The sequence below is a fragment of the Streptomyces sp. NPDC020875 genome (genome assembly GCF_040641415.1).
Lineage (GTDB): Bacteria > Actinomycetota > Actinomycetes > Streptomycetales > Streptomycetaceae > Streptomyces.
This window is the reverse complement of sequence record NZ_JBFADP010000033.1, coordinates 1-56,775: the sequence shown is the minus strand read 5'-3', so window position 1 is coordinate 56,775 and position 56,775 is coordinate 1. Positions and strand designations below refer to the sequence as shown.

Below are 56,775 nucleotides of genomic sequence, written 5' to 3'. Positions count from 1 at the left end.
CCGCTATACGGCGGGCGGGGTGCTCGGCAAGATCGCCTGGGCGGTGGCCCGGACCCCGGCGAGTCTCACCTCAAGTGTGGGGACCGTCTACCGGACGACCGTCGAGAGCTGGGACGGCTACACCGGCGGCTATGCCGAGGCCCTGCCCGAGGGTCCCGCGATCGCCGTCCGTGAACTGGGCGCCGAGGGCGGCGGATCCCTGTTCCAGCAGATGGACGTGGTGCGCTATCTGCGCAGCATCCAGGACCGGGTCACCGAGGGCGTCAAGTACTCCCTGCGGGACGCGGGCTGGCAGACCGAGGAGTTCGAACAGAAGATCATCAATGTCAGCGGAGGCGTCTACATCGACAGCGCCAACAACAGCGCCTTCGGATTCGGCGAGAACAGCACGGCGAAAGTCGCCAACTTCAACAAGGGGGCAGAGCATGGCGACAAGGACGACTGACCACGGCGGGGACCCGGAGCGCGCCGCGGGCGGCGCAGGTGACCCGGTACCGCCCGTCCACATCGGGTCGGCGAACAACAGCGCCTTCGCGTTCGGCACCCACGCCAGGGCGTCCACCGTCAACAACACCACGAGCGGAACCGGCGACCCGGTCCAGCTCGAACTGCTGGAAGCGGTCCGCACCCTCCGCGCCGATCTGGAACGGCTGGTGCCCACCCCGGCGATCGAGGTACTCGACGCCGAACTCGTCGAGGCCGAGGAGGAGATCAGCTCGGCGGGCGCGGCCGGGCCCGCCCGGCTCGAACGGCTGCGGACATCGCTGGCCGCCGCCGGTGAATGGGTCGGCGCCCTCGGCTCCGGGGTCGCCGTGGCCCAACTGGTCACCGCCCTCGTCGGAGGCTGAGATGGCCGGTGAGAGCCACTGGAACCCGGACAGCCAGCGCTGGGAGCCCGGCCCCGAACCGGTGGCGTACCCACGGTACGACGCGGGCGACGGGGCCGGAAACGGCACCAAGGGCGAGGCCGAGGGCGGGGACGGGGGCCCGTCGGGTCTGGTGCCCCCGCCCCCGGAGTTCGCGCCCGGACTCCCGGCGCCGGACACCGAGCTTTCGTTCCGGATCGGCGGCGGGGAGGCCGACGACGGCGAACCCCCCGACCCCGGGCGGCGCGCCCCGGTCGTGGCGATCGTCGCCGCCGCCGTGGCCGCCGTGGGGATCGCGGCCACCCTCTGGTTCACCGTGGGACCCGGTGACGAGGACGGGAAACCGACCGCGGGACCGTCCGCCTCGGCCGCCGCCTCGTCCGGCGAGAGCACCACCGATCCGTCGGCATCGCCTTCGGATTCGGCGAGCGACGATCCGTACTTTCCGTCCGACGAGCCCTCGGCCGATCCGTCCCCGTCCGACAGCGCGTCGACCGGCACCGCCGCCGCCCCCGACGGCTACCGGGTCACCACCGACCCCGAGGGCTTCACCCTCGCCGTGCCCGAGGACTGGTCGCGTACGACGGTCGGCGCGAGCGTCTTCTACACCTCGTCCGACGGCACCGCCCTGGTCCAGATCTTCGAGATCACCGAACCCGGCTACACCCCGGCCGACGCCGTCGACTACGCCAACAAGGACCTGGCCCGCCGGGCCGCCGACTACAAGGAACGCAGCGTCGGCCCGGTCAGCGGCGGCCCGGAGAACCCGTCCGGCGACGCCGCCGAACTCGTCTACGCCTACGACAGCGCCGAGACGGGCGGTGTGCGGGAGTGCGTCGAACGGGTCTTCACGGCCACCGACGACACCATCTACGCCGTACTGACCTGCGCTTCCGCCGAACAGAGCCCCCTGGAGCGGCAACTGCTCGACACCGCCCTGGCACACTTCGAGCCCTGACCGGCGGGCCCGTTCGCGCCGACCGCGGGGCCGGTCCGGTCCGGGCTGTCGGAAGGTTCTCGTATGCTCCCCGCCATGAGCGGCGGACAGGGCGGCGCGAACGGCGCCGCCGACCACGGAACCCATGACAGAACGGGCGGCGGACCGGCCCCAGGCACCGGCGGCGGAAACGGGCCCGGCGGGCCCGGCGGTTCGGCCGCGCCGGGCGCCCGGGTCGTCGACGGCCGGTTCGCCCTGGAGGCCCGGCTCGGCGGCGGCGGAATGGGCACGGTATGGCGCGCCCGCGATCTGCTGCTCGACCGGGCGGTGGCCCTGAAGGAGGTCCGGCCCCCCGATCCGGCGCTCGCCGAGTACGACCCGGACGCCGCCCGCGCGCTACGGGCCCGGGTACTGCGGGAGGCCAGGGCCCTCGCCCGGGTCGACCACCCCAATGTGGTCACCATCCACCACATCGTCGACGGCGGCGACGGCGGTGCCGGGGGCGAGGACACCTATCCCTGGCTGGTGATGGAGCTGGTCACCGGCGGATCGCTGGCGGACCGGCTGGCCCGGGGCACGATGGACCCGGCGGAGGCCGCCCGGCTCGGCCGGGAGGTGCTGGCGGCCCTGGGCGCCGCCCACGCGGCGGGAATCCAGCACCGCGACGTCAAACCCGCCAATGTGCTGCTGCGGCCCGACGGACGCCCGGTCCTCACCGACTTCGGGATCGCCGCCATCCGCGAGTCGACGGTGCTCACCGCTACCGGCTCCATCATCGGCACCCCCGACTACATGGCACCCGAACGCATCACCGGCGAGCGCGGCGGGCCCGCGTCGGACCTGTGGTCGCTGGCGATGATGCTCTACGTCGCCGTGGAGGGCCGCCATCCGCTGCGCCGGGGCACGACGCTGGCGACCCTCGCGGCCGTACTCAACGAGTCCGTACCGCCGCCCGAGCGGGCCGGGCCGCTCACCGGTGTGCTGACGGCCGTGCTGGTGAAGGAGCCGGACGACCGGCCCGACGGGGAAGCCCTCGACCGGATGCTGGCGGAGGTCGCCGGAGGCGGAGGTCCGGCCGCCGGGACCGTTCCGGCGGAGCCCGCCGCGTACGCCGGTACGGAAGGCGCCGCCGGGAACGGGACGGGGCGGCACGGCACCGGGCCGTACGGGACGGGGCCGTACGGGACGGGGGTCGCGACCTCGTATCCGCTCGCCCCGCCGACGCCCGCGCCGGACGCGGGGCCGGAGCCGCCCGGCCGCGCGGCGGAGCCGATATCCACCGGCACCGGCACCGTGCCCGTGTCCGGACCGGGTGCGGCGGACGGCGGAGCGGCCCGGGCCTTTCCCCGGCGGTCCTGGCTGCGGACCCGGCTGGCGGTCGGCGCCGTCGTGCTCAGTGCCGCCGTGACGGCCACCGTGGTGTGGTCCGCCCTGCCCGAGGACGGCGACGGCACGGACGGCCGGCCCGCCGCGACATCCTCCGGGACCGGCTCCCCGGGCTCCTCGGCCCCGGGCAAGGCGACCGGGCGGACGGGCGGTCCGTCCCCGGACCAGGGCTCCGGCGAGAACGCGTCGTCGTATCTCACTCCGGCACGCATCCGTGAGTCCGTCGTGGCGCTCCGCGAGGAACTGGGACACGACCGGGTGTTCGGGATGACCGTCTATTCCCAGTACGTGTTCTTCCGGGTCGCGGTCGGGGGCAGCGAGACCCGCTACGACTCGTACACATATGACGAACGGGGCCTGGGGAAGGGCGTTCTGCGGGGCAGTGAGACCGGCGGCAACCGGCCGGTCTCACTGAGCCGGTTCGACTGGGACGTCGTACCGGGCCTCGTCCGGACGGCGGAGAAGGAGCTGAAGGTGAAGGAGATCACCACCCGCTATCTGGTGGTGAAACCGGCGAACAAGACATTCGGCACCCCTCCCGGCCTGGGCGTCTATCTGATGAACGACTACCGGGAGACGGGATATCTGCTCGCGGACGACCGCGGGAAGGTGCTGTCGAAGTACCCGGCGGGGAGCTGACCACCCCTCGGGACACCGCCGCCCGGCCCCGGCGCGGGTAGCCGTACCCGCTGCCGTGCGGGTGCGGGCCCGGCTCAGTCGTCGTCCGCCGAGCCGGGCAGCCGGACGGGCATCACCAGGGTCGTGAAATCGCCCTGGTCGGCGGAGCGGACCACGACCGGGCCGTCGGCCGCCGAGATCTCCAGCAGTACGTCGGGGCCGACCCCGGCGGCCACCGCGGGCAGCAGGACCTCCGGGTCGAAGGCGACCGCCAGCGGCACGCCCGTGTGCACGGCCGGGACCTCCTGACCGGCCGGGCCGCCGGGCGCGGTCCCTTCCGGTGCCGCGGTTGCGCCGTCGGTACCGCCGGGGACTTCCGCGCCGCCCCCGGGGCCTGAGGTGTCGGCCGGGTGATGGACGAGCAGCAGCCGCTCGCCCTCGGCGCGCAGCACGACGAACCCCTTGGCGTCGCGGTCGGTGAGGGCGGTCCGCAGCGCGTCGCGGTCGGCGATGATCCGGTGCCGTACGGGCGGGAGAGCGGCCAGGACCGCGCGGTAGTCGGGGTACTCGCCGTCCGGGTCCGGACGCAGCGGCAGGACCCGGTCCCCGCCGGAGAGTCCGGTCTTCGGCGAGACCGTGACCGTCGGCAGCCGCAGCGCCCAGGCGGCGATCTCCTTCGCCCGCCCGCCGTCGAGCGTCAGCCGTACGGGCGTGCCGCCGGTGCCGTCGGATCCACCGGTGCCGTCGGGCTCTCCGGTTCCGCTGTACGGCCGCAGGGTGCGGATCGCCATCCGGTAGCGGTCGGTGGCGACGACCCGTAGCTCGGCCCCGGTCAGTTCGAGCAGGATCCGGCCGAGGGCCGGGATCTCCTCGCCCCTGGCCCCGGTGGCGATCGCGGGCGCCACCTGGCGCAGGGCGCCCGCGAACTCGGCGCCGCCGACGGTCGTACGGGCCCCGGCGCCGGGTGCCGCCCCCGGCAGCTCCCGCAGAATGCCGCCGACCGCATCCCGGGCCGCCGCGGCGGTACGGGAGGCCCGCCGGGCATGCTCCTCCAGTACGCTCCGGGCCGCCGCCGGATCGTCGCCGTCCAGGACCACCAGGGCGTCCGTGAGCGGCAGTCCGGCGGACCGCAGCCGGCGGATCAGCACGGCCCGGGACTCCTGCCGGGGCGAGTAGCGCCGATAGCCGGTGGACTCGTCCACGGCCGCGGGACGCAGCACCCCGCAGTCGTCGTAGAACCGCAGGGCGCTGGGCGCCAGGCCCACCCGGCGGCCGAAGGCGCCGATGCTCATCAGTGTTCCGTCGGCGTCCGCGTCCGTGGTCGCGTCGGTGGGGGTGCGGGGGTGTGCCATGGGGCCGTTGTCGGTCATGACGACGATGATGGATCTTCGAGCGGCTGGAAGGTCAAGCCCGGCGGCCGGGCCCGGTGTCAGAGCACGCGGAGGACGACGATCACGGCCGTGCCGATCAGGACGAGCGGCGGGCCGAGGCGGAGGCCGTCGCCGTCGGGGTCGCGTACGGGACGGAGCTCGGGCCGATGCCACAGGGCCCGCAGTTCGTCCGCCGCGCGGCGGGCCGACGACGGGGTGCCCAGGAGTTTCTGGAGCGGCCCGAACGTCACCGGGCCGAGCCGGAGTTCGTCGCCCGTGGTCCGCTCGACGTAGACGCCGTCGTCGGTGTGCCGGATCCCGGCGATCTCGTCCCAGGGGACCTGGTGGACCCGCCAGGCCCCGGCCAGCCGGACACCGGTACGGCCCGCCGAGATCCGCCAGTTGAGCGCGGTCGCCGCGAGCGTGGCGAAGACCGGGAAGGCGAGCAGCGCCAGAAACCAGGAGAGGGACAGCTCCGAGACGAGCCGGGGGACGGAACCCGCCGAGCAGATCAGCAGGAAGAAGCCGCCCACCACCCGGGAGACCGGGTCGGCGGTCCAGATCCGGGGCTCGGCGGGCGGAACGGGTCCGGCGGCCAGCTCCGCCGCGACCTCGGCCACGGGGCGTCCGATGTGCCGGTTGCGGCGGGTCCGCTCCCGGGTGAGGCCCGGGCCGTACGCCGACGGTCCGGCGGCGTACGTCGAGAAGACGCCCGACGCGCCCGTCGCCACCAGGGCCGTATCGGCGCCGGGCAGCGGTACGCCGTACAGGAGGCCCTCGCGGACCTCCCAGGACGGGCCTTCGGTGAGCCGTCGCCCGCCGCTTCCGACGGACTCCAGCCGTCCGGGGCGGAGCAGGAACAGCGGGCGGGCGGCGGCCCGGTCGTCGGCCGCGAAGACCCGGATCCGGCGGCCGTCCCGGTCGGGTCTGACGTGGACCCGCAGGACGGGGAACGCGTCCCGCTGCCGCCGCCGGAACTGCCGCAGACCGGTCAGCCCCTCGGTCAGCAGGGCCAGCCCCGGCAATGCGGTCAGCAGGACCGTCAGCTCCCAGTCGAAGAGGTCGTACGGCTCGGAGACCAGCCGGATCCAGTCGCCGTCCACGACCAGCTCCACCTCGGAACCGACCGGGTAGTGCTCGGGGAAGGCGGTGTCCAGCGCGTACCGGCGGCCGTCGGGGCCCATCGCCGTCAGCCGGCCGAGGTCGTCCGGGTCGGCGTCGGCCGCGGCGACCTCGGCGGTCACCCTGGTTGCCGCCGAGGCCCGCCGCTCGTAGGCGTCGACCTCCTGGGACGACTGCCAGAGCGCGAAGGCCGTGGCGGCGAGCAGTGCGGGGGCGAGCGCCGAGCGCAGCAGTCCGCGCCGGGGGTCGGGGACGTCCGGCGGCAGCGGATGCCGATCCGCCCCCGCGACGGCCTCCACGATGGACCGACGGCGGCGTTCGGCGACGAGCCGGGCCGTCAGCGTCGCCGTCACGAAGGCCGCGGCGGCGACGGCCGGGTACGAGGACGCAGTGTCCGGTTCGATCCGGAGGGGGTGCGGGGCCGGCCGCAGCAGGCCGAGGGCCGCCGTCGTGCTCCAGGCCGTGTATCCGGCGGTCAGTGCCAGGGCGATCCGGGGCGCGCGCACGATCCAGAACGCGGCGAGCAGGGCGAGCGCCAGGGCGGCCAGTTCGTCCCAGAAGATGCCGCAGGGCCGGGCCGCCGTGCAGGGTTCGTCGGGGCTGTTCGCGATGGACCACACCAGGGCCGCGACGAGGACGAGAACCGAGAGCAGGGGATGGGTCCAGGGGCCGGGACCGGCCGCCGACCACCTCCCGGCATCGGCCGAGCGCCATGCGGCGGCGCCCTCGGGTATCTGCTCGGACGGGAGGGGAACGGCGCTGCTCACCTGGGCATTATCCCCTTGGTGGCAGTTGCGCCCCCATGGGGGTGGCGGCTGGCGGGCCGGATGGATTTCGGCCACCGCGCCGCCGTCCCCGGTTCCGCGCGCCCGGTACGGACGAGGCGCCCGGGACACGGGGGACGACGGGCCGGGTAAGGGCCGCCGGGCCGGGGCGCGCGGACCGCCCCTCCGGTCATATCGTAGGGCCGCATTTATTGCGCAGATTCGATTCATCGCATCTGTTTCGAACAACTGCACTTGTATTCCCTTAGAATTCGCCGAGGGAATTCCTTGGCCGAGTTGTCCCTTCATGGCCCTGTTCTTCGGCATGGACTATGGGACCGTCCGGTTGCGGTGGAGACGCCACCGGTCGGACGGGGGATTTCATGAAAATCGGATCAATGCTCGTCGCCGCGGTTCTGGCACTCGGGACCGGACTGACCGCGACCGCCCCCGCGGGCGCAACGGACGCCGTCTCGCCGGACGGCCGTCCCGTGGTGCGGACCGCGGGCGACGGTATCGAGCGCACGTTCACGACCTGGGCGACCAATGTGAACGTCCGCCACAACAACGCCGACTACGCGCGCTGCAACAACTCGCCGTCGGTCGCGAACTGCCCGAACGTCCGGGGCCGGGTCAGCCCGGGCCAGCCGTTCGAGGCGTACTGTCAAAAGCGCGGCAGCCAGACCGTGGGCGGAAACCCGTACTGGGTCTATGTCATCAGGCCCAGTTTCAGCGGCTGGATGGCCAGTTACTACGTCGACTATCCGGACCACGTACTCCCGGACACCCCGTGGTGCTGACCGCCGTCGAATCGCCGTAACGCACTGAACATGCGAAGGCCCCCTCCGCGAGGGGGCCTTTCGTATGACCGGAAGAGCCGTACGGAGAATCCCGCGGGCGCGGTCCGACAGGAATTCCCCGGGCCGGGAACCGGAGGGGCCCGGCGGCATGGCGGAGACCAGGATCGCGCCCGGGGCGCCGGACACGTCCCCCGCGGCGGGTCGCCGGAGCCGCGATCGCGGGCCGGGCGGACCCGGCCCGCGGCTCGCGGCTCACGGCGCGGTGAGGAAGTGCGGCGTACCGCCCGCCTCAGTAGTCCGTACCGACGCTCCAGACCGTCGCCGCCCCGGTGGTCGAGCAGGTCGCCACCGAGTAACCGGCCACTCTCCACACCCCGTAGACGGTGAAGAGCGTGCCGTTGGTCCGGCGGCAGGTGACCCGGACGCGGTAGGCCGACACCGTGCCCAGGTTGGTGCACGAGGTGCGGCCCGTATAGCCGTCGACGTTCTCCGGGGTGCAGCTGATCAGCGGGCGGACGACCGACGCGGGCGACGCCGGGGCGGCCGACGCGGCGGGGGCGCCGACGGCGCCGAGCCCGCCGAGCACCATCGCTCCGGCACCGAGCGCGGACAGGAACTTCCGTGAGGACATGACTCTCCTTCAGTGGATGTGCCTACTGGGTGCGTTCGGGGCCGGCGCGCGGCGCGCGCCATCGGAGCGGGACCGTGGAGGGACGTATCGGAAAGACCGTCCGGCGCGCCGTCCGACCGGCCGGATACGGCCGTTCGACGGTGCGGGAGTCGCGCCGGACGGGGCGTTGGCCGTCCCCCGAACGGCTCAAACCCCGGATGCAGTCAGTGTGCCCAGGGGCGTGCCGAACGTGCCCCCGGCGTATGCCCAAGCGATGGCAATGGTTCGCACCATTGGCGGCGCGGCGGATCAGCAGCCCCTCGCGCGCCGCTACCGGGGCCCGGACGCCCCGGGCCCCGGACGGGTCGTTCAGGCGGAGGCGGGGCCCGCGTACCGGGTCAGATCGTCGGCACAGCCGAGTACGGCGGTACGGGCTCCGCCGACGGACGCGCCCGCGCCCGCCGCGAGCGACAGCTCGACCGCCCCGGGGGCCGCCGCGGCGTGCCCGGTTCGCACCGTGGCCACCACGGACGACCGAGGGGCGCGGCTGTCCCCGGGCGCGGGCACGGTCACCCGCAGTTCGGCCCCGGTCGCCGTGGTGCCCGCCGCGCCGATCAGCTCCGTCATCGCCGCCGTGACCGGCTCCGCGCTCTCGGTCAGGGAGCCGCCGGGCAGCGGTACGCCCCGCCCGTCGATCACGGGTGCCCCGACGCCCCGCAGCGGGGTGACGGTGAGCCGCAGCTCACGGGCGCTGAACACGTCCCGGTGATGGAGTACGTAGACGGCGACCAGCGCCGCGCGGACCGCGTTGAGCAGCGGGGTCACCCCCGGCTCCGACGGCGCGTCCCAGGTCCAGCTGCGGGCGGCCACCCGGTGCGGCGCCCGGCCCTCGGCCAGGGCGATCAGCCCCTCCCGTACGGTCTCGCCGAGCTGCCAGCGGCCCCCGTGGTCGACGGCGAACAGCCGCCCCTCCTCGTCGACCGCGAGCGGCGCGTCGGCGTCGGTCCGGCCGAAGGGGAAGAGCCGCGCGCCGGTGGCCCGGCCGAGCCGGGCGAACGGCCGCAGCGCGTGCCGGGCCGCCACCGGGTCCACCACACAGCCGGTGCCGGCGACGTCGAGGCCCGGTCCGGCCGGGGCCAGCCGCAGCCCGTGGAACTCGCGCAGCGCCCGGTCCGCGGCGGGGAACATCTCCCAGGCCGCCCCGCCGACCACCGGCTCCGCCAGCGTCACCGCCTTCAACGCCGCCAACTGGGCCTCGACGCCGACGTCCCGGCCCTCGAACCATCCGGCGGCGGCCAGGCTCTCCGCACCGGCGGTCATGCGACGACGTCGATACCGAGCCGGTCCAGCAGCGCCCCGCAGGAGCGGCAGACCGGGGCCGGGGTACCGTGCTCGGGATCGCCTTCGGCCCGGATCTTGCGGGCGACCAGCGCCGCGCCCGCGAAGTGCGGGGCCGCCTCGGCGAGGGTGGTCGTACCACCGTCGGTCCGGGCCTGGTCGAGGCCCCACAACTGGTCGGAGACCAGCGCCGTTTCGGCGCAGTAGCCGATGAAGGGCTCGCGCAGCTCGACGGGCAGGGCGTCGAAGAACTCCCGGACGGCCGGGTGCAGCCGGGGCTCCCCGTCGCCGACCAGGTTCGTCTGGCTGAAGATCTTTCCGCCGACCAGCAGGGACGCCGCGACTCCGGGGACGAGATCAGACACGAGGGCCTCCCGGGTACGGGGCCGGGCCCGCGCGGTGGCCGGTCGTGCCTGTGCCGTCGCCGATGGCGGCGACGGCCGGGAGGAGTCCCCGGCCCGGCCCGCCGGCCGTTCTCGAAATGGGCATCTGCCGCTCTCGCTCCTTGTCCGGCGCCGTTCGCGCACCCGTGGGAACCGTGTACCCCATGGCGCAGCAACCCCCGCTCCCCGTACGGGACCCCCCACGGCCCCCGTGGCCACATCGTGCCACGATCCCGGGGAACAGGTGTACGCGGTCGGCACCGGTCGGCGCGCCGCCGGGCCCGGGGCGGCGGTGGACGGGCCGCGGTGTCGGCGGCCGTTCCGAGAGGGGCCTCCACGGACCGGTTCGCCGGGCCGGGCGCCGCCCGGGCGGTCGGACCGGGTGATCGGACCGGGCACGCCGAGCACCCCGGTGGGGAGCCGGGAGCCGGGCTGCGTAGAGACTCATCACGGAATCAACGACTTTCCGCCGGAAAAGCGGGTTATCCGATGAGAAGACGGTTGATATCTTTAGGCTGACCGCCATGACCGACCGTCAGCCCGGCCCCGCGAACACATCCATGAGCGCCCCCGCGGGCCGTCCGCGCCACCGCCCCGGATATCTCGCCGCGGCCGGGGTCTTCGCCGCCGGAATGGCGGGCACGACCCTGCCCACCCCGCTGTACGGGCTCTACCGCGAACAACTCGGCTTCTCCGAGCTGACCGTGACCGTGGTCTTCGCCAGCTATGCCGTCGGGGTGATCCTCACCCTCCTCCTGGTCGGCAGCCACTCCGACCGCGCGGGCCGCCGGCCCGTACTCCTGGCCGCCCTGCTCTTCGCGGCGGCCAGCGCCGGATGCTTTCTGCTGGCGGACGGACTGCCACTGCTCTACGCGGGCCGGGTGCTCTCCGGCTTCTCCGCCGGGCTCCTCAGCGGGGCGGGCACCGTGACCGTGCTGGAGCTGGCCGACCCGGCCCACCGCTCCCGGGCCGGATTCGCCGCGACCGCCGCCAACATGGGCGGACTCGGCTGCGGACCGCTGCTCTCCGGCTTCCTCGCCGAGTACGCGCCCGCCCCGCTGACCCTGCCCTTCCTGGTCCACCTCGGGCTGCTGGCCGTGGCCGCGACCGTGGTACTGCTGCTCCCCGAGACCGTGCCGGACCCCCGGCCGAAGGCACGGCCCGTACCTCAGGGGCTGTACGTCCCCCCGGAGGTCCGGCCCGTCTTCGCGCCCGCCGCCGTCGCCGCGTTCGCGGGCTTCTCCCTGCTGGGGCTCTTCACGGCCGTCGCGCCGAGCTTTCTCGCCGAGACGCTGGGGGAGCGGAATCTCGCCGTCTGCGGCGCGGTCGTCTTCGCGGTCTTCCTGGCCTCCACGGCCGGACAGGCCCTGACCCCCCGGATCCCGGCGACCGCCGGTTCGAACCCGGCCCTGCCGCTCGGCTGTCTCGTCCTGGTCGCCGGAGTGCTGATGGTCGGCGGCTCGCTGTGGGCCCGGTCCCTGCCCCTGCTGATCATCGGCGGTATGTGCGGCGGGCTCGGCCAGGGGCTGGCCTTCCGCGCCGGGCTCACGGCCGTCAGCGGCGCCGCGCCCGCCGCCCACCGGGCCGCCACCGTCTCCTCGTTCTTCGTCGTCGCCTATACGGGGATCTCGGTCCCGGTCATCGGGGTGGGCGCCCTCGCCGTCACGCTCGGACTGGTCAGGGCGGGGCTGATCTTCACCGGCTGTGTGGCCCTGATCGGGATCGGCACGGGGATCTGGCTGGTCCGGCGGCGGCCCGGCCGCGCCCCGGAGACCACCGGCTGAACGCCGACCCGCTCAGGTGCCGTGCGATGACGTTCGATGCCGTTGGACGCCGGTGAACGGGAACGTGCGCTTCCCGTTGCCCCGCGCCCCGAACACCGCCAAGCTCGGGTCGGCCCCGGGGCGAACGGCCCCCGGCGGCCCCCCGGGACGACAGGAAAAGGAGTGCACTTCGTCATGTCCTTGACCAGAAAGCCCTCCCCGGCAGGCCGGCTCTCCGCCGTCTGCGCGGCGCTCGCCCTGACCGGTGCCGCACTGCTGACCGCGCCCGCCGCCGGGGCGGCGCAGGTTCCGACCGCCCCGGCGGCGGCGCCCGGAGCGGCCTCGGGCTGGGTCCCGATGGGGACGCACCCGTCGTACTCGGCCTGCCAGTCCACCGGCCGGTACCTGGTCAGCATCTGGCTGATCCCCGACTACTACTGCGACCCGTACCCGCCGTACATGCTCTACGGCTGGAAGTAGGCCGCCCCCCGGCCGCCCGGCCGGCGTCCGCCGCGCGCGGAGATCAGTCCGCGCGCGGCGGTGAGCGCCTGTGACTCCCGGCGGGTCCCGGTGATGACGCAGAGGGTGTAGACGATCCCCTCCAGCCGGATCGAGGAGTCCGCCCGGGCGGACGGTTCCGCCGTCAGCGTGTCGTAGCGGTCGACCAGCTCCCGTACGACATCCGTATCCGGCTTCGGCACCATCTCCGGGTCCTCCTCGGGTCCGCTCACGACGCTGACACCCCCCGGTGACACGCCCCCGGCACCCCTTCGATGGTCCCCCGCGCCCGGCGCGCCCGCACCCGGGAAGCCGCCCGGCGGGCCGGGCGGCGTACCCCGGCGTGTCGATTTCCTTCCTTTCAGGAACATAATCCCGGGGGACATATATGCATCGATCAAGCGCTCAGTTTCGCACTGAAACAAAATCAATATACCCGAAATGCCGGGGCTCCGAAGAATGATGATAGGACTTAATTTACCTGCTGTTCGGGGTCGGGCATCTTCGGCTTGTGTCACTTTCGGAATGCATCTTGACTCCGGCTGTAGTGGCAAATAACTTTCCAAGAGTCACTTTGTCGACTCCGGTACGGCCCGCCTTCGATGCGCGCCGGTAAAGCGCCTGAGTAGCGCTCACGGCATTCGGAGTTCGATTCCGCTGAAACCATCGGAAGGTGGTTGCATGCTGAAAAACAGAAGCCCTCAATGGTCCCCACGGGCCGTGGTGTTCGACTGCGACGGCACCCTGCTCGACAGCGAGAGGCACTGGATCGACGCGCGACGGAAAGTGCTGGACGACCATCGCGTGGTCCCCGACGAGAAGTTCGCCGAACTGGCCCAGGGGGTGCACTACACCGAGTGCGGCCGGCTCATGGCCACCATGGCGGGGCGGCCGAGAAAGGCCGCGGAGATGACCGAGGACCTGCTCAGGACCTTCCGCGCCTTCGCCGCAGCCGAGCCCACCACCTGCCCCGGAGCGCCCGAAGTGGTCACCTCCGCGGCGGGCCGGGTCCCCATCGCGGTGGCCAGTAACTGCCCCCAGGACGTGGTGGAGAGCTGCCTCGACAGCGCCGGACTGCTCCGGCACTTCCGGCATGTCGTCGTCCCCGGCGGACCCGTACGCCCCAAACCCGAACCCGATGTGTACGAGGAGGCCGCCGCGCGGTGCGGATTCGACCCCGCGGACTGCCTCGCCATTGAGGATTCCCTCTGCGGAATTCGCTCAGCGGTGTGTGCCGGAATGCCGGTGATCGGTATCGGGGAGAATCCGTCACCGGAAGGGCTGCAACTGGCGGATGCCTGGGTCTCCTCCCTGGCCGACCAGGAACTCGGGCACTGGATCAGCGGCTGGACGAACCAGGATAGCCACGGCATCGGCTGACCGCCCGCCGAAGCAACGGGGGGCCGGGAAATAGGGGATTTCCCGCCCGGGGCGTCGCCGATGCGTACGCCCCCTTGCTCGCGCCGATCCGCACCGCCCGGCTTACAGTCGTCCAGAAGGCGGAGCGCCCGGCGCCCGCGCGCGATCCTCGCGTACCGCACCCAACGGCGCCGTCGTACCAGTGGTTTCACCCTACTGGAGGTACGATGAGCTACTTTCTCCCCGCTGACGAGGCCGTGCTCACGGCCGGTCGAGGACTCGCCCTCACCCATCCCGGGATCGCGTTGTCCGTGGAACCCCTCTATCTGCTGGCCAGACGGCCCGCCCCGGAGCGGCGGGTGGCCCTGGTCGCCGGAGGCGGTGCCGGACACGAACCCCTGCACGCGGGTCTGCTCGGCCCGGGCGGACTGGACGCGGTCGTCCCCGGCGCCGTCTTCACCTCACCCGGCAGCGCCCAGATCGCCGCCGCCTCACTCGCCGCCGCCGACCTCGGCGGGCGCGGCGAAGTGCTGCACATCGTGAAGAACTACACGGGCGACCGGATCAACTTCGCGCTGGCCGCCGAGCAGATACGCGCCGCGGGCATCGAGGTCGCCGAGGTCGTCGTGGACGACGACCTCGCCACCGACGGCACGGCCGCCGGACGGCGCGGCACGGGCGCCACCGTGGTGGTGGAGAAACTGCTGGGCGCCCTGGCCGACCGGGGCGCCGGACTCGACGCCCTGGCCGAACTCGGCGGCCGGATCGCCCTGGCCTCCCGCAGTCTCGCCGTCTGCGCCCGGGCGCACACCTCACCGGTGCTCAAATCGCCCGCGTTCCACCTCCGGCCCGATGAACTCGACTACGGCGTCGGTATCCACGGCGAGCGCGCCGCCCACACCGTCACCGGACCCCACGGGGTGGAACTGCTGGTCGCCCGGATGACCGGGGAACTCCTGGCGGACGTGCCCGCCGGGCCGCACGGAGTGATCGCGGTCGTCTCCAACCTGGGCAGTACCAGCGATCTGGAGATACGTATCGTCAGCGCGCTCGTCCACCAGCAGCTGCGGGCGCGCGGGATCGCCGTCCACGCGCTCGCCGCCGGGACCTATGTCACCGCCCTCGACATGGCGGGCTTCAGCATCACCCTCACGGCCCTGGAACCGGGCTGGGCCGAACTGTGGGACGCCCCCACCGACACCCCCCTGCGGCTGCCGGGCGCCGCGGCGGCCCGGGCCTGCGAGGTCACCCCGCCCGCCCCCGCCCCCGTCACCGGCGGCTTCCCCGGCAGGGCCGCTACGGACCCGGCCGGACCCGGCGGCGGGTTCCTCGGCGAACTCCACCGGATCTGCGCCCTCACCCATACCGACCTCACCGAACTCGACCAGGCCAGTGGCGACGGCGACTTCGGCGACAACTTCTGCGGCGGTGTCGCGGCGGCCGTCCGGCTGGTTGAACGTTCCGGAGTCCCCGGCGCCAACGCCCTCGCCGAGACCTTCCGCGACCGGGTCGGCGGCTCCAGCGGGCCGCTCTTCGGGATCCTCTTCACGGCCCTGGCCACCACCGCCGACCGGGCCCCCGCCGACCTCCCGGCCATCGCCGCCGCCCTGCGCCAGGCCCTCCTCAGGATCACCGCCCTGGGCGGCGCGGTACCCGGCGACCGCACCCTGGTGGACGCCCTCGCCCCGGCGGCCGACACCCTGGAACTCACCCCGACGGCCGATCCCGGCCGGACCGTGACCGCCGCCGCCCGCGCGGCGATCGAGGGGGCGGGCGCCACGGCGGCCCTCACCGCCCGCCGGGGCCGGGCCAGCTATACCGGTGACCGCTCCCGGGGGCTGCCGGACCCGGGCGCCGTCGCGGTCGCCCTCGTTCTGACGGCCCTGGCGCGGACCCATGAACCGGCGCTGGCCGGCGAACTCCCCGCCCTGCGCGCCATCACCCGGGGCGACACCCGCTGACGGCCCCGGGCCGCCCGTCGCGGGCCGCGGGCGCGTCCCGTACCGGGCGGGCTCAGACCACCAGCGCCAGTGTCACCGTCGCGGCCGAGGTCGCCGCCACCGCCAGCACCAGACCCGTCCCCATGAAGCGCCCGAGGCCGATCTCCGTCCCGTACCCCCGGCACCGTTCGAACCAGAGCAGGGTCGCCAGCGACGCCCACGGCGTGACGACCGAACCCACGTTCACCCCGACCAGCAGGGCCAGCAACTGATTCGCGTTCTCCACCGGCACGGCCGCCTCCCCGGCCATGTAGGCGGGCAGATTGTTCAGCGCGTTGGAGACGCCCGCGCCCACGGCGGCCGAGCGGAGCATCCCGACGAGGCCGTCGTCCGAGCCCATGGCCGCCGTCAGCAGCGAGTCCAGCCCATGGGCGTTGACGGTCTCCACCACCAGGAACATCCCCGGTACCAGTACCAGCAGCCGCCAGGGGATCAGGGAGAGCGCCAGCTCCTCCCGGCGGCGTACCGCGAACGCCACCACCACGACCAGGGCCGCCGTCAGCGACGCCGACCACAGGGGCACCTCGGCGACCAGGAGCGCCAGCAGAAAGCCCCCGCACGCCAGGGCGCAGACCCGGAACAGCACCGGATCGTCCGGCACCTGCCGGGGCGGCGGGGTGTAGCCCCCCAGCTCCCGGTGGGCCCGCCGCCAGTAGAAGCCCCACAGACACGCCATGGTGACCACGATCGCGACCAGTTGCGGCGCCCACATGACGGTGGCCATCTCGACGGGCGAGAGCGCCACCCGGTCGGCGGCGAGCAGATTCGTCAGATTGGAGACCGGCAGCAGCAGACTGGCCGTGTTCGCCAGCCACACCGTGGTCATCGCCAGCGGTACGGACGCCAGCCCGACCCGGGCGGCGAGCGCCAGCATCACCGGCGTCAGCAGGACCGCCGTGGTGTCCAGGTTCAGGGTGACGGTGACGGTGGAGGCGAAGAGCACACAGAGCAGGAAGAGCCGGGGATAGCTGCCGCGTCCGGCCCGCGCCACCCCGGTGGCGATCGCGTCGAAGACCCGCGCCCGCCCGGTCAGCTCCGCCAGGACGATCACCGAGCCGAGGAAGACCAGCAGGGGCAGCACCCGCACCGTCGCGTCCACCGCCGCCTCCTCGGGCAGGGCCCCGGTGACCACGGCGAGCAGCCCCGCGGCCAGCAGCCCGGCGGCCAGCCGGTCCAGTGGACGCGTACCTGGCAGGACGACGGCACGCACCGAGGAGACCTCCCGCGACTGCGGTATGAAAAGCGGCATGATGACAAAAGGGGGCGGGCGGGAGGACCGGTGGACGCCGGAGGGGGGAGCTACTCGGCGGCCAGTTCCGCGAAGAGGGCTCGAACGGTCGTATCGCTCGGTACGTGGGTCGGCTCAGGCTGCCGGGTGAGGACCGCGTCCGGGAGCAGCGCGACCGTGGCGCTCACCGCATCGTACGGCACCATGTCGTCGTCGGGCGTGTGCCAGAGGCGTACCGGCCGGCGGACGTCCCCGGGCGTGAAGCCCCAGGGCCTGGTCTGGAGCTCGACCTCGCGGGCCGGGCCCAGACAGCCGTGTCCGGCCATCTCCGCCAGCGCCGTCCGGGCCGTCGGATGGGCGGCGAAGGCTTCGGCCCAGCCGGGCGCGGCCTCGGCGAAGTGGGCGATCAGCTCGTCCCTCGGGGTGTCGCGGTAGAACGCCCAGACCGCCAGCGCCTCGGCCGGGTAGTGGCTCCGTACGCCGTCGTCGATCACGTACGGCAGTCCGCTGAGCACCCACACCCCCCGGACCCGGGAGCCGGGCGCGGCGGCCTGCGCGTAGGCGTAGGGCGCACCGGCCGAGATCCCGGCCACATCGAACCCGGTGACGCCGCAGGCGTCGAGTACGGGCTCCATCAGCGCGGCCCACGCGGCGATCGACGGCATCTCCAGAGGCGGGGTCAGACCGTATCCGGGCCGTTCGACCGCGATCAGCCGGACCCCCGCGGCCCGCGCGTAGTCGTCCCAGAAGTCCGGCAGTACGGCGGATCCGATCGATCCGTGGTGGAGCAGGAGTACGCGCCCCGAGGGATCCCCGTACTCCGCGACCCCCCATATCGGGCCGTCGGCTCCGCCCTTGACGGTCCGTCGGTTCATCGAGCCTCCAGATCCCGGGACGATGCGAGGTAAGGCGAACCTTACCCGGCCGGTCCGGGGGATCACCGGCCCGGGACCCGGGGCCGGTGATCCTTCCCTCATTTCATGGGTTGCCCGACGTCCGGGAGCGCGGCGGACGCTCCCGGGGGTCACGCCAAGGCGGCCAGGACGTTCGTCACGACCTCCTCGAAGAGGAGCGCCCCGAGTTCGGCGGAGGCGCCCGTGGTGGACGACAGGACACCCCGGTTGGACATCCGGGCCGCGTCCACGGGATGGCGGTAGATCCCGGCCGGTGGCGGTGTCTTGTGCTCCGGGCGGTCGGGACGGACCGACTCGGGGCGCAGATGGAGCATCAGACTGGTTTCGGTGAGCCCGGCGTGCTCGGCGTGCCAGCCGGGGAAGTCGGGCAGATGCCCGGCGATCCAGTCCTCCCGCACCAGGCTCCACCAGCTGAACGCGGTGATCTCGGTCTCCGGGAACGCGGTCCCGGGGCGACAGCCCTCGATGGCTTCGAAGAGCAGTGCCTCGTTCTCGTAGTGGCCGTTGACGATCACCAGCCGCCCGGGCGCGAGGGGCGCCAGGGAGAGCAGGGTGTCGGTGAGACTGTCGATCAGGGTGGCGCCCCGCAGATGCAGGGTGCCCGGCCAGTGCGCGCCGCCGCCGCTCTGCGGCAGCGACCGGGCGGAGACCGGCTGGGTCGGCAGCAGGAATCCGTCCAGCTCGGCGGCGATCCGCCGGGCCAGGGCCTCGGGGATGTCGAGGTCCACGGAGAGCGGCAGATGCGGTCCGTGCTGTTCCAGACCGCCGATCGGCCAGACCAGGGTGGCGCCGCGGACGGCGGACTCCACCTCGGTACTGGTCAGATCGCCGTAGAGCCGGGGCGCCGGGGCGGCGGACGTACGGTCGCTCACCGCGGCCCCCCGCTCCCGGCCGGGGACCCGGCACCGCGCGCGGCACCCTTCGCGGCTCCGGCTCCGGCGACCGCCGGGGTGCCGTTGCCGTTCGCGGACCCGGCCCCGGGGCCTTCGGCCGTAGCCGACGGGGCCGCCGTCAGACTGCGCCCGACGAGATCGGGCACCGAGAGCCCCGTACCGCTGAGCCAGTCGTCGACCCCCCGGCAGATCTTGTCGAGGGTGCCGTGCATGTCCTGGTGAAGGGTCGTATAGACCTGTACGGCGTCGGCGCCCACGCTCAGATACTCGATCACGTCCCCGGCGGCCTGGACCCCGCCGCCGCCCAGGACCGGGATCCGGATCCCCCGCCGCCGCAGGGCGTAGATCTCGGCCAGGACGAGCGGCTTGATACCGGGACCCGAGTAGCCGTAGGCCCCGCCGAGCTGGACCCGTCCGGTGGCCGCTTCCACCGCCAGACCCGCGATGGTGTCGCTGAGGGTGATCGCGTCCGCGCCTTCGGCCACGGCGGCCTCCACCCGCGGGACCAGGTTCTCGCCCGCCGCGAGCTTCACACTGAAGGGCACGGTGACGGCCCGGCGGACCGCCCGGGTGTACGCGGCCACCCGCTCGGGTGTGTCCTCCCCGTACTCCTCGTCGTTCAGACAGGAGATCCCCAGCTCCAGGGCCGGACTTCCGGCCGCCGTCACCTGCTCGGCGAGCCGGGCGAGCCCGGCCGGGGTGTCCGCGTGCACCGAGGCGATGAACGGCAGACCGTCGACGGAGAGCCTGCGGACGATCGCCAGCCAGTCGTCGACGCTCCGGCGCGAGTACGTCGTACTGTTCAGCATCCCGGTCGGCAGCCGCAGCAGCCGCTCGTCGCCGCCGGACGGCGGCGAGGGATGGATGGTCTTGGTCACCACCGCGCCCGCTCCGCCTTCCAGCAGCCGGCGGATATTGCGCTCCTGGTCGGTGAGCAGACCCGAACCCACCACGACCGGGGAGACCAGCCTCATACCGAGGATCTCGGTCGTGAGGGCGTTGTCGGCCTCGGTGGTCATGTCGTCGCCGTCACCTTGCCCGTGACCGCCGCGAGCAGCCGTATCAGCGAGTCCGGATTCCGCTGGGCGTGCGCCAGGTCGACCACGCTCACCCGGCCCACCATCGGCAGCCCGCGCAGCAGATGGCTGGCGTTCTCCGCCAGCGGTACCGGGGTCACCATGACGATCGGCTTGTCCTGGCCGGAGGCCCAGCCGAGTTCGATATGCGTACCGTCGGTACGGAGCAGCTCACCGTCCACCACCGGCAGGACGGGGACGAAGACGTCGCAGCGCCGCATCCAGTTGAAGTCCCGGACACTGACCTGGTCCGGGGTGAACAGCGGGGTGTCGACCCCGAACTTCTCCGCCACATGGGCCGAGAAGACGGTGGCGTTGGCGGCGGTGGCGGCCTCGATGATGTCGTGGATCGCGTGCCGGAGCGGGGAGTGGAAGCCGGTCGCGCCGCCCAGCGCGTGCTGGATGGGGCCGCCGACGAAGACATTGACGCCGGTGAGATCGGGGGCGTCGAAGGCGTGCTCGGCGAGATCGGGGCTGACTTCGGTCATGGCGTTCTCCAAGCCTGTTGCGGGTGCCTGTACGGGGTTGGACAGGGGTCTGTGGCGGGGAATGGACGGGGAGTCGGGGATCGGGAGGAACGGGAAATCCAGGGGAAGCCGGTGCGTGGTCCCGGGCGGTTCGGGGCCCGGTACGGGGTCAGGGCGGCGTCGACCGCTCGCGGACCGCGATATTGCGGACCTTGATCCGGGTGAACTCCAGCAGCCCCCAGGTGCCGTACTCGACGCCGACACCGGACTCCCGGTGCCCGCCGAAGGGGACGTCGTGCCGGAGATCGCCGTGGGTGTTGATCCAGACGGTGCCGCACTCCACCCGGGAGGCCAGCTCACGGGCCTCCCGCTCGTCGCCCCAGAACGACCAGCCGAGCGCGTGGGGACCCGTCCCGGCCCGTTCGACGGCCTCGGGCACGGAGTCGTACGGCACCAGGGGGATCACCGGACCGAACTGCTCCTCCGCCTCCAGATCGGTCCCGGGCGGCAGACCCGCGACGACCGTCGGCGGATAGAACCAGCCGGGGCCGGCCGGTACGGTGCCACCGGCCACCAGCCGCCCCCCGGCGGCCACGGCCCCGTCGACCAGGGCGGCGACCCGGTCCCGCTGGGCGGCGGAGACCAGCGGACCCAGCTCCGTCGCCGGGTCCGCGCCGTCGCCGACCACCGCCGACCGGGCCAGGGCGCCCAGCAGCCCGGCATAGCGGTCGTGCTGTGCCCGGGGTACGTAGACCCGTTTGACCGCCGCGCAGAACTGGCCGCTGTTCGCCATGGCGCGGGCGAACAGTTGCGGCGCGACCTCCTCGGGGTCGGCGCCGGGCAGGACGACCGCCGGATCGTTGCCGCCGAGTTCCAGCACGACGCCCTTCAGACCGGCCGCCGCCGCCCCCGCGATGGCCCGGCCGACCGGGATCGAGCCGGTGAACGAGATCAGCCGGACCGCCTCGTGCCGGGTCAGCCGCTCGCCGACGGAGCCGTCGCCGCAGACCACGCCCAGGGTGCCCGGCGGCAGCACCCCGGCCAGCAGATCCACCATCAGCAGGCTGGACAGCGGGGTCTCCGGCGCCGGTTTGAGGACGACGGTATTGCCCGCGAGCAGCGCCGGGGCGATCTTGCAGACCGCGAGGAGCAGCGGGAAGTTGGAGGGCGCGATCGCGGCCACCACGCCGTACGGCACCCGCTGGAGGGTGATCTCCGACGTCCCGTCGTCGACCAGCCGCCGTCCGCTCAGCCCGAGCGCGGCGGTACGGGTGAACCAGTCGGCCGCCGACCGGGCCTCGCGCAGGGCGTCCCGCAGCGGCTTGCCCTGTTCGCGGGTGAGCAGTTCGGCCAGCTCCCGCTCGTGGTCGGCGAGTACGGTACGGCACCGCCGCAGCAGGGCCCGCCGACGGGCCGGGGGCAGCGCCGACCAGGAGCCGAAGGCCCCGGCCGCCGCGTCCACCACCCGGTCGAGCGCCTCCGGGGTGGAGACGGGGGCATGGGCGAAGACCTGTCCGGTCGCGGGGTTCGCCACCGGCAGGCCCGGGTCCGGCGTGCCGGTAGAGCCCCCTCCGCCCGTGTCCGGGGTCGTGGCCCTGGTGGAGGTCGTTGCCGTGGTCATGTGCGGCTCCCCGCGGTCGGCCGGGCGAGGGGTGCGACCGCCCCGGCCACGGCGGCGTTGACGGCCCGGTGGATCTCTTCGGTGATGCCCTCGGCCTCCTCGGCACCGGCGGCGCCGACGATCACGCCCAGGGACGGCCGGTGCCGGCCGAGCGCGCGGACGGTGGTCGGATAGGCCCGCACCCCCTTCGCCCACAGCGCCCGGAAGACCGGGCGGACGTGCGCGGTGTAGGAGGGGACGGCGGTGAGCCGCAGCGGCAGGGCGTCGTGGGAGTGGACGACGACCCGCTCCCCGGCCCACCGTTCGGCCAGGGCGATGGCGTGCATCGCGCCGGTGCGCCGGGCGTTGATCTCGGTGACGTACAGCTCCCCGTCGAGGCCGAGCAGACAGTCGACGGAGAGCCAGCCCCGGAAACCGAGGGTCCGGGCGAAGCCGTGGACGGCCGTGCCGAGCGCCGTGATCCGCTCCTTCGGCCCGGGTTCGAGCACATCGGGGCCGAGCAGGAGACTGCGGTACCGCAGCCCGTCGACACCGAGGACGCTGTACTCCAGCCGGGGCGGGCCGTCGTCGGTGACGAGGACGTCCACGGCCGGGCAGTCCCCGGTGTGCTCGACGTACTCCTGGACGGCGAGCGGGAACGTACCGAAGAAGGGATCCCGCCGCAGGGTCTGCCAGAACCTGGCGATGCCGTCGGCCCCGCCCCCGGCGAGTGCGGAGCCATAGCCGCCGACGCCGTACATGCTCTTGACGACGGCCCGGCCGCCGTCGCCCGCGATCGCCCCGAGGGCGCCCCTGAGCTGCTCCCAGCCGGTGACGGAGAGCCCCTTGGGGACCCGGAAGCCGGGCAGGTGCGCGGCGAGATCGGCACAGCTCTGCTTGGACTCCAGATATTCGCAGGCCCAGGCGTCCCGGGGGGCCGGGACGTCCAGCCGGACCGTACGGCCCTGGGCGCGGAGCACCGTGGCAAGGGCGTAGAGGGCGGGTTCCGCGCCCCAGGAGACGAACCGCACCTCGCGCGCCCCGCCGAGCGCGGCCGACAGTTCGCCGAGGGCCCGGTCGTCGGCCAGCAGGTCCTGGACCAGCCGTCCGGTCACGGGCTCCGGCGCGACGACCGGGGGGACGGCCGTACCGAGTCCGGTATGGACATCGGCCAGCCATTCGGCCGAGTATCCGGCCGGGAGGACGAGGACCCGCTCCCGGTCGCTCCAGAAGACGCACTGGTCGGCCAGGTTCGTGCCGTGCTCGGCCAGATCGCGCTCCACGCCCGGGTCGAGGTCCAGTAGTCCGCGTCTCAGATTGAACTCGACGATATTCGGGACGACCAGGTCAATGGTGTCGGGCATGCTCTTCTGCCTTCCCGGAGGTGGTGCGCGTCAGGGGTGCGGGGGCCGGGGGACGGCCGAGCGGCGGCAGTACGCGTTCCAGGACCCCGGCGACGGCGAGGGTCGTACGGTCGCCGAGATAGGGGCCGGTCACCGCGACGCCCACCGGCAGCCCGGCGGGGGTCAGCCCGGCGGGGACGACCGTCGTGGGCAGTTCGCACACCCCGGTCAGTCCGGCCCAGACGATCTGGTCCCAGTAGGGGCGGCGCCGGCCGCCGACCACGATGTCCCGGTCGGCGAGCGGCCGGTGGTCGTGGGGGAGCGCCGCCGTCGGTCCGGTCGGCAGCAGGATCGCGTCGTACTCCTCGAAGAACCGGCGCCAGTGGAGCCGTAGCCGGGCCCGGTTGCCGTCGGCCTCCGCCCAGGACCGGTGGGTCTGGCCGACGTGTTCGGCGCCCAGTTCAGCGCCCGGCTCCCGCTTGCCGCGGGCGATCGCCGCGGCGTCGCGGACCGAGTAGCGGCCGTAGGCGACCGGGGCGAGCAGGGACCGGAAGACCCGGTCGCAGGCGTCCAGCCGGACCCCCCGGGGGACGGTCCGCTCCACCACGACCCCGGTGTCGGCCAGCCGGTCCGCCGCCCGTTCGAGCAGGTGCCGGACGTCCGGATCCACCGGGCAGTACGGATCGTCGAACCAGGCCGCGACCCGGCGCACCGGCCGGGCCGGGGGCAGTTCGAGCCGCCAGCCGGGCGCGTCCCGCGAGTCGGGGCCCGCGACCGCTGCGAAGACCGCCACCAGATCGGCCGCGGTACGGGCGAACGGACCGGCCGCCGTCAGATCCGGCACCGTATGGGCGAACGGCAGCGGCGGGACGTGTCCGTACGTCGGTACGGTACGGAAACTCGGCCGGTGCCCCAGGACCCCGCAGTGCGAGGCGGGCAGCCGGATGGAGCCCGCGACGTCGGAACCCAGCTCGACCGGGGTGAACCCGGCGGCGACCGCGCCCGCGGAGCCCCCGGAGGAGCCCCCGGGCGAGAACGCCGGGTCCCACGGGTTGCGCGCGGTGCCGAACAGCTCGTTGTGGGTCTGCACATCGGCGGAGTACTCGGGCAGGTTGGTCTTCCCGAAGATCACACAGCCCGCGCGGCGCAGCGCCGCCACCGCGTCGGCGTCCCGGACGGGCCGATGGGCGGAGAGCGCCGCCGCGCCGCCGGTGGTCCGGGTACCGGCGGTGGAGAAGCAGTCCTTGACCGTCATCGCCACCCCGTGCAGGGGCGGCAGCGGTCCGCCGCGCATGGTCGCGGCGTCCGCCTCCTCCGCCGCCTCGGCGGCCCGTTCGCAGACCGTCGCCACCAGCCGGAGCCGGGGATTGTCCCGTTCGACGGCGGCGAGCAGCGCCGACAGATACTCCCGGGCCGACAGTTCGCGGGCGGCGACGGCTCTCGCCACCTCGACCGCGGGCCACCAGCGGATCTCCTCGTCGCCGCCCAAACCGTCACCACCTCGTGTCGTCGGGCCCGCCGCCTGGGCCCGGTACCGGTGTCCGCCGCTCGTGTGCTCCGTCGTCGTCACGGACGTCCCGGGGTGCTCCGCGCGGCGGCCCCGGCGCGCTCCGTACGGGGCGGCTCGTCCCCCGCGTGGTCGACCAGCAGCCGTTCGACGGCCTTCAGGAACGCGCGGACGGCCGCCGGGGGAAGGACCCGGGGGTCGGCGCCGAGGACCAGCTGGACCCGGCCGGGCAGATCGTCGTGGACCACCAGGAAGAACCGCTCCGCTTCGTGCAGATCGCCCTCCCCGACGGTGGTCCCGGCCGTCGCGGCCCGGATCTCCGCCGGGGACGGGGGCACCGGGCCCGGCCGGTCCTCCCGGACCGCCCGGGCGTCGTTGAAACAGCAGGAGAGATCGATCGGTACGCCCCGCGCCCGCTCGTGCTCCCGGACCGCGCGCTCGGCGCGCCCGGGGTCGTACAGCCCGTTGGCGTAGGCCCGCAGCGCCGCGACCCGGGCCGAGCGCACCACGTCGCCGAAGGTCTCGCCCGTCACGTCGACGGTCACCGGGACCTCCAGATGGAGATTGGCCACGGTGCCGCGCGACGCCGGGTCGGTCCGGTTGGCGACCAGCAGCCGGAGGCCGCACCGGGGGAGCCCGCCGCGCCGGGCCAGCAGCAGTGAGACCGCGGCGAGCAGGACCGCCGAACTGCCGGACCGGTAGCGCCCGGCGAGTACCGGCAGGGCGAGGGCGAGAGCCCGTGACACCAGGGCCGTACTGGGGTACGGCGGCCCGGCGGTCGCCGCTTCCGGCTCCGGCTCCGGTTGCACGGGGGTTCGTGCCGGGGCCGGGAACATGGTCGGCGGCAGTGCCGTGAGCTGGTCGTGCCAGTAGCGGTCGGCCCGGTCCAGCAGCCGCCGGCCCCGTTCGGAACGTTCGAACTCCGCCTGCTCCAGCGGCTGCCGGTACGCGGGCGGCGGGGCCGGGGTCCGGCCCGCCACCCGGTCGGCCGTCAGCCGGACGAACTCCGCCTCGACCACCCGTAACGCCATCAGATCGGCCGCGAGATGGGAGACGAGGAAGGCGGTACGGACCGGTTCGCCGTCCCGGCAGACGATCGCGGCCCGGAACGGGAGATCGCGGCCGTGATCGAACCCGGAGGCCCGGACTCCGGCCTCCCAGGCCGCCACCGCCCCGGCCACGTCCGCCCGGCCCGTCGGGTCCGCCGGGCCGTTCCGGTCCGCCGGACCTTCGACCGGCAGGATCTCCACCGGGACCGAGCCCGATCTTCGGACCCGCTGGCGGAGTCCGCCGTCCGGGCCGGGGCCGTAGACCGTCCGCAGCGACTCATGACGGCTCACCAGTTCGCCTAGGACGGCTCGGATGTCGGAGACGGTGCTCCCGGGCGGCGGCTCCGCCCAGTGGAGCTGGTGGTAGAACGCGGAGTCCGGCATCCGCCGCCGGATCAGATCCCACATATGCCGCTGTGCGCAGGTCGCCGGTCCGGCGGCGGACCGCTCGCCGGAGAAGGCGATATCGCACCGGTTCGGCGACTCGGCCACGGAACCGTCCCGTCCCTAGTAACTCGAATGCACACCGGGGGTGAGCAGATGGGTCTCGGATCCGTGCAGGGCCGGAGAGAAGACGCACATCAGCGTCATCCCGTGCTGTGAGCGGAGAATGTGCGGTTCGCCCACTCCCGGCGCGTACAGCGTCCCTGGTTTGATCTCGAAAATACCTTCTTCGGTCTCCACTGAACCGGATCCGCTGACGCAGTAGCAGACTTCCTGGTGGTTGTCGTAGCGCAGATACGATTCGCTGCCGGGTTGTACGTAGGTCTCGGTCAGACCGAATCCCAATTGATCCGCCCGCACCACGAGCCGTCGGCTCGTGCCATTACCCCACTGCACATCACATTCACTTCCAACGACCTCTTCAACCGAACGCACCAACAAGGTCCACCTGCCCAGGATTCGTGTTTCCGTGAGGGTCGGCGACGAGTGTATGGAAGGCGCCCGGACTTAATCCACGGTCAGTACGGGCATGGCCACTTGGCTAGGCTCCCCGGTGCGGCCGTTCGAGGCTTCCCCGGGCCGTCCCCGGCCGCCAGCCTTGATCCCGTCGCGGTGACCACGGCGACCCGGGGAGGCCCCAGTGCGAGCGATCATCCTGACCGGCGGCAAAGGCACCCGCCTCCGGCCCTATACCGAGAACCGGCCCAAGGGTCTGCTCCAGCTCAGCCGGTACTCCATCCTCGAAGTCATCATCCGCCGGCTCCGAGGTGCCGGTTTCAGCCATATCACCCTCTGTGTCTCCCATCTGGCGGACCAGATCAGGGCCGAGTTCGGCGACGGCGAACCGCTGGGAGTGCGGATCGACTACAGCACCGACCCGCGCCCGCTCGGCACCGCGGCGCCGCTGGCCCGGGTCGCCGAATGGCACGGCCCGGCCCTCGTCATGAACGGGGACGTCCTGACGGCGCTCGACTTCGCCGAGCTGTACCGGACGCACAAGGACAGCGGGGGAGTGCTCACCGTCGCGTCCTTCCGCCGCCCGCTGCCGATCGGCTTCGGCGTCCTCGACGTCCGGGACGGCGCGGTGGCCGGGATCTGGGAGAAACCGACACTTCGGCTCGATATCTCGGCGGGTATTTATGTGGCAGATCCGGCCGTACTCGAAGCCATCGTGCCGGGAAAGGCCATTGACATGCCGGACCTGGTCGGGTCGATGATAGAAAGCGGACGGCGGGTCCAGGTCTATTCCTTCACCGACCGGTGGCACGACATCGGGACCCCGGAAAGATATGAAGAGGCCAAACGCTGCTTCGCGGCGGATCCGGACCTCTATTTACGCAACGGCGGAGCCCCGGCCCGGCACGGGACCGGAATCCGGCCCGACGAACCCGGCGCACCGGTTCTCCTGCTCCAATCCGGCACGGCATCGAGAGAGGCCAACGGGTCTGTGACGAACGACGATCCAGCGACGGACGAGCTGACCGACCAGATCGCCCAGGACATGGGGACCGTACTGGAGTGCCTGCCCCCGGCACCCGCCGACGACTTCTTCCTCCTCGGCGGGGACTCCCTGCGGGCCGTGGATCTGATCGCCCGGCTCACCGAGCGCTTCGAACCGGCCGACGCCGAGGCGGCCGACCGGCTCCACGCCGATCTGCTGCTGGCGGTCTTCGAGGACGCCAGCCCGGCCGCGCTGGCCGGAGTCGTACGGTCGCACCGCACGACGAGCCGGACGGGCGGCCGATGACCGACGACGGCTCACCGGCCCGGTCCGGCCGATCCGAACAGCCCGAAGGGGCCGAGCAGCCGGAACAGGTCCAACAGCCCGAAGGGGCCCGGCGGTCCGGGCCGCCCCCGGCCGGCCCCGACCTCGTCGGACTGCTGCGCGCCGGAGCCGCCCGCGACCCGCACGGCATCGCCGTCAGCACCCGGGGCAGCGCCGCCTGGCAGAGCATGACCCGTACCGAGCTGCTCGCGGCGGCGCTGAACGCGGCGGCCCGTCTGACCGCCCGGGACCGGCCGCCGGGACCGGTGATCGTCCTGGTCGACAACACCCCGACCTGTGTGGCGACCATGCTGGGCCTCTTCATCGCCGGAGTCGACACCCTGCTCGTCGAACGGGAGAACTCCCATCTGGGCGAGGCCGGTTCGGTCATCCACCGGCTGCCGCTCGCCGGACTCGTCGGCCCGTCCGATGTCGCACCGGTACCCGGACTCGACCGGCGCACCTTCGACGAGCTGGTGCACGAACCCGCCCCGGCGGGCCCGCCACCACCACCGCTGAACCCCGCGACGGCCGTCCTCCAGCTCACCTCGGGCAGTACCGGCGAACCCCGGATCGCCCGGCAGACCCTGGCCAACACCCTCACCGGCGGCGCGCTGTACCGGGACATCCACCGGATCACCCCCGCCGACACCGTGCTCGCCATGGTGCCGCTGGCGCACTCCTTCGGCCTGGTGGGCGCGCTGGCCACGGCACTGGTCTCCGGCGCCGGGCTCCGTACCATGTCCCGGTTCCGGCCCGGGGCGGCGCTGGAGGCCCTCGACGCGGGCAGCACCGTACTGCTCGGCACCCCGCTGGTGTACCAGCTGCTGACCCCGGTACTGCCGCGGACCGGGACGCGCGGCCGGGTCCGGGTCGCGCTGTCCTCCGGCGGACCCCTGGCGGGCACCGCCGCCCGGGCGGCCGGCGACCGGCTCGGCGTCACCGTCCACCAGGTCTACGGCAGTACCGAGACCGGCCTGATCGCCTGCGGCTACGACCGGGACGAGCCGTGGTCCGAGGAGAGCGCTGGGGCGATGGCACCCGGCGTCGACTGGCGGCTGCGGACCGGCCCCGCCCAGACCTCCCGGTACGGCCGGGGCCAGCTCCTGGTCCGTACCTCCACGATGTTCGAGGGGTACGCGGACGGCGGCGCCCCGCCCCCGGCGGAGGACGGCTATCTCGCCTGCGGGGACCTCACCGAGATCGGCGAGGACGGCGAGATCCTCGTCGTCGGACGGAAGGACGCCTTCGTCAACGTCGGCGGACGCAAGGTCAGTCCCCGCCGGGTCGAGAAGGCGGTATCCGAACACCCCGGGGTGAGTGAGGTACTGGTCTTCGGGGCGCCCGGCCGGGCCGGTGAGGAGGAGGTCCACGCCGCCCTCGTCCTCCGCCCCGGCCACGACTCCGCCGACGTCCTCACCTTCTGCCGGACCCGGCTGATGCCCTATGAGGTGCCGCACCGCGTCCACGTACTGACCGCATTGCCACGTACAGGCATGGGCAAGATCGACCGGCATCGGCTGCGGGAGACCGCGGCGATGCGGAATGGGGAGAACCGATGACCGACAGCACACCGGGTGACGGACGGGACGGCCGCCCCGTGGTGGTCGTGGGGCTCGGCTATGTGGGCCTCCCACTGGCCGCGTCGCTGGCCGCGGCCGGGGTCGACGTCGTCGGCGTCGAGACCAACCCCGCGACCCGCCGGACCGTGGCGGCGGGCGAGTCGCCGTTCTACGAACCGGGCCTCGCCGAACTCCTCCAGGGGCTGCCGAAGGGCCGGCTGACCGTCTCGGCGACCCTCCCGGACCGCCCGCCGCACGCCGTCGTCATCTGTGTCGGCACCCCGATGTCGGCCGAGACCGGACACCCGGCCCTGGGACATCTGGAGGCCGCCGCCGAAGCCGTGGCCGAGGCCATGGCGGACGACACCCTGGTCGTGGTCCGCAGTACCGTCCCCGTCGGGACCTGCCGCGAGACCGTACTGCCCCGGCTCCGCAAGCACATCGCCGAACCCCTGCTGGCGTTCTGTCCCGAGCGGCTGATCCAGGGCAAGGCGCTGGCCGAACTCGTCGCACTGCCGCAGATCGTCGGCGGACTCGACGACCGCTCCCGGGACCGCGCCCGGGAACTGCACGCCCTGATCACCCCGAAGCACGTCCCGGTCTCGTCCCTGGAGACCGCCGAGATGATCAAACTGGTCTGCAACGCGCACACCGATCTGCTCTACGGCTTCGGCAACGAGATCAGCATGATGGCCGCCGGATTCGGCCTCGACGCCGACGAGGTGATCGCCTCCGCCAACCGCGACTACCCCCGGCCCGACCTGGCCCGCCCCGGCTTCGTCGGCGGCAGCTGCCTCACCAAGGACCCCTATCTCCTCACCTACGGCACCCGCGCCCACGGCTACGAGGCCCCGATGGTCACGGCCGCCCGCCGGGTCAACGAGAGCGTGCCCGCCTTCGCCGTGGAACGCTTCGTCCGGGCCTACGAGGCCGGCACCGACCGGCCGCTCTCCCAGGCCAAGATCCTGGTCTGCGGGATCGCGTACAAGGGACGGCCGGAGACCGACGACGTCCGCGGCGCCGCCTCACCCGACGTGGCGAAGGCCCTCAAGGGCAGGGTCGCGACGCTCGCCGCCCACGACTTCCTCGTCCCCCCGGAGACCGTCGAGGCGCTCGGCTTCGAACCGGCCGCACTCGCCGACGGGCTGCGCGACGCCGACGGGATCATCGTCCTCAACGACCACCCGGGCTATGCCGCCGTCACCGCCGAGGCCGTCCGCTCCCGGATGCGGGCCCCGCGCGTGGTGTTCGACATGTGGGGCGCCCTCGAAGGCGCCCTCGCCCACCACCCCGACATCTCCTACCTGAGGCTGGGCCGTGTCTGAACGCGCGCTGATCACCGGGGGAGCCGGATTCATCGGACTCCACCTGGCGAAGGAACTGCTCCGGTCGGGTACCGAGGTCGTCCTGATCGACGACTACTCCCGGGGCCGCCCCGACGACGAGTTCGCCGCCGTCCGCCGGGACGCCCGGGTCGTCCGGCACGACCTCCGGCTGCCCGTCCCCGACGACCTGCTGCCCCCCGTCGACCACGTCTACCATCTGGCCGCCAAGGTCGGCGTCGGCCAGTCCAACCGGGCCCCGGGCGACGTTCTGCGGACCAATGTCCTGGCCACCATGAACGTGCTGGACTGGGCGCTCCGCCACAAACCGGCCGCGCTCTTCCTCAGCTCCACGAGCGAGGTCGGCGACGGGGCGGTCCGCAGCGGACTGGCCGAACTGCCCGCCCCCGAGACCGTGCCCTACGTCCTGCCCGACCCGGCCCTGCCCCGGGCCGCGTACTCCCTGGGCAAAGTCGTCTCCGAGGCGCTGCTGCTGCACGGCGGCGGGGAGTTCCGGATCCGGATCGGCCGCTACCACAACGTCTACGGCCCGAGGATGGGCTACGCCCATGTCATCCCCCAGTTCATCGAACGGCTGCTGGACGGCGAGAACCCGTTCCGGATCTACGGCGCCCACCAGACCAGGTCCTTCTGCCATGTCGACGACGCCGTCGCCGCGACCGTCGCCATGACCCGGCTGCCCGCCGACGAACCCCTGGTGGCCAATATCGGCAACGACACCGAGGAGATCACCGCCCTCGCCCTCGCGACACGCCTCTTCGCCGTCGCGGGCACCCGCCCCGAGGTGGAGATCCACCAGCCGCCCCCGGGCTCCCCCGACCGGCGGCTGCCCGATCTGCGGGTCCTGCGCGCGGCGACCGGCCACACCCCCCGGGTGGACCTCGACACCGGGCTCCGGCAGACCTACGAGTGGTACGCCGCCGCCCATCCGGAGCGGCTGAAGGCCCGTTCGTGATCGCGGTCCAGGTGGCCTTCGGCGGCTACCGGGGCACCCACGCGGGCGCCGAGCGGATGGCCTGGCACACCACCGCCCGGCTGGCGGCGAACGGCCACCGGATGACCGCCGTCACGGACTCCGTACCGCCTCCCGGACTCGACCGCGCCGCCGAGGTGTACACGGCACTCGCCGACGGCCGCACGGCGGCGGCCCCGGACCCGGCGCACCACCCCGGCGACCCCCGGGCCGGATCCACCGGACGGGCGGCGTTCGACCTGGTGCACGCCTATGACCTCGGCCGGCCCGAGTACGTCCGCGAGGCCCTGGTCGCGGCCCGGATCCACCGGGTCCCCTTCGTCCTCACCCCCGCCACGGACCCCCAGCTCTGGCCGGACCCGGAACTGGGCCGTACCGCCTGCGAACGGGCCGCCGTCATCTACACCCTGACGGCGGCCGAGGAGGACGCCCTGCGCGCCGCGGGCGCCCCCGCCGACCGGATGCGGCGGATCACCCAGGCCGCCGACCTCCCCGACCGCCCCGACCCGGCCGAGTTCCGGGCCCGGCACGGCGTCCGGGGGCCGATCGTGCTCTTCGCGGGCCGCCGGATCGCCACCAAGGGCTACCGGCAGCTCCTCGCCGCCGCGCCGCTGGTCTGGCGGCGGCTGCCGGACACCGCCTTCGTCCTGATCGGGCCCGGCGGCGACCCCGACCCGGCGGACCCGGTGGAGGCCGCGGTCCGCGCCGACCCCCGGGTCCTCGATCTGGGCGCCGTCTCCGACCAGGAGAAGGCCGACGCCATGGCAGCCTGCGCGCTGCTCGCCCTGCCGACCACCGCCGATGTCTTCCCCCTGGTCTTCACCGAGGCATGGGCCTGCGGGCGGCCCGTGGTCACCGGCCGCTTCCCCGGCGTCGGGGAAGTGGTACGCGACGGGGTCGACGGAGTGATCGTCGGCCCCGGCGCGGCCGAACTCGCCGACGTTCTGACCGGGCTGCTCACCGACGACGCCCGGCGGGACGCGCTGGGCGCCGCCGGACTGGCCCGGAGCCGTACCGAATTCGGCTGGGACCGGGTCGCCGACGACGTGGCCGCCGGATACCGCGCGGCCCTCGCCGGACGGCCGCCCGCCACGACCGCCCCCACGGGAAAGGAGACAGGGTGAACAGCGACCCCCGGTGGAAGGTGACGGTGGCCGACACCACCGTCGGCCCCGAGGAGACCGAGGCCGTCACGGAGGTACTCGCCTCGCGCTGGCTCTCGCTCGGGCGGCGGACCCGCGCCTTCGAGGAGGAGTTCGCCGCGGCCCTCGGCGCCCCGGACGCCGTCGCCGTCAGCAGCGGCACCGCGGCCCTCCATCTGGCGGTCCTGGCCCTCGGTATCGGCCCCGGCGACGAGGTGATCACCCCGTCCCTGAACTTCGTGGCCTCCGCCGAGGTCACCGCCCTGCACGGAGCCCGGCCCGTCTTCGCCGACATCCGCTCCCCGGACGACCTCACCGTCGACCCGTACGACGTGGAACGGCTGATCACCCCCCGTACCAAGGCGATCGTCGCCATGCACTACGGCGGCTACCCCGCCGACCTCGACGCCCTGCGGGCGATCAGCCGCGCCCACGGCATCCCGCTGATCGAGGACGCCGCCCACGCGCCCCTCGTCCCCACCCCGTCCGGAACGGCCGGGACCGTCGGCGACATCGGCTGCTTCAGCTTCTTCGCCACCAAGAACCTCGCCACCGGCGAGGGCGGCATGGTCGTCGCCCGCGACCCCGAACTCCTCGCCCGGATCCGGGCGATGCGCTCCCACTGTCTGACCAGCGACACCACCGAACGGATGCGGACCGGCGGCGCCGGATACGACGTACCCGCCGTCGGGCTCAACTACCGGCCGACGGAGCTGTCCTCCGCCATCGGGCTGGTCCAGCTCGGCAGGCTCGGCCGGGACCGGGCCCGCCGCCGGGCCGTCACCGGGATCTACCGCAAACGGCTCGATCTGCCGATCCCGTTCGAAGCCCGCCCGGACGAGGGCGCCCTCCATCTGGCCGTCGCCCTGCTGCCGCCCGGCGTCGACCGGGGCGAGCTGCGGGCCGAGCTGAACGCGCTCGGGGTCCAGACCTCGGTGCACTATCCGCCGAGCCACCGGTTCAGCTACTACCGGGACCGGCACGGCAGCACCCGCCGGGCGCTGCCGGTCACCGAGGACGTCGCGCCCCGGCTGCTCACCCTGCCGCTGCACGCCCGGATGACCGACGACGACGCCGAGTTCGTCGCCGACGCCGTCTCCACCGGCCTGCGCCGGGCGACCCGGAGGTAGGGCGATGGAGTACACCGCGCACACGGGCCGGATCCATGCCGACGGCCGGCCCGTGCCCGTGGTCGGCGTCAACTACCACCCGTCCCGGGCGGGCTGCCGGATCTGGCGCGACTGGGACGCCGACGCGATCCGCGACGACTTCGCCGCCATGGCCGGGGCGGGCCTCACCACCGTCCGGCTCTTCCTGTTCTGGCGGGACTTCGAACCCGAGGAGGGGCGGTACGAACCCAAGGCGTTCGCCCGGCTCGCCGAGGCCGTCGAGATCGCCGCCGAGCACGGACTGAACTGCGTGCTGTCGGTCCTCACCGTCTTCATGAACGGGCAGCTGCTCGACCCGGCGTGGCGCGACGGCCGGAGCCTGTGGCGCGATCCGGCGGTACGGGATCGGGAGGAGGCGTTCGCGCGGCGGGTCGCCCGTACCGTACGGCCGTACGGCAACGTCCTCGCGTTCGACCTCGGCGACGAGATCTCCGCCGTCGACCCGGCCGAGGCCGACGGGCTCTCCCGGGCCGAGGTGGCGTCCTGGTACGAGCGGCTGGCTGGCGCGCTGCGCCAGGAGGCCCCCGGCACCCTCGTCCTCCAGGCCGACAACGCGCTCTCCGTCTTCGGCCCGTCCCCGTTCTCCGCCGACAACGCGGGCCCGCTCGACCTGGTCGGCGTCCACGGCTACCCGGCCTGGGCGGCGGGCTCCATCGAGTCGACGCTCTCGTACAAGGCCACCAGCCTCAACGCGTTCCTCGTCCGGTACGCCGCCGCCTACGGGGTGCCCCTCGTGGACGAGCTGGGCAGCTACGCCGTGGACGAGGAGACCGCCGCCGGATATCTGGCCGCGTCCGCCGCCTCGGCGCTCGCCAACGGCGCGAGCGGGGTACTGGCCTGGTGCTGGCAGGACATCGCGTCGGAGGACGAGCCGTACCGCGACCGCCCGGCGGAACGGCTCGCCGGACTGCGGCGGCTCGACGGCTCCGCCAAACCGGCCTTCGACCGGCTGGTCCGGCTGGCCCGGTCGGCCGCCGAGCTGGCCCCCGGGCCCCGGCCGCCGCGGATCGCCGTCTGTCTGCCCGAACGCGTCCGGGCCCGCCCCCGGTCGTATCTGGACCACGGCGTGGGCACCGTCGCCGCCTTCTACGCCCATCTGCTGCTCAAACGCGGCCATCTCGACCACCGGTTCGTCGTCGGCCCCCTGGACGGCCACGACCTGGTCGTCTGCCCGTCCGCCGGTCAGCTGACCCTGACCGACGTCCGGCGGCTGCGGGCGGCGGCCGAAGGCGGCGCCACCGTGTACATCTCGCTCGGCGACCGGCACCACGGCTTCCCGGGCGAGGACCTGACCGGCGCCGAGATCACCGACTTCGCCCTGGGCGACCCGGGCAAGGCGTCCTTCGGCTGGCTGGGCACCGACTGGCCGGTCGACTGGGAGACCGGCGGGAACACCCCCGTCACCCTGCGGACGACCACCGGCCGTACCGTCGCGGCCTTCGCCGACGGCACCCCGGCGATCGTGGTCAACCCCGTCGGGGCCGGGCGGACCGTGTTCAGCGCCGTACCGCTGGAACGGATCCTGGACGCCCCCGGGCGGCTGGAGTCCGCACCCTGGCATCGGCTCTACCAGGGGATCGCCGAACTGGCCGGGATCGCGCCGGAGGCCGAAGCGGACCCCGAACTGGAGATCGTGGCCGGTACCGGCTCGGCCGTACTGATCAATCACGGCACCACCGCCCACCGGGCCCTCGGTGTCACCGTTGCCGCCAAGGACTGGGCGGTCGTCGCACTCCCGGACGAAGGAGCGGAGTCATGATGCGGGGCGTCGTCTACCGGGGGCCGGGGAAGATCGAGGTCGACACCGGACTCCCGGTCCCCCGGGTACGGCACGACCGGGACGCCGTGGTGCGGGTGACGCGGACCGCGATCTGCGGTACGGATCTCCATCCCTACCGGGGCGAGCTGCCGGACTTCAGGACCGGCGGTGTCCTCGGCCACGAGTTCGTCGGCGTCGTCACCGAGGCGGGCGCGGAGGTCCCGTACGCCGTCGGGCAGCGGGTCGGCGCCTCCGACATCGTCGCCTGCGGCCGGTGCGGGCGCTGCGCCCGGGGCCATCACTACCACTGCCCCGACTCCACCCTGTTCGGCTACGACACCGTGGCCGGGGCCGCGCTCGACGGCGGCCAGGCCGACTACGTCCGGGTCCCGTTCGCGGATGTGGTGCTCTCCCCGTCGCCCGACGATCTGACCGATGATCAGCTGCTGTTCGTCGGGGACGTCCTCAGTACCGGATACATCGGCGCCGAGGCCGCCGGGATCACCCCGGGCGATGTGGTCGGCGTGGTCGGGGGCGGGCCGGTCGGGCTGCTGGCGGCGCAGTCCGCCCGGGTCTTCGGCGCGGCCCGGGTCGTGGTCACCGACACCGACGCGCGCCGCCGGGCCAAGGCTGTCGAGCTGGGCTTCGAGGCCGTCGGACCCGGGGAGTTCGGCCCGGCGCTCCGGGACGGTACGGACCGGGGGGCGGCCGCCGTGATCGAGGCGGTCGGCTCCGGGCCGGCGCTCGTCGCCGCCCTGGCGAACGTCGGCTTCGGCGGTACCGTCGTCGCCGTCGGATCGCACGGCTCGCGGTCCGTACCGCTGGACGCCAAGGAGGCTTTCGCCCGGGAGACGACGCTGCGCTTCGCGGTGGGGAACCCGATCCGGGTCCGGGACCGGGTGATCGCCCTGCTCAGGGCCGGGCTGCTGGACCCGGCCCCGCTGGTGTCGCACCGGCTGCCGCTGGCCGACGCCGCCCGGGGCTATCGGCTCTTCGACGCGCGGGAGGCGCTGAAGGTCGTCCTGGAGCCGGAGGGCTGACAGGCGGAGAGCTGATCGCCGCACGGGCGGGCGGCGGCCGGTGGGGACGGGGGTGACGAGAGTGATGGGGGTGACGGGGTGGGCGGTCGACGGGGGGTCTCGGCCGGGGTAGGGGCGGCCCGGTCGGAGAGTTGGGGTCGGTGGGGCTGGTCGGGGGATCGGTGTCGCCTCGGGGCGACGGTGGGGATTCCGTCGCCCGCGCGGTGCACGGTCGGGTCAGCGCCGGATGAGTCCCCGCTGAATGGCGGTGACGACGGCCGCCGTACGGTTCGGCGCCCCCAGCTTCAGCAGCACACTGGCGACGATCCGCTTGGCGCCGTGGCTGGAGATGGAGAGCCGTCGGGCGATCTGCTTGTTGCTGAGCCCCTCGGCGAGCAGGGCCAGGGTCTCGTTCTCCCGTACGGTCAGGGTCCCGGTGCGCTCCCGGGCCGATACCGGAAGCCCGTTGGCGCGCTGGATCAACTCCCTGGCCAGCGGAGCGGGTATGGGGACCTGGCCGGCCGCGAGCTGGCGCAGGGTGTCCTCCAGAGCCGTGGTGCTCAGCTCGCCGAGGATCAGGAAGCCGTCGGGGTGAAAGGGTCCGCCGATCCGCTGGTCGGTCAGATCGGCGCTGTGGAGCAGAAGAAGGATCTTGGGCCGGACGCCGCCGAAATCGGTGCTCACGCCTTCGAGTTCACCGAGGTCGCTGACGATCAGCACATCGGGCGGCCGGATACCGGCCATACCGCCGGCCTCGGCCCAGTCCCGGCCGTGCCGGACGGTGCCGACCAGGGAGATGCCGTCAAGGGTGGCGCCCAATCCACGCCTGAGAATTTCGTCTCGGATAACAGTGACGATGTCCAGTAGTCCGCACACTTCTGTACTACTCGATAACGTCGCAGAGTCCACGATGTCCCCGCCTGCTGCATTCGTAGTGAATCGAACGGTCGAGGTGACTGTCTATCAAATTCGTGATCGTGGCGGCAAGGGGGCGGTGAGATAGGCCGGAAGTCGGCCAACCGGCTTGTCCGTTCCGTCAATTAACCGTGCCACCACCCAGAAAAATCATAGTATTGATGGATCAATCGGGCGGACTGTATTTTTCCGGGAGCTTTACAAATGTAATGCCACGTTGGCACTGGGGTGGCGCCCTCGTCCAAACGAAGGTTTGGAATCCGTCGCCCCGGGGAGTGTTGCAGGTTACCGGTAACGGCCCGATGTCTTCGTTCCGGCTAGTGGGCGAAGAATTCGGCAACGAATTCCCGGGGTGCGGAATCCGTCGTGCGGGCCCGGTACGCCCCGGCGCGCCGACCGCTGCCCGACACCGCCCGGTCCCCGGTCCGACACCGCCCGCCCCGCCGACTGTGTCCGGTTTCCGCTGGTCGACGCCCGTACCACCGGCACACCACCCGCCGCTCCCGGCCGACCGCCGCACCGGTCCACCGGGCGGCGGCCGTACCTCCGCCCGGTCCGCGCCGGGAATCCCGGCCCGGCCGAATGAAACGCCGAAAACCCGCCGGGAAGACGTCCCGATCCGTGCACCGGGGAGCGCGGCGGGCGTATGGCCGGAGGGGGGTGTTGTTTCGGTTTCGAAATCTGTAGCTTGCCGGTGAGGCCGAGACCCGGACACGGTGTCCGAAGGGCGGGCGGGCACCGGGAAAGCGCCTGCCGCACGGAATTCAGGCGCGTCGGCAATACGGCCAATTCCCGCCCCGCTGCTACGTCCCCGCCGCCGCGCCCGAACCGTCGACGGCCGGGACACGGCCCGAACCGGGTCCCGCCATGCGCTGCTTCGAAACTCTGGGAGATTCAGGAATGACACTCTCGCAGGAGAACGTCCAGCCCGACCGGAACGACGTCTTCTCCTCCGCCGAACTGCGTGATCTGACCCGCCGTTCCAGCGGGCTCGCCCTGCGCCGCGCCGCGGTCCACGCCCTGCTCTACGCGATCACCGTGGCCGGGGCTTTCGCCATCGGCACCTGGTGGGCCTACGCGGCCGGCTGGACCCTGGCCGCCTTCGTGGTCGCGTCCCTGCACAACGTGCTGCACTGCGCCGCGCACGGCACCTTCATGAACACCCACCGGGGGAACCGGATCGCCGGACAGGTGTCCGGCACCGTCCTGCTGATGAACAGCGCCCTGTACCGGGTGTTCCATATGCACCACCACCGCAATACCCATACCGTCGACGACCCCGAACCCGACGGCTCGATCACCACCATCGGACAGTACGTCCTCGCGATGCTGAATATCGAGTACTTCCTGGGGTTCCTGAGGATGTCGGCGGCCTCCGCACGGCACCGGTATCCCTACTTCGTCACGACCGACCGGGCCCGGTCCGCGATCCGCCGCGATACCTGGATCCTGCTGGCCTGGATCCTCGCCGTGACCGTACTGACCGTACTGTGGCCGCTGGTGATGCTCACCCTGTACATCGCACCGGCCTGTATCGCCTGGGTCATCAACAATTTCGCCATCATGCCCGAGCACTACTACGCGGAACGGTCCGACAACCCCTGGCGGAACACCAATTCGGTGTACACGAGGAGCAAGTGGTTCGGGTTCCTCAACTGGAACACCAACTATCACGCCGAGCACCATCTCTATCCCGGGATCCCGGCCTGGAATCTGCATCAGGTGTCGCAGCGGGTACGCCACCATCTCGCCTGCACCGAGACGTCCTACTTCCGCTTCCACGCCCGGGTGCTCTCCGACATCTTCAGCGGCCGGGCGAAGGCCGAGGAGGTCGAAGTGGAGGAAGGCCGGACGACGACCTTCTACTACCCGCTGCACAAGGCCGAGTGACGGCGCCGGTACGGCGCCCGCGCCCCGGACCCCGGTCCGCCGACCCCCCGAGGGGCCGGCGGACCGCCGCCGTGGTCAGTCGGCGATGATCGCGGCCAGCTTGTCCCGCAGGAACGCGTGGGCGTCGATCCCGCCCACATCGGTCCCCAGATCGCAGTCGTAGAAGTAGGCGAGCGAGATCAGCTCCTCGTCCGGCGCGTCCGGAGGCGGCGGCAGGACCCGGTGCCGCCCGGCCTGCCAGCGGCCCCCGGACCAGTGGGCCATCAGATCGCCGATATTCATGGTGAGGGCGTCCGGATCGTACGGAGCGTCCTGCCAGCCGTCCTCGTCGGTGTGGACCTGGAGCCCGCCGAGACCGGGCTGGCGGTCCAGCAGGGTCACCGTCCCGAAGTCCGTATGCGGCCCGATCCGGAACTGCCCCGGCGCCGCGGGCCCGACCCGCTCCGTCCCCGGATACCAGTTGATGTTGAAGCCCCAGGTCGCCTGACCCGTATGCGCGGTGAAGTGCCGCTCGTCCGCGCCGATGGCTACCCCGAGCACCTCCAGCACCCCGTCGGAGAGTGCGCGCATCCGGTCCAGATACGCCTCCACCAGGGGCTGCATCGCCGGAACCTCGGCGGGCCAGACATTGGGCCCGTCGAACCACTCGGCGTCCACCACCGGGTCGCCGGTGGGATCGTACGAGGCGAAGGCGAACGACTCCTTGAGGTCGGGCGGCCCATCGCCGCCCTCCGCGTACGCGTTGGCCTCGGCCCCCGGCCCCAGCCAGCCGCGCCCGCCCACCTGTACCGCGTACGGCTGTTTGACCGCCCGCGGCAGATGGAAGAACCGGCGGGCCGCCGCCCGGATCTCCGCCGTCGCCGAGGCGTCGATCCCATGGCCCTTGACGAGCAGGAAGCCCGCCGTCCGCAGGGCCTCGTCAACCGTCTCACCGATCGCGCGACGGGTTTCGGTACCGCCCGCGGCCCATAATTCGAGGTCAATGGTGGGAATTCGCATGGCCACACTGTATGACCCTGTTCACCCGCCGAACAAGTGCCCAGTCGAGACCGTGAATTGGGCCGGTGCGATGCGCCGAATTCAATCGGGAAGGGGTTCGGGCCGGGCCGCTCCCCGGCCGCCGAACCCCCGCGGCGGAGCGGACTGTTGTTTCGGGGCTGAAATCTGTAGGTTGCCCGTGAGACCCGCCGCGCAGGTGCGGGATTTCGGAGGACTACGTGATGGTGAAAGACGGACCCATGGGTGCCGACGGCCCCGGCGGACGCACCCTGGTGCGGGCCCGGAACCTGGTGAAACGCTTCGGTGATTTCACCGCGGTCGACGGCATCGAATTCGACTTACGCGGAGGGGAGACTTTCGGCCTGCTGGGGCCGAACGGTGCCGGGAAAACCACGACCATGCGCATGCTCAGCTGTATCAGCGCGCCGTCCGGCGGCGAACTGCGGATCCTCGACCGCGATCCGGCCCGGGAGCAGACCCGTATCCGGGAACGCCTCGGGATCTGCCCCCAGGCGGACAACCTCGACCTGGATCTGACGGTGGTCGAGAACATCACGACCTACGCCCGCTACTTCGGGATGTCCCGGCAGCGCGCCCGGGCCCGGGCGGCCGAACTGCTGGAGTTCGCCCGGCTGGAGGACCGGGCCGAGGACCGGGTGCACTCCCTCTCCGGCGGGATGAAGCGACGGCTCACCATCGCCAGGGCCCTGGCCAACGAACCCGACATCGTCCTCCTCGACGAACCGACGACGGGCCTCGACCCCCAGGCCCGGCATCTGCTCTGGGAACGGCTGTTCCGGCTGAAACAACGCGGCACGACCCTGGTCATCAGTACCCATTACATGGACGAGGCCGAGCAGTTGTGCGACCGGATCGTCATCATGGACAACGGCCGGATCGCCGCCGAGGGCTCGCCCCGGGCACTGATCGAGACCCACTCCAGCCCCGAGGTGGTCGAACTCCGCTTCGGCTACGACGCGGCCGACACGTACGCCGGAAAGCTCGACGGCATCGGCGACCGGGTCGACCCGCTGGCGGACCGGGTCCTGGTCTACGCCCGGGACGGCGACGCGGTCGTCAACGAGGTCCACCGGCGCGGACTGCGGCCCGCGAGCGTCCTGGTCCGCCGGTCGACGCTCGAAGACGTCTTCCTCCGCCTCACCGGCCGGGCGCTGGTGGAGTAGCGATGGCCCACCCCTCGGTCGCCGTCCTCGAACGGCATATGCTGCTGTACCGACGGCTCTGGAAAGCGTCGGTCTTCTCCTTCTTCGCCCTGCCCTACCTCTTCCTGGTGAGCATCGGCGCCGGCGTCGGCGGCTACGTCGGCGAGGTCGACGGCTTCGCCTACCTGGACTGGATCGCCCCCGGCATCCTGGCCTCGACGGTCTACCAGATCGCCGTCAACGAGTCGACGTACGGCGTCTACACCGACTTCGAATGGGTCGGCGGCATCCACACCATGCGCGGCACCCGGGTATCCATCCGGGACATGGTCGCGGGCTGGATCCTCTACGTCCTGGTCATGGTGGTCATGGCCGTCGCCGCCTTCCTCACCATCGCCTGGCTCTTCGGCACCCTGCACTCACCATGGGTATGGACCGTCCCCCTGGTCTGCGCCCTGCTGGCGATCGGCGCGGCGGGCCCCACGATGGCCTTCGCGGCGAGCATCCGCAACGACGGATACTTCGAGCTGCTGATCCGCTTCGTGGTCATCCCCACCACCCTCTTCGCCGGTGTCTTCTTCCCGGTCGAGGAACTGCCCCAGGGCTTCCGCCAGCTGGCCTACGCCTCCCCGCTCTGGCACGGCGTCGAACTGGTCCGGGCCGCGTCACTGGGCACCTCGACCGCCTGGCCGGTACTCGTCCATATCGGATACCTGCTGCTGGTGGCGGCGGCGGGCTGGATCTGCGCCGAGGCGGCCTTCCGCCGCAGGCTCGACAGTTGAGAGGGGAGAGCCGATGCTCACTCACGCGATCGCCGGACGCTTCTCCACCAACCGCTCGGCCGCGGTGGTCCTCCGCAACGCCCGCGCCATGCAGACCGGCCCCTCGGCCTGGCTGCTCGTCGTCGCCGGTCTGGTCGAGCCGCTGTTCTATCTGCTCTCCATCGGTATCGGCGTCGGCAGCCTGATCGACAAGGACATCAGCTACCGGGGCCAGGACGTCTCCTACGCCGCCTTCGTGGCCCCCGCGATGCTCGCCACCTCCGCGATGACGGCCGCCTTCTCCACCACGACCTTCGCATTCTTCGGCAAACTGAAGCAGTCCAAGGTCTACGAAGCCGTCCTGGTGACCCCGGTCCGCCCCCGCGAGGTAGCCGTCGCCGAAGTGGTCTGGAGCGCCCTGCGCGGCGCGGTCTTCTGCGGACTCTTCCTGGTCGCGATGGTCCTCCTGGACACGGTCTCGACCGGCTGGGCACTCCTCGCCTTCCCGGCGGCCGTCCTCGCGGTCGTCGCCTTCGCCGCGATCGGCCTGGCGGCCAGCACCCTGATGCGCGGCTGGCACGACTTCGACGCCCTCACCACGGCCCAGATGGCCCTCTTCCTCTTCTCCGGCACCTTCTCACCCACGGAGGACTATCCGCCCGTCGCCCAGGTCCTGGTCGAATTCACCCCGCTCTACCACGCGGTCGAACTGATCCGCCGCATCTGCGTCGGCGACCTGGCGCCCCAACTCCTCTGGCACACCGGCTACCTCCTGGCGGCCACGGCCCTCTGCCTGGCCTTCGCGGCCCGCCGGATCCACACCACCGTCTACGACTGACGCCCGGCCCGCGACGAGAGACCTACGGGCGCCCGCTGCAGCCGGAAGACACCGGCTACAGCCAGCCGCGTCGCTTGAAGACCATGTAGAGGCTCGTACAGACCAGCGCCATCAACAGGATCGCGAACGGATAACCGGCCGCCCAGTGGAGTTCCGGCATATGGTCGAAGTTCATGCCGTACACGGTGCCCACCAGGGTGGGGGCGAAGAGGATCGCGGCCCATGAGGAGATCTTCTTGACCTCTTCGTTCTGGGCGAAACCGGCTTCCGCCAGGGCGCGCATCTCCGCGTTCTGCTGCTGGGTGACCAGGGTGGCGTTGACCGTGAGGATATCGGCCAGGGCCTGGCGGAAGCCGTCGACCCGTTCGCTGGTATGGGTGACGTGGTCGGCGACATCGCGGAGATAGCGCTGGAGTTCCTCGTCCGTGCCGTATTTGGTGAAGCCCGCCATCAGCCCGTTCAGCATGCCGACGAGCGGGCTGGTGGCCCGCTGGAATTCCACCATCTCGCGGGCGAGTTCGTAGATCCGGCGGGAGACGGCCGGGTCGCCGCCGAAGACCTCCGTCTCGATCTCGTCCATATCGATCTGGACCCCCGCGACGACCGGGGCGTAGCCGTCGACCACCGCGTCGAGGACGGCGTAGAGCACTGCCTCGGGGCCGAGGGCGAGCAGCTCGGGGGTCTCCTCCATCCGGCGGCGGACGGCGGAGAGATCGGGGGCGGCGCCGTGGCGGACCGTGATCAGGAAGCCGGGGCCGACGAAGACATGGAGTTCGCCGAAGTCGACCCGCTCCTGCGCGTCGAGATAGCGGGCCGCCCGCAGCACCACGAAAAGCGTGTCGCCGTACCGTTCCAGCTTGGGCCGCTGATGAGCCTCCAGGGCGTCCTCGACCGCGAGTTCATGGAGGTCGAACTCGGCGGCCAGGGAGAACAGCTCCTCCGCCGTCGGCCGGTGGAGCCCGATCCACGCCATGCCGTCGGGGTGCGTACGCAGTTGCCGGTACGTCTCCGCCAGCGAATCCGGGGTCGACGCGCGGCGGCCGTCGCGGTACAGCGCCGCCTGCACCACACTCGTCCGCTCCCCGTCCGTCTCCTCGCGGGCCGGATATCCGGCCGGGGCGGTAGCCGGGGCCGGTGGCCTCGGCGCCGGGTCGGTGAGCGTCGGTTCCGTACGGCGGCGGGGCCGCTTCGGGGTGGGGGACATCCGGGTCACCTCCTTCGCGGGTACCGGGGTCGGCGGGCAGCCCCGCCTTCCCGGACCGCGACCTCGGGCCGGGCCGACACGGCCGGATCCTGGGCCGGTGCCCGGCGTTCCTCCGGTGGGCAGATGCGGCGCCTACCCGGCGTGCGTGCAGGATAACCACGGGGGAGCGGCACGGCGCGGCGACAGCCGGACCCCGCATCGCGGACCGGAACTGTCCGCGATCCTCGTTACCGTGGGGCCATGCCCGCCACACCTTCCGCGCCCCCGAAGCCCCCCGTACTCGGCGACCGCGCCCTCAACCGCGCCACCCTCGCCCGGCAGCTCCTGCTGCGCCGCGCGCCCCGGGCCGAGGTCTCGGCCGAGAACGCCGTCTCCCGGCTCGTCGGGCTCCAGGCGCAGAACGTGAAACCCCCGTACCACGCCCTCGCCGCCCGGCTCGACGGCTTCGACCCCGCCGAACTCTCCGGGCTGATGGCCGACCGCCGGGTGGCCCGGATGGTCACCATGCGCTCCACCCTCCACACCCACACCGCCGCCGACTGTCTGGCGCTGCGCCCACTGCTCCAGTCGGGTGGCCCCGACCGCGAGCTGAGGGCGTTCCGCAACCGGGGCGGGCTCGACGGCGTCGACCTCGACCGGCTCGCCGCCACCGCCCGTGAACTGGTCGAGACAGAACCCCGGACGATGGCGGAGCTACGGACCGCGCTGCTCGCGGAGTGGCCCGCCGCCGACCCCGCGTCCCTCGCGGTCGCCGCCCGCTGTCTGCTGCCGCTGGTCCAGGTCACGCCGCGCGGACTGTGGGGCCGTAGCGGACAGGTCAGACTCACCACCGCCGACCACTGGCTGGGGCGCCCGCCCGGCCCGCCCGCCGACCTCGACGACGTCGTCCGGCGCTATCTGGCCGCCTTCGGGCCCGCCTCCGTCAAGGACTTCCAGACCTGGTCCGGGCTGACCAGGACCCGGGACGCCTTCGAACGGCTCCGCCCCGGGCTCGCGGTCTTCCGGAGCGCGTACGGCGTGGAACTCTTCGACCTGCCCGACGCGCCGCGCCCCGGCGAGGACACCCCGGCCCCGCCGAGGTTCCTCCCCGAGTTCGACAATCTGCTGCTCTCCCACGCCGACCGGCGTCGCGTGGTCGGCGACGCGCGGCACGCGGGGCTCGTCTGGCAGGGCAACCAGTCCCTCCCCGTCTTCCTCGTCGACGGATTCCTGGCCGGAGTCTGGCGGCTGGACGAGGGCACGGAGCCGGACGGCCCGGTCACCCTGACCGCCCGGCCGTTCACCGAACTTCCGCCGAAGCGGGCGAAGGCGCTGACGGAGGAGGCCGAACGCACCCTCGCCGTGCTGGCGCCGCGCCGCAGCGGCTCCCGGGTCGCGATCGAGCCGCCCCCGGCAGCCTGATGTTGCTCGCGGCCCGCCTGTGGCTTGTCGCGCAGTTCCGCCCCCTATGCCTTCGGCGCTGGGGGGACCCCCAGCGCCTTGGCCCTCCGGCTGAGGCCCACAACCCCGGGCGGAGCCCGGCGACCTGATGTTGTTCGCGGTCCGCACCACCGTCGTGGCTGGTCGCGCAGTTCCCCGCGCCCCTAAATGCTCTCCCTCTCGCCGGACCTGCAAAGGAGACGGGCCCCTCTTGGGGGCGCGGGGAACTGCGCGGGCAGCCCACCACCGGGGCGCGGGTGGACCGACGAACACCAGGTGGCGCCATCCCTCTCCCCGGGACGGGCTCCAGCCCCGGGGGACAAGTCCGGTCGGCGTGGTCGGGGGGTGCAGGGTCGCCCCCGCAATGGGCGGCGGAAAAGACCGGGTCTGCCTCTCAAGGGACCCCACTTCCGCCGTCCGTGAGGAGGTGAGCCCGGAGGCCACCGACCCTCCCGACGCCACACAAGACCGCCCGCATACCGCCGGAGCAACGGTCACATCTTCAACAGCCCCTTGGGGTCCCCCCAAAGGCAGCTTTGGGGGAGGCTGAGGCGCGAACGGCCCCGCCTGGGCACAGGCAACCCCACACCAGGCGCCTGGGGCGCGCGGCGCAAGCAGCCCGCCTGGCACAGGCAACCCCAGGGCAGGAGGCCGCCCGGCGGGCCGTTCCTCGGGTTCCGGGGCGTCCGTGTCGCCATCGGGCGCGGGGGTGCGGGCACCGTCGCGGCTCCGGGGGCGGATACGGGTATAGACAGGGCTGCGGGGCGTGGCGTGGCGGGAGTGGGTCCACAGGCCACGGGTCACGGGCCGTGGAGCCCTGACAGCGCCTCGTCCCGGTCGTACGGCGGTTGCTACCGTGACGGCGTGTCCACCACCTCTTCCTCCGCCGACCGGCCCGATTCCGATCAGGCGTCGCTCCCGCGCGCGGAGTTCGGCTTTCCCGGCCCGCTCCGGGACCGGCTCGTCGGTGCGATCCGCGACGGAACCAAGACCGCGACCACGAGTCTCGCCGCCGAGTACGCGGCGGAGGACGCGCCGTTGCCCGGGGTGGGCGACCGGTCGGTGGTCGTCGACTCCGACGGGCGTCCCGTGGCCGTGATCGAGGTGACCGGCGTCCGGGTCGTGCCCCTGGGCGCGGTGGATCTCGCGCACGCCCTGGCCGAGGGGAACGCGGACGTCGCCGAGTGGCGGGCCGCGCACGAGCGGTTCTGGCACGGCGACGGGATGCGCGCGGCCCTGGGCGACCCCGGGTTCACGGTGGACGACACCACCGGGGTCGTACTGGAACGGTTCCGCGTGGTCGCCGATCCGCGCGCGGTACCGGGGTCTTGACGCGCCCCGGCGACCTGTTGACCGGACCCGGGGACCTCAGCGGTGGGCCAGTACGTTGACCACCCGTCCCCCGGGGTCGCGTACGAAGAACCTCCGTACGCCCCAGTCCTCATCCCGCAGCGGATACAGGATATCCGCCCCGCTGTTCCGCACGGTCTCGTAGGCCGCGTCCACATCGTCGACCTCGATACTCAGATCGGGGTCGACCGGCGCCGTCCTGTCGCCGGTCATGACGCTGATCTGGGCCGCCGGGGCGGACGGGGAGGCCAGCGTGATGATCCAGCCGTGGTTCATGACCTCCTCGAAGCCCAGGAGGCCGTAGAATTCCCGGTTCTCCGCGACGGCTTCCGACCGGAGGTTGGGTACGACACGGCGAACGGCCATCGACGACTCCCGGACTGCGAACGAGAAACGAATCTGCTGTCCCTCCAGGAGTACTACGGCCCGCCCGCCACCGCACGCACCGCCCCGCACGCACCGCCACCGCACCCCCTACGGCAGCATCCCCGCCCGGCGGGCCGCGACCACCGCCTCCAGGCGGGTGTGCGCGCCCAGTTTCCGCATCGCGCCGCGGAGATAGCCCTTCACGGTCTCCGGGCGCAGGCCCAGCCGTTCCGCCGTGGTCGAGTTGGTCGCTCCGGAGGCGACGCAGGCCAGGACGTCCAGTTCGCGGGGGGAGAGCGCGACCGGCGGCGGGGCGGTCTCGACGGCCCCTTCGGGGGCGACCGTGGCGCCGGAGAGCCGGCCGCAGACCCCGAGGATCGTCTCCCGCAGTCCGGGGTCCACGACCTGCGAGGCGAGCGCCCGCAGCTCGGTGTGGATCTGCCGGACCTCCTCCCAGCAGCCGCTGTCCGCGATCGGCTCGCGGGCGCACGCCAGCAGCTCCTGGACCTCGTCCCGGACGACCAGGGCCTGTTCCACGTCGCGCGCCGCGGCCACCGCCGCGTCGAAGACCCGGTCGCCCAGTGCGACGGGTCTGCGCAGCGCCCCGTAGAGGACTCCGCGGACCCGGCGGCGGACGACCACCGGGACGGCGAGTACCGACCGCAGGCCCTCGGCCGAGACCGCCGCGTCGTACTCGTGACTGATGTGGCGTGAGACGTGGTAGTCGGTCACCGCGCACGGCCGGGAGAGGGCGATGGACTTCCCGCCGAGGCCGTTCCCGGCCGAGATGCCCAGTCCGTGGAGCGCCGCCGTCAGCGCCCCGCTGACATGGGCGATCCGCAATCGGCTCGTCTCGTGCAACAGCCCGCCGAACACCACGGGCAATCCGCTGCTGCGGCGCAACCGCACCAGCGCCGCCTGCATTTCCACCGCCTCGGCCGGATCCGGCATGGCCCTGCTTTCCCTCGTGGCTCGCCTCGTGTCCGCACCACCCCCGATCGGGGGTGGTGAGACCTACGTCACTGATTACACGATGCTACTGAGTGGTGCGGCAAGGAGGAGACCACATGGCGACAGGCGATGCGACACGGGAGTTCCGGGCGGCCCGGGACTTCCTGCTACGGCACCGGGAGGACTACCGGGGCGCGTACGACGGCTTCGTCTGGCCGCGTCCCGAGTACTTCAACTGGGCTCTGGACTGGTTCGATGTGATCGCCGACGGCAATGACCGGACGGCGCTGCACATCGTGGACGAGGACGGTACCGAGACCCGGCTGAGCTTCGAGGAGCTGGCCCGTCGTTCGGACCGGGTGGCCAACTGGCTGCGGGAGCGGGGCGTAAGGCCCGGTCACCGGGTGCTGGTGATGCTGGGCAACCAGCGGGAGCTGTGGGAGACGGCGCTCGCCGCGATGAAGCTGCGGGCGGTCGTCATCCCGGCCACCCCGCTGCTGGGTCCGGCCGATCTGCGGGACCGGGTACGCCGGGGCCGGGCGGCGCATGTCGTGGCGCGCACCGCCGACGTGCCCAAGTTCGCGGAGGTGGGCGGGGACTATTCGCGGATCGCGGTCGGACCTGCGGTCGACGGGTGGTTGTCGTACGAGGACGCGTACGGCGCCGAGCCCGAGTTCAGCCCCGACGGTCTCGCCCGATCGGACGACCCGCTGTTGCTCTACTTCACCTCCGGCACCACGGCTCGCCCCAAACTCGTGGAGCACACCCACACCTCGTACCCCATCGGTCATCTGGCGACGATGTACTGGATCGGGCTGGGCCCGGGCGACGTCCATCTCAATATCTCGTCGCCGGGCTGGGCCAAGCACGCCTGGTCGAATCTCTTCGCGCCGTGGAACGCGGAGGCCACCGTCTACATCCACAACTACCAGCGGTTCGACGCGGCCCGGCTGATGACCGAGATGGACCGGGCGGGCGTCACCAGTTTCTGCGCCCCGCCCACGGTCTGGCGGATGCTGATCCAGGCCGATCTGCGGCAGCTGCGGAATCCGCCGCGCGAGGTCGTCGCCGCCGGTGAGCCGCTGAATCCGGAGGTGATCGAGACCGTCCGGCGGGAATGGGGCGTCACGGTCCGCGACGGCTTCGGGCAGACGGAGTCCGCCGTCCAGATCGCCAACACCCCGGGCCAGTTGCTGAAGGCGGGGTCGATGGGGCGGCCCAGCCCCGGATACCGGGTCGCGCTGCTCGATCCGCTGACCGGGCGGCCGGGGGCCGGGGAGGGCGAGATCGCGCTCGATCTGACGGTCCGCCCGGTGGGGCTGATGCGGGGCTACCAGGGCGACGCCCGGCGTACCGCCGACGCCATGGCCGACGGCTACTACCGGACCGGGGACATCGGCGCCCGTGACGCCGACGGCTACATCACCTACATCGGCCGCTCCGACGACGTCTTCAAGGCATCGGACTACAAGATCTCCCCGTTCGAGCTGGAGAGCGCGCTGCTGGAGCACGAGGCGGTCGCCGAGGCGGCCGTGGTCCCGGCGCCCGACGCGGTACGGCTCGCCGTACCGAAGGCGTACATCACCCTGGCCGACGGCTGGGAGCCCGGCCCCGACACCGCCAAGGCGCTCTTCCGGCACTCGCGGTCGGTGCTCGCCCCGTACAAACGGGTCCGGCGGATCGAGTTCGCCGACCTGCCCAAGACCGTCTCCGGCAAGATCCGGCGGATCGAACTGCGGGAACGTACCGCTACCGGAGCCGTCACCACCGAGTACGACGAGGGGGACTTCCGATGACGCTCATCGACGACCACGCCACGCGCCTCGGCCACGGGGAAGGCGACGGACTCTCCTACGACCACGGAACCGGCGGCGGTCCGCTGCTCGGCGACACCATAGGCCGCAACCTCGACCGGGCGATCGCCGCCTGGCCGGACCGGGAGGCGCTGGTTGACGTGCCCACCGGGCGGCGCTGGACGTACGCGGAGTTCGGCGCCGACGTCGACCGGCTGGCCCGGGCCCTGATCGGGGCCGGGGCCGGTATCGGCGACCGGGTCGGCATCTGGGCCGTCAACTGCCCCGAATGGGTGCTCACGCAGTACGCCACCGCCCGGATCGGGGCCGTGATGGTGAACATCAACCCCGCCTACCGGGCCCATGAACTGGGCTACGTCCTGCGGCAGGCCGGGGTCTCCCTGCTCTGCGCCACCCTCAGGCACCGGACCGGCGACTACCGCGCCCTGGTGGAGCGGGTCCGGGCCGACTGCCCCGGGCTGCGGGCCGCCTACTACATAGGTGACGGGTCCTGGGACGGGCTGCTGGCGGCGGCGGACGGGGTGACCGACGGCGAGTTCGCGGCCCGGGAGGCGGCGGTCTCCTGCGACGACCCCGTCAACATCCAGTACACCTCGGGCACCACCGGCTTCCCCAAAGGCGCCACCCTCTCCCACCACAACATCCTCAACAACGGATGGTTCGTAGGGGAGAGTCTGGACTACACCCAGCAGGACCGGATATGCATACCTGTGCCCTTTTATCACTGCTTCGGTATGGTAATGGGCAATCTGGCCGCCACGTCCCATGGTGCGTGCATGGTGATCCCGGCCCGCTCCTTCGACCCCGAGGCGACCCTGGCCGCGGTCGCCGCGGAGCGCTGTACGTCCCTGTACGGGGTCCCCACGATGTTCATCGCCGAACTCGACCACCCCCGGTTCGCCGACCACGATCTGACGTCCCTGCGGACCGGCATCATGGCGGGCTCGCCCTGCCCGGTGGAGGTGATGCGCCGGGTCGTCACCGAGATGAACATGGCGGGCGTCGCCATCTGCTACGGCATGACGGAGACCTCGCCCGTCTCCACCCAGACCCGCCGCGACGACGACATCGAGCGGCGTACCGGCACCGTCGGCCGGGCCCTGCCGCATATCGAGGTGAAGATCGTCGACCCGGTCACCGGGGTGACCCTGCCCCGGGGCGAGGCGGGGGAGCTGTGCACCCGCGGCTACAGCGTGATGCTGGGCTACTGGGACGAGCCCGACCGGACCGCCGAGGTGATCGACGCCGGGCGGTGGATGCATACCGGTGATCTCGCCCTGATGCGGCCCGACGGCTTCGTGGAGATCGTCGGCCGGATCAAAGACATGATCATCCGGGGTGGGGAGAACGTCTACCCCCGGGAGATCGAGGAGTTTCTGTACACCCATCCGCAGATCGCGGACGTCCAGGTCGTGGGGGTGCCGGACGCCCGGTACGGCGAGGAGATCCTGGCGTGCGTCGTCCCCAGGGACCCCGCCGACCCGCCCACCCTCGACTCCCTGACCGCCTACTGCGAACAGCGGCTGGCCCGCTACAAGATCCCGCGCAGGCTGGAGATCGTGGAGGGCTTCCCGATGACGGTCAGCGGCAAGGTCCGCAAGGTCGAGCTGCGGGAGCGGTACGCCACGGACTGACCGGGCCCGACCGGTGACCCGGGGCCGGTGACGCCGGGCCGGTGACCCCGCGGCCCGTGGCTCGCGGCCGGTACCCGGGGCCGGTGGTGGCGGCCGTGCCGGTCAGGCCGTCGCCGGGCCCGGGAGGTCGCGCCGCATACAGACCCGGGGCCAGCGGTCGAGACCGTGTTCCTTCTCCGCCCGGCGGATCTCCCGCAGCCCCTCCGTGATCTCGGACTCGGCCAGGACCCGGAAGCCGATCCGGGTGTAGTACGGGGCGTTCCACGGCACCTCGGCGAAGGTGGTGAGGGTCAGCGCCGCGAGGCCGTCGGCCGCCGCCCGCCCGCCGAGATGGTCGATCAGCGCGCTCCCGAGGCGGCGGCCCGCCGCGTCCGGGTGGACCGACACCTGCTCGACATGGGCGGCGCCGTCGACGGTGTCATGGATCAGATAGGCCAGCGGCCGGTCGTCGGCGCCGACGGCCACCCAGGCCCGGCCTCCGGCGCGATAGCGCTCCAGGAGGTCCGCCGCCGGGGGCTCGTCGTCCGCGATCTCCGCCATGCCCAGCGCCCGGAACGGCTCCCCGGCGGCCCGCTCGATGTCCTGGAGCAGGGGCAGATCGGCGGCCTCGGCCCGTCGTATACGCATGGGAATCAGTATCCCCCGGCGGGCTGCCCGGCGGCGGAGGCGGGTGCGGTCGGGGGCCCGCCGGGTGCGGTCCGGTTCCGCTCGAAGCCGCCGCCCCGGCCGTGGCGCGGGTCCGGGAGGGTGTGCTCCGTCAGCGGGCGGGTGGTGGTGAACTCCCGGAAACGCACCGCCGCCGCGGAGGGATAGCGGTCCTCGTGCCGGACCGGGCTGAGGGTCCGATGGCAGCCGGGCGGTACCGCAGCCCCGTCTCTTCGCCACGTCCGTCGCCGACAACATCCGGCCGGCCCGCTCCGGCGCGACCGCCGCCGAGGTCCGCGCGGCGGCCCGGGCCGCCCGTGCCGACCGCTTCGTCACCGGACTGCCGGACGGCCACGACACCGTGCTCGGCGAGCGGGGCGCCGGACTCTTCACCGGCCGGGTCCCGGCGGATCGCCTTCGCCGGGGCCGTCCTCCGGGGCGCGCCCGTCGTCCTGCTCGACGAGCCGACGGCCCGTCTCGACCCCGGGAGCGAGGGGGCCGTGCTCCGGGCCGTGGTGGACCTCGTACGGGGCCGTGCCACCGTCGTCGCCGTCCACCGGACGAGCCTGCTGCCGTACGTCGGCCGGTCGTCCGGGTCCGCGACGCACTGGACGGCCGTCCCGGCTGTGGTCCCGGCGGCCGTCCCGGTCACGTGCGCCCGACGGCCGTGGAAGCGCCGATGACCCGTACCGTACGCGCCCTCGCGGTCCGCCCCACCGTACGACTGCTGCGGCAGCTGTTCCCGCACCGGAGCGCACCGCTGCCCGCCGTACTCGCCGCCGCCGGAAGCCAGCCGACGGTCGCCGTGCTCACGGCCGACGGGACGGTGGACGGGCCGGTGGGGCGTCGTACCGCGTTACGGCATGTCATGGCGCGCCCGATGCCAGCAGCCGCCGCGCCGGTCCGTTCGCGGGCTGGGGTTCGCCCGCGAGATCGACCGTGAACAGCGGTATCGCCAGCTCGTCCGCCCGGGCCAGGGCCTCGTCGGTATATCCGGCGAGGGCGAAGTAGACCGAGGTCGCCGCGGCCGTGAGGCCGTTGAGCCAGAGGCACTCCACATCGCGCAGGGTCGTCCGCAGGGTGGAGGGCTCGACCTGGGCGATGACCCCGCGGCCGCGCAGATCCGTGCCCGCCGGGGGCCGGGGTCCGGCCGGGGTCCCGGCGCGCGGTTCGGGCTGGTGCACCACCTGCGGCACCACATCGCGGTAGCCGAGCCAGGTCAGATACCGCCCGGCGGCCTCGACCGCGTCCCGGGCGGTCCTGATGGGCACCGGCCGGAACGGGGGACGCGGCTCGTCGCCGGTACGCGGCTGGGGTACGCGTTCCACCGGATCGGCGGTCCGCGCGGGGGCCGCCGGAGGCGGTGGGCCGTCCGCCGCCGCGGCATCGGCGTCCCGCCCGTCCGGGGTCAGCACCGGGGGGCGGAGCAGGGTTCCGCAGGGGCAGCCGACTTCGGGCCTCGGCCAGTCGTCGTCCCGGCCGCAGCTCTCGCAGTGGACGGTCACCCACTCGTCGGCCCAGACCCGGCGGCGCAGCACTTCCGGCGCGGCGGTGCTCCGCAGCGGAACCGAGACGGGGGCACCACAGGGGCAGGGGTAGACGGGTGAGACGTAGCGATGGTCCTGATGGCAGGCCGGGCAGCGCAGTTGGACCGGCTCGGCCGTCATGGCTGCCCCCTCCGTCGTCGTAAACCCGCCCGCGGCTTCGCGCAGCGCCGCCGGCCGGGTCCATGGTCCCGCACCCGGCGGGTGCCCGGGAGCCCCCACCCGCCGGTAGTGATCCGGGCGGGGAGCCTCCTGGTTGCGGGCGTGGTGCCGTACGCCCCCGGAAAACCGAAGTCACTGGAGAGACCAACGGGTTTACGGTGGTGAGAGCGCCGATACGACGACGGCCGACGCGGAAGGGGTCGGGATGGCCACGACCGAGGAATCAGGGCCGCCACCGGGGTTCGTCCCCGTCGACGAGGACATCTGCCGGATGTGCGGCTGAACCGACGGCGGCCTGACCTGGGAGGACGGCTGGCCGACCGCGAGTATCTGCGACTGCTGCGGTACCGAGTCCGGGATCGGCGACATGGGCCGGCCGGGCGACGAGGCCGTCCTGAACGGGATCCGTTCCTTCCGGGGCTGGTGGGTGGCGAACGGCGCCGTCTGGTGGAAGCCGTACAACAAACCCCGGGACTGGGACCTGCTCTCCCAGCCGGCACGGATTCCGCCGCACTGGCGCTGAGGCGCGCGGCCGGGACACGGCGTGGCCGCGGCCCGGCCGGGGTCGTCTCGTGGTGTCCGCACGGGCCTTTGCAGACCGGAACGCCGCCGTCGCGGGGAACCTCCGAGGATGCCCCGTCCTTCAGGGCGGGGAGGATGTGAACGTTGACAACTACCTGGACCGGGAGCGGGTGACCGGAACCCCATAGGCCCGGGGCGGTCGGACCCCCGCCGTACCCGCCGGAGTTTTCAACAAGGCGTTGACGTTCGTTGGCGAAGCGCGTTAGCTGGGCGGAGCCCGACGAGCGGGTCCACGGCCGTCGGAACCGACCCGTGAACGCGCCCATTCCGGTCGGCGGACCCGTGTGACCAGCAGCCACGGAGGCCCCGTGACGTCGAGTCCACCACTCCGGCGAACGCGCGCCGCGCCCGGCGGCCCGGCCGAGCCCGACGGGCTCGGCCGGTTCAACTCCGCCCCGGAACAGGTCGCCGATGACGCGCTCCACGCGATCTGCGCCAGTACGGCCTGGCGCCACGCCCTGCTCGCCGGTCGCCCCTATGCCTCCGCCGACGGGCTGCTCGCCGCCTGCGACGCCGCGACGGCCGCGCTGACGGCCGGTGATCTCGCGGAGGCGCTGGCGGGCCATCCGCCGATAGGCCGACCGGATCCCGGCGACCCGGTGTCGGCCCGGGAACAGCGGGGCATGGCGGGGGCGTCCGACGCGCTGCGGGCGGAGCTGCTGGAGCTGAACCGTGCCTACCAGGAGAAGTTCGGCCATGTGCTGCTGATCCGGGCCACCGGCCGGACCGCCGAGCAGCTGCGGGACGCGGCCCGGACCAGGATCGGTCACTCACCGGAGGAGGAACGGGCGATCGTCCGGGCCGAACTGGCCGGGATCAACCGCGTCCGGTTCACCCGGCTCCTCGGCTCCGTACCGGACGGCTGACCCTTCCGCCCGGCCATTCCGTCCCATTCCCGATCCGCTCGGGGCCGACCGGCTGGTCCCGGCAGCCGCCGGACCGAGGCCCTCCCCGGGCGGCACCGCCGAGGAAGCGCAGGCAGATGAGTACGGAGACCACCGCTTCGGTGTCGACCCACGTCCTGGACACCAGTACCGGACGCCCCGCCCACGGCGTCCCCGTCCGATTGTCGGCCCGGCCCGGGGCGACCGCCGGGTGGACGGAGATCGGCGGCTCCACCACCGGCCCGGACGGGCGCTGCCGGGACCTTCCGGTACCGCCGGAGGGCACCGCCCACATCCGGCTCGACTTCGGGACGGAGACGTATTTCGGGACCGGTACGACCGGGGCGCGGCCGACCGCCCCCGGGGCCCGCGACGGCGCCCCGGAACCGGTGTTCTTCCCGGAGGTCACGGTCGCCTTCGCCGTCGTACCGGGCGAGCACTACCACGTACCCCTGCTGCTCAGCCCGTTCGGCTACTCCGTCTACCGAGGGAGCTAGGCCGTGTCTTCAAAATGGCGCCGTCCGCCCGAAGGGCGGGGCCCGCGGCGTCCGGTGCGTGCAGTCGCAAGGCGGAGGGGTTCCCTCGTA

General features: G+C 72.9%; 53 protein-coding genes (1 of these 53 only partly in view). 28 read left to right on the top strand and 25 right to left on the bottom strand.

Translation table 11 applies throughout. The annotated features are described in order from the left end of the window. The 4 genes from AB0G74_RS20225 to AB0G74_RS20210 form a co-directional block, all read left to right on the top strand. A protein-coding gene (locus AB0G74_RS20225; protein WP_361148086.1) for a hypothetical protein crosses the window boundary here: on the top strand, positions 1–445 show its end. Its footprint begins 1,307 nt before the window's first position; only the last 445 of its 1,752 coding nucleotides appear in the window; its start codon lies off the left edge, out of view; its stop codon occupies positions 443–445. Then, the gene (locus AB0G74_RS20220; RefSeq protein WP_361148084.1) at positions 426–848 is read left to right on the top strand and encodes a hypothetical protein; all 423 of its coding nucleotides are present in this window, start codon (positions 426–428) and stop codon (positions 846–848) included. Before AB0G74_RS20225 ends, AB0G74_RS20220 begins: the two co-directional genes overlap by 20 nt. 1 nt (position 849) lies before the next feature. Further along, positions 850–1,824 carry a hypothetical protein gene (locus AB0G74_RS20215; protein ID WP_361148082.1) on the top strand — a complete coding sequence of 325 codons (975 nt, stop codon included), beginning with the start codon at positions 850–852 and terminating at the stop codon, positions 1,822–1,824. Positions 1,825–1,899: 75 nt separating this feature from the next. Beyond that, positions 1,900–3,828, top strand: coding sequence for a protein kinase (locus tag AB0G74_RS20210; RefSeq protein WP_361148080.1), 1,929 nt, complete (start codon positions 1,900–1,902; stop codon positions 3,826–3,828). A 74-nt stretch (positions 3,829–3,902) separates the two neighbouring features. On the opposite strand, the gene AB0G74_RS20205 is transcribed toward AB0G74_RS20210, so the two are convergent. Next, positions 3,903–5,177: a MerR family transcriptional regulator gene (locus tag AB0G74_RS20205; RefSeq protein WP_361148078.1), complete on the bottom strand. Its 1,275-nt coding sequence runs from the start codon at positions 5,175–5,177 to the stop codon at positions 3,903–3,905. Between the two features lie 59 nt (positions 5,178–5,236). Then, positions 5,237–7,066 (bottom strand): hypothetical protein, encoded by a 1,830-nt coding sequence (locus AB0G74_RS20200; RefSeq protein ID WP_361148076.1) that lies wholly within the window; start codon positions 7,064–7,066, stop codon positions 5,237–5,239. Positions 7,067–7,446: 380 nt separating this feature from the next. Between AB0G74_RS20200 and AB0G74_RS20195 the strand changes: the two genes are divergently transcribed. Further along, positions 7,447–7,863 carry a hypothetical protein gene (locus tag AB0G74_RS20195; protein ID WP_361148074.1) on the top strand — a complete coding sequence of 139 codons (417 nt, stop codon included), beginning with the start codon at positions 7,447–7,449 and terminating at the stop codon, positions 7,861–7,863. A 289-nt stretch (positions 7,864–8,152) separates the two neighbouring features. Here the strand turns inward: AB0G74_RS20195 and AB0G74_RS20190 are convergent, their stop codons facing one another. The 3 genes from AB0G74_RS20190 to AB0G74_RS20180 all read right to left on the bottom strand — a co-directional run bounded on the left by AB0G74_RS20190 (position 8,153) and on the right by AB0G74_RS20180 (position 10,176). After that, positions 8,153–8,494: a hypothetical protein gene (locus tag AB0G74_RS20190; protein WP_361148072.1), complete on the bottom strand. Its 342-nt coding sequence runs from the start codon at positions 8,492–8,494 to the stop codon at positions 8,153–8,155. Positions 8,495–8,842: 348 nt separating this feature from the next. Beyond that, the gene (locus AB0G74_RS20185) at positions 8,843–9,793 is read right to left on the bottom strand and encodes an SUKH-3 domain-containing protein (RefSeq protein ID WP_361148070.1); all 951 of its coding nucleotides are present in this window, start codon (positions 9,791–9,793) and stop codon (positions 8,843–8,845) included. After that, positions 9,790–10,176: a YwqJ-related putative deaminase gene (locus AB0G74_RS20180; protein ID WP_361148068.1), complete on the bottom strand. Its 387-nt coding sequence runs from the start codon at positions 10,174–10,176 to the stop codon at positions 9,790–9,792. Before AB0G74_RS20180 ends, AB0G74_RS20185 begins: the two co-directional genes overlap by 4 nt. 578 nt (positions 10,177–10,754) lie before the next feature. Here AB0G74_RS20180 and AB0G74_RS20175 point away from each other — a divergent pair. Both AB0G74_RS20175 and AB0G74_RS20170 read left to right on the top strand, forming a co-directional pair. Continuing rightward, a complete protein-coding gene (locus AB0G74_RS20175; RefSeq protein WP_361148145.1) occupies positions 10,755–11,978 on the top strand; it encodes an MFS transporter in 1,224 nt (407 codons plus the stop codon). Between the two features lie 174 nt (positions 11,979–12,152). After that, the gene (locus AB0G74_RS20170) at positions 12,153–12,437 is read left to right on the top strand and encodes a hypothetical protein (protein ID WP_361148066.1); all 285 of its coding nucleotides are present in this window, start codon (positions 12,153–12,155) and stop codon (positions 12,435–12,437) included. On the opposite strand, the gene AB0G74_RS20165 is transcribed toward AB0G74_RS20170, so the two are convergent. Continuing rightward, complete coding sequence (locus tag AB0G74_RS20165; RefSeq protein WP_361148064.1) at positions 12,422–12,688, bottom strand: DUF5133 domain-containing protein; 267 nt, start codon at positions 12,686–12,688, stop codon at positions 12,422–12,424. The genes AB0G74_RS20170 and AB0G74_RS20165 overlap by 16 nt on opposite strands. Positions 12,689–13,136: 448 nt before the next feature. On the opposite strand from AB0G74_RS20165, the gene AB0G74_RS20160 reads away from it, so the two are divergent. Next, positions 13,137–13,835, top strand: a complete 699-nt coding sequence (locus AB0G74_RS20160; protein ID WP_361148062.1) for an HAD family phosphatase — start codon at positions 13,137–13,139, stop codon at positions 13,833–13,835. 206 nt (positions 13,836–14,041) lie between these two features. After that, positions 14,042–15,775: a dihydroxyacetone kinase subunit DhaK gene (locus AB0G74_RS20155; RefSeq protein ID WP_361148060.1), complete on the top strand. Its 1,734-nt coding sequence runs from the start codon at positions 14,042–14,044 to the stop codon at positions 15,773–15,775. 52 nt (positions 15,776–15,827) lie between these two features. On the opposite strand, the gene AB0G74_RS20150 is transcribed toward AB0G74_RS20155, so the two are convergent. From AB0G74_RS20150 to AB0G74_RS20105, 10 genes are all read right to left on the bottom strand, one after another. Beyond that, a complete protein-coding gene (locus AB0G74_RS20150; protein WP_361148143.1) occupies positions 15,828–16,991 on the bottom strand; it encodes an SLC13 family permease in 1,164 nt (387 codons plus the stop codon). A gap of 122 nt (positions 16,992–17,113) precedes the next feature. Then, positions 17,114–17,917, bottom strand: coding sequence for an alpha/beta hydrolase (locus AB0G74_RS20145; RefSeq protein WP_361148058.1), 804 nt, complete (start codon positions 17,915–17,917; stop codon positions 17,114–17,116). 149 nt (positions 17,918–18,066) lie between these two features. Continuing rightward, a complete protein-coding gene (locus AB0G74_RS20140) occupies positions 18,067–18,828 on the bottom strand; it encodes a creatininase family protein (protein ID WP_361148056.1) in 762 nt (253 codons plus the stop codon). Beyond that, positions 18,825–19,868: a dihydroorotate dehydrogenase gene (locus AB0G74_RS20135; protein WP_361148054.1), complete on the bottom strand. Its 1,044-nt coding sequence runs from the start codon at positions 19,866–19,868 to the stop codon at positions 18,825–18,827. Before AB0G74_RS20135 ends, AB0G74_RS20140 begins: the two co-directional genes overlap by 4 nt. After that, positions 19,865–20,413 (bottom strand): hypothetical protein, encoded by a 549-nt coding sequence (locus AB0G74_RS20130; protein WP_358826956.1) that lies wholly within the window; start codon positions 20,411–20,413, stop codon positions 19,865–19,867. Before AB0G74_RS20130 ends, AB0G74_RS20135 begins: the two co-directional genes overlap by 4 nt. A gap of 148 nt (positions 20,414–20,561) precedes the next feature. After that, positions 20,562–22,013, bottom strand: a complete 1,452-nt coding sequence (locus tag AB0G74_RS20125; protein WP_361148051.1) for an aldehyde dehydrogenase family protein — start codon at positions 22,011–22,013, stop codon at positions 20,562–20,564. After that, positions 22,010–23,356, bottom strand: coding sequence for a hypothetical protein (locus tag AB0G74_RS20120; RefSeq protein ID WP_361148049.1), 1,347 nt, complete (start codon positions 23,354–23,356; stop codon positions 22,010–22,012). The genes AB0G74_RS20125 and AB0G74_RS20120 overlap by 4 nt, the downstream gene beginning before the upstream one ends. Next, complete coding sequence (locus tag AB0G74_RS20115) at positions 23,340–24,824, bottom strand: amidase family protein (protein ID WP_361148047.1); 1,485 nt, start codon at positions 24,822–24,824, stop codon at positions 23,340–23,342. Before AB0G74_RS20115 ends, AB0G74_RS20120 begins: the two co-directional genes overlap by 17 nt. A gap of 77 nt (positions 24,825–24,901) precedes the next feature. Continuing rightward, complete coding sequence (locus tag AB0G74_RS20110; RefSeq protein WP_361148045.1) at positions 24,902–26,383, bottom strand: condensation domain-containing protein; 1,482 nt, start codon at positions 26,381–26,383, stop codon at positions 24,902–24,904. 15 nt (positions 26,384–26,398) lie between these two features. Beyond that, the gene (locus AB0G74_RS20105) at positions 26,399–26,770 is read right to left on the bottom strand and encodes an ectoine synthase (RefSeq protein ID WP_361148043.1); all 372 of its coding nucleotides are present in this window, start codon (positions 26,768–26,770) and stop codon (positions 26,399–26,401) included. A gap of 205 nt (positions 26,771–26,975) precedes the next feature. Between AB0G74_RS20105 and AB0G74_RS20100 the strand changes: the two genes are divergently transcribed. From AB0G74_RS20100 to AB0G74_RS20065, 8 genes are read left to right on the top strand one after another with little or no spacing between them, the layout of a single operon-like run. Beyond that, positions 26,976–28,082, top strand: coding sequence for a sugar phosphate nucleotidyltransferase (locus tag AB0G74_RS20100; RefSeq protein WP_361148041.1), 1,107 nt, complete (start codon positions 26,976–26,978; stop codon positions 28,080–28,082). Further along, on the top strand, positions 28,079–29,662 hold the full coding sequence (locus tag AB0G74_RS20095; protein ID WP_361148039.1) for a fatty acid--CoA ligase family protein: 1,584 nt from the start codon (positions 28,079–28,081) through the stop codon (positions 29,660–29,662). Before AB0G74_RS20100 ends, AB0G74_RS20095 begins: the two co-directional genes overlap by 4 nt. Then, complete coding sequence (locus AB0G74_RS20090) at positions 29,659–30,987, top strand: nucleotide sugar dehydrogenase (RefSeq protein WP_361148037.1); 1,329 nt, start codon at positions 29,659–29,661, stop codon at positions 30,985–30,987. The genes AB0G74_RS20095 and AB0G74_RS20090 overlap by 4 nt, the downstream gene beginning before the upstream one ends. Then, positions 30,980–31,960, top strand: coding sequence for an NAD-dependent epimerase/dehydratase family protein (locus AB0G74_RS20085; RefSeq protein ID WP_361148035.1), 981 nt, complete (start codon positions 30,980–30,982; stop codon positions 31,958–31,960). Before AB0G74_RS20090 ends, AB0G74_RS20085 begins: the two co-directional genes overlap by 8 nt. After that, positions 31,957–33,102 carry a glycosyltransferase family 4 protein gene (locus tag AB0G74_RS20080; protein ID WP_361148033.1) on the top strand — a complete coding sequence of 382 codons (1,146 nt, stop codon included), beginning with the start codon at positions 31,957–31,959 and terminating at the stop codon, positions 33,100–33,102. Before AB0G74_RS20085 ends, AB0G74_RS20080 begins: the two co-directional genes overlap by 4 nt. Then, positions 33,099–34,250, top strand: a complete 1,152-nt coding sequence (locus tag AB0G74_RS20075) for a DegT/DnrJ/EryC1/StrS family aminotransferase (RefSeq protein WP_361148031.1) — start codon at positions 33,099–33,101, stop codon at positions 34,248–34,250. The genes AB0G74_RS20080 and AB0G74_RS20075 overlap by 4 nt, the downstream gene beginning before the upstream one ends. A gap of 4 nt (positions 34,251–34,254) precedes the next feature. Beyond that, positions 34,255–36,048 (top strand): cellulase family glycosylhydrolase, encoded by a 1,794-nt coding sequence (locus AB0G74_RS20070; RefSeq protein ID WP_361148029.1) that lies wholly within the window; start codon positions 34,255–34,257, stop codon positions 36,046–36,048. After that, positions 36,045–37,088: an alcohol dehydrogenase catalytic domain-containing protein gene (locus tag AB0G74_RS20065; protein ID WP_361148027.1), complete on the top strand. Its 1,044-nt coding sequence runs from the start codon at positions 36,045–36,047 to the stop codon at positions 37,086–37,088. Before AB0G74_RS20070 ends, AB0G74_RS20065 begins: the two co-directional genes overlap by 4 nt. Positions 37,089–37,304: 216 nt before the next feature. Here AB0G74_RS20065 and AB0G74_RS20060 read toward each other — a convergent pair whose 3' ends face one another. Further along, the gene (locus AB0G74_RS20060) at positions 37,305–37,886 is read right to left on the bottom strand and encodes a LuxR C-terminal-related transcriptional regulator (RefSeq protein WP_361148024.1); all 582 of its coding nucleotides are present in this window, start codon (positions 37,884–37,886) and stop codon (positions 37,305–37,307) included. A gap of 996 nt (positions 37,887–38,882) precedes the next feature. Between AB0G74_RS20060 and AB0G74_RS20055 the strand changes: the two genes are divergently transcribed. After that, positions 38,883–39,872 (top strand): fatty acid desaturase, encoded by a 990-nt coding sequence (locus AB0G74_RS20055; RefSeq protein WP_361148022.1) that lies wholly within the window; start codon positions 38,883–38,885, stop codon positions 39,870–39,872. Positions 39,873–39,947: 75 nt separating this feature from the next. Here AB0G74_RS20055 and AB0G74_RS20050 read toward each other — a convergent pair whose 3' ends face one another. Further along, positions 39,948–40,871 carry a 2-oxoglutarate and iron-dependent oxygenase domain-containing protein gene (locus tag AB0G74_RS20050; protein ID WP_361148020.1) on the bottom strand — a complete coding sequence of 308 codons (924 nt, stop codon included), beginning with the start codon at positions 40,869–40,871 and terminating at the stop codon, positions 39,948–39,950. Positions 40,872–41,092: 221 nt separating this feature from the next. On the opposite strand from AB0G74_RS20050, the gene AB0G74_RS20045 reads away from it, so the two are divergent. From AB0G74_RS20045 to AB0G74_RS20035, 3 genes are read left to right on the top strand one after another with little or no spacing between them, the layout of a single operon-like run. Further along, positions 41,093–42,055 (top strand): ATP-binding cassette domain-containing protein, encoded by a 963-nt coding sequence (locus AB0G74_RS20045; RefSeq protein ID WP_361148018.1) that lies wholly within the window; start codon positions 41,093–41,095, stop codon positions 42,053–42,055. Between the two features lie 2 nt (positions 42,056–42,057). After that, complete coding sequence (locus tag AB0G74_RS20040) at positions 42,058–42,816, top strand: ABC transporter permease (protein ID WP_361148016.1); 759 nt, start codon at positions 42,058–42,060, stop codon at positions 42,814–42,816. A gap of 13 nt (positions 42,817–42,829) precedes the next feature. After that, positions 42,830–43,633: an ABC transporter permease gene (locus tag AB0G74_RS20035; protein ID WP_361148014.1), complete on the top strand. Its 804-nt coding sequence runs from the start codon at positions 42,830–42,832 to the stop codon at positions 43,631–43,633. Between the two features lie 55 nt (positions 43,634–43,688). On the opposite strand, the gene AB0G74_RS20030 is transcribed toward AB0G74_RS20035, so the two are convergent. Then, the gene (locus AB0G74_RS20030) at positions 43,689–44,837 is read right to left on the bottom strand and encodes a magnesium and cobalt transport protein CorA (protein WP_361148012.1); all 1,149 of its coding nucleotides are present in this window, start codon (positions 44,835–44,837) and stop codon (positions 43,689–43,691) included. Positions 44,838–45,077: 240 nt separating this feature from the next. On the opposite strand from AB0G74_RS20030, the gene AB0G74_RS20025 reads away from it, so the two are divergent. Continuing rightward, entirely contained in the window at positions 45,078–46,238 is a 1,161-nt protein-coding gene (locus AB0G74_RS20025; protein WP_361148010.1) for a winged helix DNA-binding domain-containing protein, read from the top strand. A gap of 882 nt (positions 46,239–47,120) precedes the next feature. Next, positions 47,121–47,588 (top strand): ASCH domain-containing protein, encoded by a 468-nt coding sequence (locus AB0G74_RS20020; RefSeq protein WP_361148008.1) that lies wholly within the window; start codon positions 47,121–47,123, stop codon positions 47,586–47,588. A 36-nt stretch (positions 47,589–47,624) separates the two neighbouring features. Here the strand turns inward: AB0G74_RS20020 and AB0G74_RS20015 are convergent, their stop codons facing one another. Next, on the bottom strand, positions 47,625–47,972 hold the full coding sequence (locus AB0G74_RS20015; RefSeq protein ID WP_361148006.1) for a VOC family protein: 348 nt from the start codon (positions 47,970–47,972) through the stop codon (positions 47,625–47,627). Between the two features lie 108 nt (positions 47,973–48,080). Further along, entirely contained in the window at positions 48,081–48,923 is an 843-nt protein-coding gene (locus AB0G74_RS20010; protein ID WP_361148003.1) for a helix-turn-helix transcriptional regulator, read from the bottom strand. A 116-nt stretch (positions 48,924–49,039) separates the two neighbouring features. On the opposite strand from AB0G74_RS20010, the gene AB0G74_RS20005 reads away from it, so the two are divergent. Both AB0G74_RS20005 and AB0G74_RS20000 read left to right on the top strand, forming a co-directional pair. Then, positions 49,040–50,719: an AMP-binding protein gene (locus AB0G74_RS20005; RefSeq protein WP_361148001.1), complete on the top strand. Its 1,680-nt coding sequence runs from the start codon at positions 49,040–49,042 to the stop codon at positions 50,717–50,719. Continuing rightward, complete coding sequence (locus AB0G74_RS20000; protein ID WP_361147999.1) at positions 50,716–52,371, top strand: AMP-binding protein; 1,656 nt, start codon at positions 50,716–50,718, stop codon at positions 52,369–52,371. The genes AB0G74_RS20005 and AB0G74_RS20000 overlap by 4 nt, the downstream gene beginning before the upstream one ends. 102 nt (positions 52,372–52,473) lie before the next feature. On the opposite strand, the gene AB0G74_RS19995 is transcribed toward AB0G74_RS20000, so the two are convergent. From AB0G74_RS19995 to AB0G74_RS19980, 4 genes are all read right to left on the bottom strand, one after another. Next, positions 52,474–52,998 carry a GNAT family N-acetyltransferase gene (locus AB0G74_RS19995; protein ID WP_361147997.1) on the bottom strand — a complete coding sequence of 175 codons (525 nt, stop codon included), beginning with the start codon at positions 52,996–52,998 and terminating at the stop codon, positions 52,474–52,476. Positions 52,999–53,003: 5 nt separating this feature from the next. Then, positions 53,004–53,165 carry a hypothetical protein gene (locus tag AB0G74_RS19990; RefSeq protein WP_361147995.1) on the bottom strand — a complete coding sequence of 54 codons (162 nt, stop codon included), beginning with the start codon at positions 53,163–53,165 and terminating at the stop codon, positions 53,004–53,006. A gap of 240 nt (positions 53,166–53,405) precedes the next feature. After that, positions 53,406–53,573: a hypothetical protein gene (locus tag AB0G74_RS19985; RefSeq protein WP_361147993.1), complete on the bottom strand. Its 168-nt coding sequence runs from the start codon at positions 53,571–53,573 to the stop codon at positions 53,406–53,408. 309 nt (positions 53,574–53,882) lie between these two features. Further along, positions 53,883–54,683 (bottom strand): hypothetical protein, encoded by an 801-nt coding sequence (locus AB0G74_RS19980; protein ID WP_361147991.1) that lies wholly within the window; start codon positions 54,681–54,683, stop codon positions 53,883–53,885. Positions 54,684–55,089: 406 nt separating this feature from the next. Here AB0G74_RS19980 and AB0G74_RS19975 point away from each other — a divergent pair, with 406 nt between their 5' ends. From AB0G74_RS19975 to uraH, 3 genes are all read left to right on the top strand, one after another. Beyond that, on the top strand, positions 55,090–55,245 hold the full coding sequence (locus tag AB0G74_RS19975) for a hypothetical protein (RefSeq protein WP_361147989.1): 156 nt from the start codon (positions 55,090–55,092) through the stop codon (positions 55,243–55,245). Positions 55,246–55,612: 367 nt separating this feature from the next. Further along, positions 55,613–56,170, top strand: coding sequence for a 2-oxo-4-hydroxy-4-carboxy-5-ureidoimidazoline decarboxylase (gene uraD / locus AB0G74_RS19970; protein ID WP_361147987.1), 558 nt, complete (start codon positions 55,613–55,615; stop codon positions 56,168–56,170). A gap of 116 nt (positions 56,171–56,286) precedes the next feature. Next, the gene (gene uraH, locus AB0G74_RS19965) at positions 56,287–56,685 is read left to right on the top strand and encodes a hydroxyisourate hydrolase (protein ID WP_361147985.1); all 399 of its coding nucleotides are present in this window, start codon (positions 56,287–56,289) and stop codon (positions 56,683–56,685) included. Positions 56,686–56,775: the final 90 nt, after the last annotated feature.

Bases quoted from the DNA above. Each gene is read 5' to 3' on its own strand.
- AB0G74_RS20220 (WP_361148084.1), top strand. From the start codon at position 426: ATGGCGACAAGGACGACTGACCACGGCGGGGACCCGGAGCGCGCCGCG.
- AB0G74_RS20215 (WP_361148082.1), top strand. From the start codon at position 850: ATGGCCGGTGAGAGCCACTGGAACCCGGACAGCCAGCGCTGGGAGCCC.
- AB0G74_RS20210 (WP_361148080.1), top strand. From the start codon at position 1,900: ATGAGCGGCGGACAGGGCGGCGCGAACGGCGCCGCCGACCACGGAACC.
- AB0G74_RS20205 (WP_361148078.1), bottom strand. From the start codon at position 5,177: ATGACCGACAACGGCCCCATGGCACACCCCCGCACCCCCACCGACGCG.
- AB0G74_RS20195 (WP_361148074.1), top strand. From the start codon at position 7,447: ATGAAAATCGGATCAATGCTCGTCGCCGCGGTTCTGGCACTCGGGACC.
- AB0G74_RS20190 (WP_361148072.1), bottom strand. From the start codon at position 8,494: ATGTCCTCACGGAAGTTCCTGTCCGCGCTCGGTGCCGGAGCGATGGTG.
- AB0G74_RS20185 (WP_361148070.1), bottom strand. From the start codon at position 9,793: ATGACCGCCGGTGCGGAGAGCCTGGCCGCCGCCGGATGGTTCGAGGGC.
- AB0G74_RS20175 (WP_361148145.1), top strand. From the start codon at position 10,755: ATGAGCGCCCCCGCGGGCCGTCCGCGCCACCGCCCCGGATATCTCGCC.
- AB0G74_RS20170 (WP_361148066.1), top strand. From the start codon at position 12,153: ATGTCCTTGACCAGAAAGCCCTCCCCGGCAGGCCGGCTCTCCGCCGTC.
- AB0G74_RS20160 (WP_361148062.1), top strand. From the start codon at position 13,137: ATGCTGAAAAACAGAAGCCCTCAATGGTCCCCACGGGCCGTGGTGTTC.
- AB0G74_RS20155 (WP_361148060.1), top strand. From the start codon at position 14,042: ATGAGCTACTTTCTCCCCGCTGACGAGGCCGTGCTCACGGCCGGTCGA.
- AB0G74_RS20145 (WP_361148058.1), bottom strand. From the start codon at position 17,917: ATGAACCGACGGACCGTCAAGGGCGGAGCCGACGGCCCGATATGGGGG.
- AB0G74_RS20135 (WP_361148054.1), bottom strand. From the start codon at position 19,868: ATGACCACCGAGGCCGACAACGCCCTCACGACCGAGATCCTCGGTATG.
- AB0G74_RS20130 (WP_358826956.1), bottom strand. From the start codon at position 20,413: ATGACCGAAGTCAGCCCCGATCTCGCCGAGCACGCCTTCGACGCCCCC.
- AB0G74_RS20125 (WP_361148051.1), bottom strand. From the start codon at position 22,013: ATGACCACGGCAACGACCTCCACCAGGGCCACGACCCCGGACACGGGC.
- AB0G74_RS20120 (WP_361148049.1), bottom strand. From the start codon at position 23,356: ATGCCCGACACCATTGACCTGGTCGTCCCGAATATCGTCGAGTTCAAT.
- AB0G74_RS20095 (WP_361148039.1), top strand. From the start codon at position 28,079: ATGACCGACGACGGCTCACCGGCCCGGTCCGGCCGATCCGAACAGCCC.
- AB0G74_RS20090 (WP_361148037.1), top strand. From the start codon at position 29,659: ATGACCGACAGCACACCGGGTGACGGACGGGACGGCCGCCCCGTGGTG.
- AB0G74_RS20070 (WP_361148029.1), top strand. From the start codon at position 34,255: ATGGAGTACACCGCGCACACGGGCCGGATCCATGCCGACGGCCGGCCC.
- AB0G74_RS20065 (WP_361148027.1), top strand. From the start codon at position 36,045: ATGATGCGGGGCGTCGTCTACCGGGGGCCGGGGAAGATCGAGGTCGAC.
- AB0G74_RS20055 (WP_361148022.1), top strand. From the start codon at position 38,883: ATGACACTCTCGCAGGAGAACGTCCAGCCCGACCGGAACGACGTCTTC.
- AB0G74_RS20050 (WP_361148020.1), bottom strand. From the start codon at position 40,871: ATGCGAATTCCCACCATTGACCTCGAATTATGGGCCGCGGGCGGTACC.
- AB0G74_RS20045 (WP_361148018.1), top strand. From the start codon at position 41,093: ATGGTGAAAGACGGACCCATGGGTGCCGACGGCCCCGGCGGACGCACC.
- AB0G74_RS20040 (WP_361148016.1), top strand. From the start codon at position 42,058: ATGGCCCACCCCTCGGTCGCCGTCCTCGAACGGCATATGCTGCTGTAC.
- AB0G74_RS20035 (WP_361148014.1), top strand. From the start codon at position 42,830: ATGCTCACTCACGCGATCGCCGGACGCTTCTCCACCAACCGCTCGGCC.
- AB0G74_RS20030 (WP_361148012.1), bottom strand. From the start codon at position 44,837: ATGTCCCCCACCCCGAAGCGGCCCCGCCGCCGTACGGAACCGACGCTC.
- AB0G74_RS20025 (WP_361148010.1), top strand. From the start codon at position 45,078: ATGCCCGCCACACCTTCCGCGCCCCCGAAGCCCCCCGTACTCGGCGAC.
- AB0G74_RS20015 (WP_361148006.1), bottom strand. From the start codon at position 47,972: ATGGCCGTTCGCCGTGTCGTACCCAACCTCCGGTCGGAAGCCGTCGCG.
- AB0G74_RS20010 (WP_361148003.1), bottom strand. From the start codon at position 48,923: ATGCCGGATCCGGCCGAGGCGGTGGAAATGCAGGCGGCGCTGGTGCGG.
- AB0G74_RS20005 (WP_361148001.1), top strand. From the start codon at position 49,040: ATGGCGACAGGCGATGCGACACGGGAGTTCCGGGCGGCCCGGGACTTC.
- AB0G74_RS20000 (WP_361147999.1), top strand. From the start codon at position 50,716: ATGACGCTCATCGACGACCACGCCACGCGCCTCGGCCACGGGGAAGGC.
- AB0G74_RS19995 (WP_361147997.1), bottom strand. From the start codon at position 52,998: ATGCGTATACGACGGGCCGAGGCCGCCGATCTGCCCCTGCTCCAGGAC.
- AB0G74_RS19980 (WP_361147991.1), bottom strand. From the start codon at position 54,683: ATGACGGCCGAGCCGGTCCAACTGCGCTGCCCGGCCTGCCATCAGGAC.
- AB0G74_RS19975 (WP_361147989.1), top strand. From the start codon at position 55,090: ATGGGCCGGCCGGGCGACGAGGCCGTCCTGAACGGGATCCGTTCCTTC.
- uraH (WP_361147985.1), top strand. From the start codon at position 56,287: ATGAGTACGGAGACCACCGCTTCGGTGTCGACCCACGTCCTGGACACC.